Annotated in this window: 57 protein-coding genes, 1 pseudogene and 1 riboswitch (2 of these 59 only partly in view); of the genes and pseudogenes, 32 read left to right on the forward strand and 26 right to left on the reverse strand. The window is 44.7% G+C overall.

Annotation, left to right across the window (positions count from 1 at the left end; genetic code table 11):
* The 4 genes in view from N6H06_RS07720 to N6H06_RS07735 are tightly spaced (at most 16 nt apart) and all read right to left on the reverse strand, a layout consistent with a single transcriptional unit that may run on beyond the window.
* On the reverse strand, positions 1-99 hold the start of the coding sequence (locus N6H06_RS07720; protein ID WP_062747438.1) for an ABC transporter ATP-binding protein. Its footprint begins 705 nt before the window's first position; only the first 99 of its 804 coding nucleotides appear in the window; it begins with the start codon at positions 97-99; its stop codon lies off the left edge, out of view.
* Entirely contained in the window at positions 89-985 is an 897-nt protein-coding gene (locus tag N6H06_RS07725; protein ID WP_062747436.1) for an ABC transporter permease, read from the reverse strand. The genes N6H06_RS07720 and N6H06_RS07725 overlap by 11 nt, the downstream gene beginning before the upstream one ends.
* A 16-nt stretch (positions 986-1,001) precedes the next feature.
* Positions 1,002-1,916 (reverse strand): ABC transporter permease, encoded by a 915-nt coding sequence (locus N6H06_RS07730; protein ID WP_062747434.1) that lies wholly within the window; start codon positions 1,914-1,916, stop codon positions 1,002-1,004.
* 16 nt (positions 1,917-1,932) lie between these two features.
* Positions 1,933-2,544, reverse strand: coding sequence for a TetR/AcrR family transcriptional regulator (locus N6H06_RS07735; protein ID WP_062747432.1), 612 nt, complete (start codon positions 2,542-2,544; stop codon positions 1,933-1,935).
* Positions 2,545-3,030: 486 nt separating this feature from the next.
* On the opposite strand from N6H06_RS07735, the gene N6H06_RS07740 reads away from it, so the two are divergent.
* Both N6H06_RS07740 and rplK read left to right on the forward strand, forming a co-directional pair.
* Positions 3,031-5,901 carry an alpha-amylase family glycosyl hydrolase gene (locus tag N6H06_RS07740; protein WP_064505289.1) on the forward strand — a complete coding sequence of 957 codons (2,871 nt, stop codon included), beginning with the start codon at positions 3,031-3,033 and terminating at the stop codon, positions 5,899-5,901.
* A 222-nt stretch (positions 5,902-6,123) separates the two neighbouring features.
* Positions 6,124-6,561, forward strand: coding sequence for a 50S ribosomal protein L11 (rplK, locus tag N6H06_RS07745; protein WP_062747430.1), 438 nt, complete (start codon positions 6,124-6,126; stop codon positions 6,559-6,561).
* A 70-nt stretch (positions 6,562-6,631) separates the two neighbouring features.
* Here the strand turns inward: rplK and N6H06_RS07750 are convergent, their stop codons facing one another.
* The 3 genes from N6H06_RS07750 to N6H06_RS07760 all read right to left on the reverse strand — a co-directional run bounded on the left by N6H06_RS07750 (position 6,632) and on the right by N6H06_RS07760 (position 9,954).
* Positions 6,632-7,249 carry an NUDIX hydrolase gene (locus N6H06_RS07750; RefSeq protein WP_062747428.1) on the reverse strand — a complete coding sequence of 206 codons (618 nt, stop codon included), beginning with the start codon at positions 7,247-7,249 and terminating at the stop codon, positions 6,632-6,634.
* A gap of 180 nt (positions 7,250-7,429) precedes the next feature.
* Entirely contained in the window at positions 7,430-8,422 is a 993-nt protein-coding gene (locus tag N6H06_RS07755; RefSeq protein ID WP_212953279.1) for a lipoate--protein ligase, read from the reverse strand.
* 125 nt (positions 8,423-8,547) lie between these two features.
* Positions 8,548-9,954: a YfcC family protein gene (locus tag N6H06_RS07760; protein WP_062747425.1), complete on the reverse strand. Its 1,407-nt coding sequence runs from the start codon at positions 9,952-9,954 to the stop codon at positions 8,548-8,550.
* Positions 9,955-10,077: 123 nt separating this feature from the next.
* Here N6H06_RS07760 and N6H06_RS07765 point away from each other — a divergent pair, with 123 nt between their 5' ends.
* Positions 10,078-11,250, forward strand: a complete 1,173-nt coding sequence (locus N6H06_RS07765; RefSeq protein WP_263706002.1) for a M20 family metallopeptidase — start codon at positions 10,078-10,080, stop codon at positions 11,248-11,250.
* A 93-nt stretch (positions 11,251-11,343) separates the two neighbouring features.
* Positions 11,344-12,306 (forward strand): bile acid:sodium symporter family protein, encoded by a 963-nt coding sequence (locus tag N6H06_RS07770; protein WP_263706003.1) that lies wholly within the window; start codon positions 11,344-11,346, stop codon positions 12,304-12,306.
* A gap of 21 nt (positions 12,307-12,327) precedes the next feature.
* Here N6H06_RS07770 and sigK read toward each other — a convergent pair whose 3' ends face one another.
* The 4 genes from sigK to N6H06_RS07790 form a co-directional block, all read right to left on the reverse strand.
* Positions 12,328-13,035, reverse strand: a complete 708-nt coding sequence (gene sigK / locus N6H06_RS07775; protein ID WP_062747419.1) for an RNA polymerase sporulation sigma factor SigK — start codon at positions 13,033-13,035, stop codon at positions 12,328-12,330.
* 286 nt (positions 13,036-13,321) lie between these two features.
* The gene (locus tag N6H06_RS07780) at positions 13,322-14,575 is read right to left on the reverse strand and encodes a hemolysin family protein (protein WP_212953285.1); all 1,254 of its coding nucleotides are present in this window, start codon (positions 14,573-14,575) and stop codon (positions 13,322-13,324) included.
* 494 nt (positions 14,576-15,069) lie between these two features.
* Complete coding sequence (locus N6H06_RS07785) at positions 15,070-15,240, reverse strand: hypothetical protein (protein WP_263706004.1); 171 nt, start codon at positions 15,238-15,240, stop codon at positions 15,070-15,072.
* 150 nt (positions 15,241-15,390) lie between these two features.
* Entirely contained in the window at positions 15,391-15,555 is a 165-nt protein-coding gene (locus tag N6H06_RS07790) for a hypothetical protein (RefSeq protein WP_193754477.1), read from the reverse strand.
* Positions 15,556-15,948: 393 nt separating this feature from the next.
* Here N6H06_RS07790 and N6H06_RS07795 point away from each other — a divergent pair, with 393 nt between their 5' ends.
* The 7 genes from N6H06_RS07795 (at position 15,949) to N6H06_RS07825 (ending at position 26,406) form a co-directional block, all read left to right on the forward strand.
* Entirely contained in the window at positions 15,949-16,299 is a 351-nt protein-coding gene (locus N6H06_RS07795) for a hypothetical protein (RefSeq protein ID WP_062747415.1), read from the forward strand.
* A gap of 204 nt (positions 16,300-16,503) precedes the next feature.
* Positions 16,504-17,877, forward strand: a complete 1,374-nt coding sequence (gene cobA / locus N6H06_RS07800; protein ID WP_263706005.1) for a uroporphyrinogen-III C-methyltransferase — start codon at positions 16,504-16,506, stop codon at positions 17,875-17,877.
* Between the two features lie 39 nt (positions 17,878-17,916).
* Positions 17,917-20,358, forward strand: a complete 2,442-nt coding sequence (gene nirB, locus N6H06_RS07805; RefSeq protein ID WP_263706006.1) for a nitrite reductase large subunit NirB — start codon at positions 17,917-17,919, stop codon at positions 20,356-20,358.
* Entirely contained in the window at positions 20,358-20,681 is a 324-nt protein-coding gene (gene nirD / locus N6H06_RS07810) for a nitrite reductase small subunit NirD (protein ID WP_263706007.1), read from the forward strand. Before nirB (N6H06_RS07805) ends, nirD begins: the two co-directional genes overlap by 1 nt.
* 23 nt (positions 20,682-20,704) lie before the next feature.
* A complete protein-coding gene (nirB, locus tag N6H06_RS07815) occupies positions 20,705-23,008 on the forward strand; it encodes a nitrite reductase large subunit NirB (RefSeq protein ID WP_263706008.1) in 2,304 nt (767 codons plus the stop codon).
* A gap of 36 nt (positions 23,009-23,044) precedes the next feature.
* Positions 23,045-25,204, forward strand: a complete 2,160-nt coding sequence (gene nasC, locus N6H06_RS07820) for an assimilatory nitrate reductase catalytic subunit NasC (protein ID WP_263706009.1) — start codon at positions 23,045-23,047, stop codon at positions 25,202-25,204.
* Positions 25,201-26,406, forward strand: coding sequence for a nitrate/nitrite transporter (locus N6H06_RS07825; protein ID WP_263706010.1), 1,206 nt, complete (start codon positions 25,201-25,203; stop codon positions 26,404-26,406). The genes nasC and N6H06_RS07825 overlap by 4 nt, the downstream gene beginning before the upstream one ends.
* 109 nt (positions 26,407-26,515) lie before the next feature.
* Here the strand turns inward: N6H06_RS07825 and N6H06_RS07830 are convergent, their stop codons facing one another.
* Complete coding sequence (locus N6H06_RS07830) at positions 26,516-28,177, reverse strand: BCCT family transporter (protein WP_062747401.1); 1,662 nt, start codon at positions 28,175-28,177, stop codon at positions 26,516-26,518.
* 349 nt (positions 28,178-28,526) lie between these two features.
* Between N6H06_RS07830 and N6H06_RS07835 the strand changes: the two genes are divergently transcribed.
* Complete coding sequence (locus tag N6H06_RS07835; protein WP_062747400.1) at positions 28,527-28,757, forward strand: WYL domain-containing protein; 231 nt, start codon at positions 28,527-28,529, stop codon at positions 28,755-28,757.
* Here N6H06_RS07835 and thiD read toward each other — a convergent pair.
* From thiD to N6H06_RS07880, 9 genes are all read right to left on the reverse strand, one after another.
* On the reverse strand, positions 28,747-29,574 hold the full coding sequence (gene thiD, locus N6H06_RS07840; RefSeq protein ID WP_062747926.1) for a bifunctional hydroxymethylpyrimidine kinase/phosphomethylpyrimidine kinase: 828 nt from the start codon (positions 29,572-29,574) through the stop codon (positions 28,747-28,749). The two genes, N6H06_RS07835 and thiD, sit on opposite strands and share 11 nt — an antisense overlap.
* 82 nt (positions 29,575-29,656) lie before the next feature.
* Positions 29,657-29,755: riboswitch (TPP riboswitch) on the reverse strand.
* A 17-nt stretch (positions 29,756-29,772) separates the two neighbouring features.
* On the reverse strand, positions 29,773-30,048 hold the full coding sequence (locus N6H06_RS07845) for an HU family DNA-binding protein (RefSeq protein ID WP_011246472.1): 276 nt from the start codon (positions 30,046-30,048) through the stop codon (positions 29,773-29,775).
* A 291-nt stretch (positions 30,049-30,339) separates the two neighbouring features.
* On the reverse strand, positions 30,340-30,729 hold the full coding sequence (mnhG, locus tag N6H06_RS07850; protein ID WP_062747398.1) for a monovalent cation/H(+) antiporter subunit G: 390 nt from the start codon (positions 30,727-30,729) through the stop codon (positions 30,340-30,342).
* The gene (locus tag N6H06_RS07855; protein WP_062747396.1) at positions 30,716-30,991 is read right to left on the reverse strand and encodes a Na(+)/H(+) antiporter subunit F1; all 276 of its coding nucleotides are present in this window, start codon (positions 30,989-30,991) and stop codon (positions 30,716-30,718) included. Before N6H06_RS07855 ends, mnhG begins: the two co-directional genes overlap by 14 nt.
* Entirely contained in the window at positions 30,984-31,472 is a 489-nt protein-coding gene (locus N6H06_RS07860) for a Na+/H+ antiporter subunit E (RefSeq protein ID WP_062747394.1), read from the reverse strand. Before N6H06_RS07860 ends, N6H06_RS07855 begins: the two co-directional genes overlap by 8 nt.
* A 4-nt stretch (positions 31,473-31,476) precedes the next feature.
* Complete coding sequence (locus N6H06_RS07865) at positions 31,477-32,958, reverse strand: Na+/H+ antiporter subunit D (RefSeq protein ID WP_062747392.1); 1,482 nt, start codon at positions 32,956-32,958, stop codon at positions 31,477-31,479.
* Positions 32,951-33,289: a Na(+)/H(+) antiporter subunit C gene (locus tag N6H06_RS07870; RefSeq protein ID WP_062747390.1), complete on the reverse strand. Its 339-nt coding sequence runs from the start codon at positions 33,287-33,289 to the stop codon at positions 32,951-32,953. The genes N6H06_RS07865 and N6H06_RS07870 overlap by 8 nt, the downstream gene beginning before the upstream one ends.
* Positions 33,289-33,723 (reverse strand): MnhB domain-containing protein, encoded by a 435-nt coding sequence (locus N6H06_RS07875; protein ID WP_212953302.1) that lies wholly within the window; start codon positions 33,721-33,723, stop codon positions 33,289-33,291. Before N6H06_RS07875 ends, N6H06_RS07870 begins: the two co-directional genes overlap by 1 nt.
* Complete coding sequence (locus tag N6H06_RS07880; protein ID WP_263706011.1) at positions 33,720-36,131, reverse strand: Na+/H+ antiporter subunit A; 2,412 nt, start codon at positions 36,129-36,131, stop codon at positions 33,720-33,722. The genes N6H06_RS07875 and N6H06_RS07880 overlap by 4 nt, the downstream gene beginning before the upstream one ends.
* 291 nt (positions 36,132-36,422) lie before the next feature.
* On the opposite strand from N6H06_RS07880, the gene N6H06_RS07885 reads away from it, so the two are divergent.
* Positions 36,423-36,548 carry a hypothetical protein gene (locus N6H06_RS07885; protein ID WP_263706012.1) on the forward strand — a complete coding sequence of 42 codons (126 nt, stop codon included), beginning with the start codon at positions 36,423-36,425 and terminating at the stop codon, positions 36,546-36,548.
* Between the two features lie 50 nt (positions 36,549-36,598).
* Here N6H06_RS07885 and sda read toward each other — a convergent pair whose 3' ends face one another.
* The gene (gene sda / locus N6H06_RS07890) at positions 36,599-36,739 is read right to left on the reverse strand and encodes a sporulation histidine kinase inhibitor Sda (RefSeq protein WP_035203910.1); all 141 of its coding nucleotides are present in this window, start codon (positions 36,737-36,739) and stop codon (positions 36,599-36,601) included.
* Positions 36,740-37,130: 391 nt separating this feature from the next.
* Between sda and N6H06_RS07895 the strand changes: the two genes are divergently transcribed.
* The 9 genes from N6H06_RS07895 to N6H06_RS07935 are packed head-to-tail and all read left to right on the forward strand — an operon-like array spanning position 37,131 to position 43,030.
* Positions 37,131-37,652 carry a YqeG family HAD IIIA-type phosphatase gene (locus N6H06_RS07895; RefSeq protein ID WP_263706013.1) on the forward strand — a complete coding sequence of 174 codons (522 nt, stop codon included), beginning with the start codon at positions 37,131-37,133 and terminating at the stop codon, positions 37,650-37,652.
* A complete protein-coding gene (gene yqeH, locus N6H06_RS07900; protein WP_212953309.1) occupies positions 37,649-38,767 on the forward strand; it encodes a ribosome biogenesis GTPase YqeH in 1,119 nt (372 codons plus the stop codon). The genes N6H06_RS07895 and yqeH overlap by 4 nt, the downstream gene beginning before the upstream one ends.
* 24 nt (positions 38,768-38,791) lie before the next feature.
* Positions 38,792-39,619, forward strand: a complete 828-nt coding sequence (aroE, locus tag N6H06_RS07905) for a shikimate dehydrogenase (RefSeq protein WP_062747380.1) — start codon at positions 38,792-38,794, stop codon at positions 39,617-39,619.
* Between the two features lie 18 nt (positions 39,620-39,637).
* Positions 39,638-39,934, forward strand: coding sequence for a ribosome assembly RNA-binding protein YhbY (gene yhbY / locus N6H06_RS07910; RefSeq protein ID WP_062747378.1), 297 nt, complete (start codon positions 39,638-39,640; stop codon positions 39,932-39,934).
* Positions 39,935-39,952: 18 nt separating this feature from the next.
* Positions 39,953-40,531 carry a nicotinate-nucleotide adenylyltransferase gene (locus N6H06_RS07915; RefSeq protein ID WP_062747376.1) on the forward strand — a complete coding sequence of 193 codons (579 nt, stop codon included), beginning with the start codon at positions 39,953-39,955 and terminating at the stop codon, positions 40,529-40,531.
* Complete coding sequence (yqeK, locus tag N6H06_RS07920; protein ID WP_062747374.1) at positions 40,512-41,096, forward strand: bis(5'-nucleosyl)-tetraphosphatase (symmetrical) YqeK; 585 nt, start codon at positions 40,512-40,514, stop codon at positions 41,094-41,096. The genes N6H06_RS07915 and yqeK overlap by 20 nt, the downstream gene beginning before the upstream one ends.
* 10 nt (positions 41,097-41,106) lie before the next feature.
* Complete coding sequence (rsfS, locus tag N6H06_RS07925; RefSeq protein ID WP_213028901.1) at positions 41,107-41,442, forward strand: ribosome silencing factor; 336 nt, start codon at positions 41,107-41,109, stop codon at positions 41,440-41,442.
* Positions 41,436-42,293 carry a CvfB family protein gene (locus N6H06_RS07930; RefSeq protein ID WP_212953311.1) on the forward strand — a complete coding sequence of 286 codons (858 nt, stop codon included), beginning with the start codon at positions 41,436-41,438 and terminating at the stop codon, positions 42,291-42,293. The genes rsfS and N6H06_RS07930 overlap by 7 nt, the downstream gene beginning before the upstream one ends.
* Positions 42,290-43,030, forward strand: coding sequence for a class I SAM-dependent methyltransferase (locus N6H06_RS07935; protein ID WP_212953314.1), 741 nt, complete (start codon positions 42,290-42,292; stop codon positions 43,028-43,030). The genes N6H06_RS07930 and N6H06_RS07935 overlap by 4 nt, the downstream gene beginning before the upstream one ends.
* Positions 43,031-43,089: 59 nt before the next feature.
* Here N6H06_RS07935 and comER read toward each other — a convergent pair whose 3' ends face one another.
* Complete coding sequence (gene comER / locus N6H06_RS07940; protein WP_263706347.1) at positions 43,090-43,938, reverse strand: late competence protein ComER; 849 nt, start codon at positions 43,936-43,938, stop codon at positions 43,090-43,092.
* A gap of 61 nt (positions 43,939-43,999) precedes the next feature.
* Here comER and N6H06_RS07945 point away from each other — a divergent pair, with 61 nt between their 5' ends.
* Genes N6H06_RS07945 through N6H06_RS07955 form a run of 3 tightly spaced genes read left to right on the forward strand, consistent with a single transcriptional unit; the run spans position 44,000 to position 47,565 of the window.
* On the forward strand, positions 44,000-44,617 hold the full coding sequence (locus tag N6H06_RS07945) for a helix-hairpin-helix domain-containing protein (RefSeq protein WP_062747368.1): 618 nt from the start codon (positions 44,000-44,002) through the stop codon (positions 44,615-44,617).
* Between the two features lie 54 nt (positions 44,618-44,671).
* A complete protein-coding gene (locus N6H06_RS07950; RefSeq protein WP_062747366.1) occupies positions 44,672-45,262 on the forward strand; it encodes a ComE operon protein 2 in 591 nt (196 codons plus the stop codon).
* Complete coding sequence (locus N6H06_RS07955) at positions 45,259-47,565, forward strand: DNA internalization-related competence protein ComEC/Rec2 (protein WP_263706014.1); 2,307 nt, start codon at positions 45,259-45,261, stop codon at positions 47,563-47,565. The genes N6H06_RS07950 and N6H06_RS07955 overlap by 4 nt, the downstream gene beginning before the upstream one ends.
* A 109-nt stretch (positions 47,566-47,674) precedes the next feature.
* Here the strand turns inward: N6H06_RS07955 and N6H06_RS07960 are convergent, their stop codons facing one another.
* Complete coding sequence (locus N6H06_RS07960; protein WP_011246493.1) at positions 47,675-47,812, reverse strand: YqzM family protein; 138 nt, start codon at positions 47,810-47,812, stop codon at positions 47,675-47,677.
* A gap of 362 nt (positions 47,813-48,174) precedes the next feature.
* Positions 48,175-49,274 (reverse strand): annotated as a pseudogene (locus tag N6H06_RS07965) (RNA-guided endonuclease TnpB family protein).
* 187 nt (positions 49,275-49,461) lie between these two features.
* Here N6H06_RS07965 and holA point away from each other — a divergent pair.
* On the forward strand, positions 49,462-50,484 hold the full coding sequence (gene holA / locus N6H06_RS07970; RefSeq protein ID WP_212953326.1) for a DNA polymerase III subunit delta: 1,023 nt from the start codon (positions 49,462-49,464) through the stop codon (positions 50,482-50,484).
* Positions 50,485-50,571: 87 nt separating this feature from the next.
* On the opposite strand, the gene rpsT is transcribed toward holA, so the two are convergent.
* Positions 50,572-50,838 (reverse strand): 30S ribosomal protein S20, encoded by a 267-nt coding sequence (rpsT, locus tag N6H06_RS07975; protein ID WP_062747358.1) that lies wholly within the window; start codon positions 50,836-50,838, stop codon positions 50,572-50,574.
* Positions 50,839-51,033: 195 nt separating this feature from the next.
* Between rpsT and gpr the strand changes: the two genes are divergently transcribed.
* The 6 genes from gpr to hrcA all read left to right on the forward strand — a co-directional run.
* Positions 51,034-52,152 (forward strand): GPR endopeptidase, encoded by a 1,119-nt coding sequence (gene gpr / locus N6H06_RS07980; protein WP_062747356.1) that lies wholly within the window; start codon positions 51,034-51,036, stop codon positions 52,150-52,152.
* Between the two features lie 102 nt (positions 52,153-52,254).
* Entirely contained in the window at positions 52,255-53,433 is a 1,179-nt protein-coding gene (locus tag N6H06_RS07985; RefSeq protein WP_062747354.1) for a stage II sporulation protein P, read from the forward strand.
* On the forward strand, positions 53,430-53,777 hold the full coding sequence (locus N6H06_RS07990) for a hypothetical protein (RefSeq protein WP_212953332.1): 348 nt from the start codon (positions 53,430-53,432) through the stop codon (positions 53,775-53,777). Before N6H06_RS07985 ends, N6H06_RS07990 begins: the two co-directional genes overlap by 4 nt.
* A gap of 70 nt (positions 53,778-53,847) precedes the next feature.
* Entirely contained in the window at positions 53,848-55,671 is a 1,824-nt protein-coding gene (gene lepA / locus N6H06_RS07995) for a translation elongation factor 4 (RefSeq protein ID WP_062747351.1), read from the forward strand.
* 228 nt (positions 55,672-55,899) lie between these two features.
* On the forward strand, positions 55,900-57,066 hold the full coding sequence (hemW, locus tag N6H06_RS08000) for a radical SAM family heme chaperone HemW (RefSeq protein WP_082808283.1): 1,167 nt from the start codon (positions 55,900-55,902) through the stop codon (positions 57,064-57,066).
* Positions 57,067-57,157: 91 nt separating this feature from the next.
* On the forward strand, positions 57,158-57,671 hold the 5' portion of the coding sequence (gene hrcA / locus N6H06_RS08005; protein WP_062747348.1) for a heat-inducible transcriptional repressor HrcA. It continues 515 nt past the right edge of the window; the window shows 514 of its 1,029 coding nt (coding positions 1-514); the start codon lies at positions 57,158-57,160; its stop codon lies beyond the right edge, outside the window.

Genomic DNA, 57,671 nt, shown 5'->3' on the forward strand with positions numbered 1-57,671 from the left:
AACATGAAATGAAATGCCATTGACAACCGGTTTTGAGTCGCTGCCAGAAGCAAACGCTGTTACAAGCTCATTTACACTAAGCAAAGGTCTATTTGTCATCCTTTATGCCTCCTCGTGTGAAGCGTGGGTCCAATAAGTCCCGTAACCAATCCCCTAAAAAGGTAAAGGAAAGAACCGTGACTGTAATGGCTATACCAGGAAATGTCGCAACCCACCAGCTTGTGGCTAGATAGTTGCGCCCGTCGTTTAGCATTCCTCCCCAAGTGATGTCAGGGGGCTGAACGCCAAAGCCAAGAAAACTAAGAGAGGACTCTGTTAAAATCGCTGTGCCAATACCAATGGTGGCAATCACAATAAAGGAAGACAAAACGTTTGGCAGAATATGTTTCCGAACAATATAAGTACGGCTTGCTCCAAGCGTGTTGGCAGACTGGACAAATTCCCTTTCCTTTACACTAAGCACTTCACCGCGGACAACGCGAGTATACTGAACCCAACTTGTCAGTCCAATGATCAGAATCAGTGTGGCAATCGACGGTTCAAGCATCACCATTGCCACAAGGACAAGCAACAACGTTGGAATGGCAAGCATAGCATCAACAAAGCGCATGATGAGTGCATCGAGCCAACCGCCTAAATAGCCGGAAGCAAGGCCGAATGTCAGACCAATGAAACCAGCAATTACAACAGAGACGATGCCGACAAAAAGGGAAACACGCCCTCCGTAAATAAGACGGCTGAGCACATCTCGCCCTAGATGGTCGGTGCCGAGCCAGTGCAAGCTGGAGCCATTTTCCATCCACGCTGGCGGGATTAGGCGTTGAGTCGCATCAATTTGAAAAGGATCGTGGGGAACAATCCATGGCGCGAAAACAGCAAGCACGGCAATTAGGAAAACGATGACCAACCCTGCCAAGCCTAAAGGAGAGAGGTGGGCAAAAAAACGGGCTCGATTCGCTTTCTTTTGTTTAGAAGTAGCCTCCATGAACGATTCTCCTAGCCTAGTTGTATTTAATGCGTGGGTCAAGCACGCGATAAAGCAAATCGGTCAATAAATTCACAACAATCGTAATGAGCGCAATGACAAATACAATCGCTTGAATAACCGCCATATCGCTTGCTCCCATTGAGGAGAGCAACAAGCGGCCTACCCCCGGCCATGAAAAGACTGTTTCGACAACAATCGCACCGCCAATCAACTGTGGAAATTGTAGACCGATGATCGTTATAACCGGAATTAACGCATTTAAAAACACATGTTTAAAAATGACAATGCTTTCTTTTTGGCCTTTACTCCTCGCTGTTTGGACATATTCTTGGTCGATCACTTCCAAAATACTAGCCCGTGTGAGCCGCGTCATTTCCGCTGCTAGGGCGATGCCAAGCGTAAAGGCTGGCAAAACAAAATGAAGCGGTGTCGCTGCGCCTGAAACAGGAAATATGGGAATAGCGACTGCAAGAAAGAGAATAAGCATAATCCCAATCCAAAAGTTTGGCATGGCCTTGCCGACAATCGACAATCCTGAAATAAGCACATCGACAAACGTATTCCGCTTAATGGCAGCATAAATGCCAAGGGGGATGGAAATCGCAATCGCGATCATCATCGCTACAATGGATAGAGCTAACGTTGCCCATAAGCGGCTGAACACAAGATCAATTGCGGGCTGCTGGTATTGCAGGGACATCCCAAAATCGCCACGGAGGAGGTCACTTAAAAAATGCAGATATTGTATGAAAAAAGGTTCATTTAAACCTAATGCTTCACGCAACACTTCACGGTCCGCGGCAGTCGCATTTTCAGGAAGCATCACGGAAACAGGATCACCAGCAACATAAACAAGGAAAAAAATGATCAATGTTAAGATGAGCAAGCTCGGTATGACTTGTACGACAACTTTTTTCAAAAATCCCAAAAAAGGTCACCTCCACTCACTTTGTTTTGCCGAGTAGCCCAAAAAATTCAAAAGAAACGATTTCAACTGCCAACGATTCAGCTGCGATATTGTCTAAATGGGGTGATTCCGAAAATAGCCAACGCTCAAGGGTCCCAAGCACCAAGCTAACAAGCATAGCAGCAAGTCTTTTGCTCGAACCATCATTCGGCAACATCTCCAGTTCTTGGGCCCGTTTTATATTGCGTTCGAACGCTTCTTCGATGGCGATGAGCGTATGAGAGATATGCTGACAAATCTTTTCTTCTGCATCTTGCCCTGTTTTAAACAACAACCGCATATAATCTGGATTTGTTTGCGCAAAAGAGAAGAGGTCGGTCATTAATCGCCGCGAAGATTCGACCATATCATCGACATCTCCTTCTGTTTGGCGGTATCCAGAGCGGATGACATTCAAGAGTGCCTGTTCGCCTTCTTGCAAAATGCATAGGACAATTTCCTCTTTGTTTTTAAAGTGCCAGTAGAAAGTACCTTGGGCAACGCCGACTTGTTTGACAATGTCGGATACTTTCGTTTTGTGGTAGCCTTCTTTGGCGAAAAGCGCTAAGGCAGCCTCCATTAAATGGCGCCTGTTATCAAGTGTGCTCATAAACATCCCCTTTTTATTACTGATTGATGCGTCAGTCAATTATCTGATAAACCTAATATATTTACTCGGGTTTGAGAAGTCAAGCACTTTGTTTATGAGGAAAGTTAGAGTGGTTGAGAAGCGGATGACTGTTAGACGGCTTAAAATAAAAATGGACAGGTTAAAATGATCTTGTCTTCAAGAAAATCTACTTCGAGATCGAATGTATCCACACAAAAGAAAAAATAGAGACTATCTATTGATTTTTAAGAAAAATCACTTTACAATGAATAGAAAATGAAGGGAGGAGTTGAAAGGGAAAGCAATTTACGATTTAAATTAAAGCAATGTTGCCTTTCTTGCTGGCTCAATCTGCCCTTATTTAAAAAGTTTATTGAGGTGATGGTTATTATTTAGGGCTGAATGCGTTTTCGGGGGTGCGTTCTACTTGTTTTTTGCCTGTTTACGCAAACGTTTGCATTAAAATGATAAGGAGAGGATAGAATCGTGGTTGATATAAGCAAATTCAGCACTTTTTTAGCGTTTATATTTATGATAACGTTTTCATTTTTGTTGTCTCCTCCCTCTATGAATGACGCATATGCTTCGCAAAACATCGATCAGAAACCATTTTCATGGGATAACGCAACGGTTTATTTTGCGATAACTGACCGCTTTAACGACGGAAATCCATCCAACAACGATTCATATGGCCGGCCGCAAGAAGACGCATGGGGTCAAAACATCGGAACGTTTCATGGCGGGGATCTCCAAGGGTTAACCGATAAGCTCAATGAGGGTTATTTTACAGAGTTAGGGATCAACACGATTTGGATCTCGGCTCCTTACGAACAGATTCACGGCTGGGTCGGCGGTGGCCCAGATGGCGATTTTGCCCATTATGCGTACCATGGTTACTATGCGTTGGACTATACAACAGTCGACCAAAATATGGGGACAGTCGAGGAAATGCGCGAGTTCGTCAACACGGCTCACGAACAAGGAATTCGCGTTGTCTTAGATGTAGTGATGAACCATCCAGGCTACAACACCATTAAAGATATGAATCAATATGGATTCGGGAATCCAGGCGTATCGGAGGATTGGGTGCCAGGTGAAGGGCAAACTTGGCACGATGTCCACGACCATATTCATTATGAGGATGCATCGGCGTGGAGCACATGGTGGGGGCCTTGGATCCGCGCAGGAATTGGCGGGTATGAATCGTGTGGAAACAGTGAGATTACAATGTGCTTAGCCGGTTTGCCCGACTTTCGGACGGAGTTAACACATCGTGTCGGCTTGCCTCCCTTGTTAGAGACGAAGTGGAACCAAGAGCGACAAGAGGGCTATGAGGACTGGATCGTTCCAGCTGCGAGCGATTTACGCCGTGATCTAGACGTGGCTCCGGCTGATTATATTGTGCAATGGCTTGCGGCTTGGGTTGAAGAATTTGGAATTGATGGCTTCCGTATCGACACGGCCAAACACGTGGAGTTGTTCCGTTGGCAGCAGTTAAAGGATGCAGCGAATGAAGCCCTGTGGGCATGGCGTGTAGAAAATCCAGATGCACCAGGAGCGAGCTGGACGGATGACTTTTGGATGGTAGGCGAAGTTTGGGGCCATGGTGTCGGGCGGAGCGAATACTTTGATCATGGATTCGATTCGATCATTAATTTTACGTTCCAAGGGGAACATGGGAACGGCCCGGCTTACCGATTGGACACAATGGAAGACACTTTTTCCCGCTACGCGAATCAGATCAATACAGACGCGTCTTTCAATGTGTTAAGCTACCTTTCTCAGCATGACACGTACTTATATCCACGGGAGCGCCTGGTCGATGGCGGAACATATTTACTGTTACTCCCTGGCGGGGTCAAATTGTTTTATGGCGATGAGACAGCGCGGCCATTTGGGCCAACTGGATCTGATCCCCAGCAAGGCACTCGTTCAGCGATGAACTGGGATTCTATAAATAAGGACGTATTAAGCCATTGGCAAAAGTTGGGGCAATTTCGGAATAACCATTTAGCGATAGGGGCAGGAGCGCACAAGCAAATTGGCACAAATCCGTATACATTTAGCCGCACCTATGTGGAGGATGGCGTCGATGATCGTGTTGTCGTGGCGGTCGGTGCAACGGGAGAAACGACGATTGATGTTTCCTCTGTCTTTTCCGACGGGCAGACAGTCCGTGACTTCTACACGGGAGACAGCACAGTTGTTGAGAATGGGAAAGCGACATTTGCAGCCCATCAAAATGGCGTAATTTTAGTGGAAACAGAAGACGAGACGCTTCCTTCCGTATCTGCTTCTCCTCAAGGTGGGGAGTTTTCTAGTGAAGAACTTGAAATCACACTCAGTGTGCTGCAAGCGATGTCGGCTGCATATACGATTGACGGTTCTGATCCGAAAGAGAATGGAACAGCCTTTGCCGATGGGGATGTGTTGACAATTGGCAGCGACTTGGCTATTGATGAATCGCTGACATTACGGCTTTTTGCAGGAAATGAAGCAGGTGAAGCGGAAGCGGAATATACCTTTACGAAGGTACCGCCCTATCCGCAAGTTTTTGCTGATCCGCCTGGCGGTTCCTTTTCCGGTGATTCGTTAGAGGTGACGCTTCACGTGCAAAACGTAGGAGAAGGGACATACTCGATTAATGGCGCTGCCGAACAATCCTTTATTGATGGCGATGCCATTACAATTGGAGAAGGGGTGGAAGCCGGAGAAGAAGTAACGCTTCAGCTCAAGGCGGAGAATGAATTCGGATCTACTGAAGAAATGTACACGTTTGCTAAATCGCCAGGGCTAACCGTTTACTTCAAAAAGCCTGGCACATGGGGGACACCGCACATTTACTATTACGATGCAGATCCTAAAGTGGAAGAACCATCATGGGATTCGGCGCCAGAAATGGAGCTTTTCGAGAATGGCTGGTATATGTACACAATCGAAGGAGCAGAAAGGGCACGCGTGTTATTTAAAGATGATGGCGCTAATCAATGGCCAGGACCTGGAGAGGATGGGTTTTATCGAGAACAAGACGGTTGGTTTGATGGGGAGTGGCATCCCGAAAAACCTGTCCCAGCAAATGACATTACGATTTATTATAAGACTGGCTGGACCGATCCACACATTCATTATTCTCTCAACCAAGAAGCTTGGACCACTTTACCAGGGGTTCCCCTAAACTCGTCGGAGTATGAAGGGTATGGGAAAATAACAATTGAAGCAGAAGAGGAAAGCGAGCTCAGGGCGGCTTTTCATAATGGACATGGACAATGGGACAACAATCACGGAAGAGACTATGTCTTCCATTCAGGAGTAAATACATTAGCAGATGGAGTGGTAGTAAGGGGCACACCTAAGTAAGGGATCGTTTGGAGCCTTCTACGGCACAGGTATAGTGGTTAGCGAAAGAACGCTGGCAAAAGAAGTGGAGGCGACGCCAAAGGGTCGGTATCGGAAAGTAGCTCAATTTTTGTGTAGGTCAAGGCTGTTTGTTGAGTAACGGCGATGATAAAATCAGCCTTGACCTTAACGTAACGTCAAACATTATACTCACCCTTAGAAAAACGAAAAGGGTGAGCAACAATGGAAAAAGCAATAAAACGAATCATGACCATTCATTTGCAAGCAGGAAAAGCCAACCCAGCAAAAGTCGGGAAAGATCTTGCTCCAACGGGGGTAAACATTCTAAGCTTTTGCAATCAATACAATGAGATGACAAAAAGTCAACTGGGATTTGTTATTCCTGCAAAGGTTACGATCTATGATGATCGTAGCTTTTCTGTAGAGCTCAAGACACCACCTACTGCTTTTTTGCTGAAACAATATGCTGGTGTAGAAAAGGGGGCCGCAAATCCAGGAAAAGAAGTTGTCGGTTTGATCACACCAGATCAGCTACGGGCAATCGCTAAAATAAAGCTTCCAGATTTAAATACGACTAGGATTGATAGCGCCATGAAAATCATCGCAGCAACAGCGAAAAACATGGGGATCGAGATCGGTGAGCAATACAGTCAGGAATAACACACGCTGTGCATCGATTTCCGACATAGTGAGCTGCTTAAAGGATAAGCTCGCCGTCAATTGGCTATGCTTACTCATGTTCAAGCATGTCAAGAAACTGTTTTAATATCCGGCCTGTCAGTCCCCAAATAATATAGTCGTTGTATTCGTAAAAGTATTCTGGCATTTGGTAGATCTGTCCTTCGTAAGCATGTCGGTTCGCTATTTTTTCAATTGGAAAGCCTTTGCCTGGTTGGACGGTGATGCTCATATAGCCCAGCTGTGGGGGATGACACAGTAAGTAAGCGACTGGGATGGTAAACCAGCTATCAACCTCTGTATTGTTAATGGAAATATCTGCTACTGACGAAATTTCAGCTAAAAACGGATAGATGAATGTGCGCTGTGGCGTGTGTACAGGAGGAAGGGCAGCGATAACGGTAATGGCGGATTCGTCAATGCCTAACTCCTCCGTGCATTCGCGAATGGCCGCTGCTTTTGCATCACGATCCGCAGGTTCAATCTTTCCTCCAGGAAAGCAGATTTCTCCAGGCTGAGCTCTTAAAGCCAAAGACCGGACCTGAAAGAGGATATGGAGTTCCCGATTGATCGTAACGAGGGGAAGAAGGACGGCTGCTTCTCTTCCCGCCTGTTTGTTATAAGTGTCCGCTGCCTTTAATTTGGCTTTAATCTCCTCAATTGTTAACACCGGTATTCTCCTTATCAAAAGTAATGTGTCAGATCTTATGACAATCGTGCTGCAAAAACAAAAGAAGTGAAGTACATTAGAAACAAGGAAAGGATGCAACCCTTGCTTCCGAATTGTTCTTTCTTGTCTCTCTCCCCAATTGGGCGGCCATAAAGGCCGCCATTTTTTTGCTACAGAATTTTAATAGATTAATGATAAGAAATCATCTTTATTGATGTTTCCAAAATAAGCTTTAATCTCCGTGTCGTTTAATGCATCTCTAAGTTCGTCCGCATCGTAGCGTTTGCCGACAAGCTTGTCTTCCAGTTCAGATACGTCTGCTACGCCAAAAAAGTCACCATAAATTTTGCATTCTACAATGACGCCTTTTTTCACATTTAAACGCAAATCGATCGAGCCAATCGGAAAACGCTTAGACCGTTGAATATCAAAAGCAGGCGATTTGCCATAATTCCAATCCCAGTTTTGATAACGCTCTTTTGATAGAGCGTGGATTTCCTCCCATTCTGTCTCTGTTAATGTATGTTCAGGAACGGCATCGCTCTCCGTATTAAAAATATAACGCAACAGCATCGTTTTGAATTCTTCCATTGTCAGTGGCTCACTTAAAAATTCAGCAATGTTGGCTACTCGGCTGCGAATCGATTTGATTCCTTTTGATTTAATTTTGTCATCTTTCACTTTCAACGCGGAAACGACGTTTTCAATCTCTGAGTTAAGCATGAGCGTGCCGTGGGAAAACATACGGCCTTTTGTCGTAAATTGGGCATTGCCAGAAATTTTACGTTCGCCTACTTGAAGGTCGTTTCGTCCGCTTAATTGCGCGTTTACGCCGAGTTTTTGCAATGCTTGAACAACAGGTTCAGTAAATTTTTTGAAATTGTGAAAGGAATCTCCATCATCTTTTGTGATAAAGCTAAAGTTTAAGTTGCCCAAGTCATGGTAGACCGCGCCGCCGCCTGACAAACGCCGAACAACGTGAAGGTTGTTGTCATTTACATAATCTAAATTAATTTCTTCAAACGTATTTTGGTTTTTGCCAATAATGATCGATGGCTCATTTATATAGAAGAGGAGGTATGTTTCGTCTGGGTCTAAGTTTTTTAATGCCCACTCTTCAATGGCTAAATTTATTCGTGGATCTGTAATGCCTGCGTTGTCAATGAATTTCATTGGTTCATGTCTCCTTTCATGTGACGATCCCCTTTAGTATACTGATTTGTTGCCTGGAAATCGAGTTATTCGCATGGAAAAAGCCGCTAGCAAACGGCTAACGGCCCAAACAGGTAAACGAATTTTTAAGAGATGTTGAGCGCTACTGCCACTAGCAAAGCAATCGCTGAAATAACAAACCAAATAACGACAAGTTTCCAAATAAATTTCACCCAACGTAAATAAGGGATGCCAGCTATTGCTAAAAAGGCCATCAACGGCGCAGAAGTTGGATTGATGGTGTTCATGATGCCATCTCCATACTGAAAAGCCAATACAGCTGCTTGCCGTTGGATGTCCAACATGTCGGCAAGAGGGGTCATTAACGGCATCGTTACTGCTGCTTGCCCACTCCCTGATGGAATAAAAAAGTTAATGATCAACTGCAAAATAAACATGCCGATGACCGTCAGTTGGCTAGGGATCACGCTAATCCAATTAGAAAGCTGATAAACAAGCGTATCCATGATTTGGCCTTGTTCCATTACAACTAAAATCGCTCTGGCAAAACCAACGACGAGTGCGCCGAATGTGACCATTTTCATTCCATCTGTAAAGGCGGTAAACATGCCGTTAACGCCAAGCCCGCCAGTGAGGCCGACTAGAAAGCCAATAATAATAAAGATAGCTGCCATTTCTGTTAAATACCAGTCCCATTCGAATACGCCATACATATTAAGGGAAAAACCGACAGCAATAATTGCTAGGACACAAGCGTGCCGCCCAGAAAAACGCGGGACAGCTTGTGCGCTAGTCTGTTTCCCCGTTTCAAAGCCATGCATAAGGCTGGCAGACGGATCTTTTGTTACTTTCAGAGCATAGCGGACAACCACCCAAATCGCTGAGCCAAGAAACAACAAAAACATAGCGAACCGGAAAGCGATCCCGCTAAAAAGAGGCAATTCAGCAATTGATTGGGCAACGCCGACAGTAAACGGGTTCATCATGCCGCCGACAAAACCGGCCATCGCACCAAGGCTGACCATAGCCGTTCCAGTAATGGTGTCGTACCCAAGAGCTTTGGCAACGGCAATGCCAATTGGTACAAATATAATAATTTCCTCCGACATGCCAATCGTTGCTCCAGGAATGGAAAACACAATCATCATAACTGGAATTAAATAAATCCCTTTTGATTGGAGCCTGCCAATCAAACTATAAACAGTAGCGTCAATGGTTCCCGTTTTTAAAATAACGCCGAACGTGCCACCTACTAGAAAAATATAAAAGACAATTTGAGCAGAATCCATAAGGCCTGTTGGAATTGCTTGAAACATTTCAAAAGGGGTAACAGGGCTCGCTTCAAGGGGCGTGTAGCTGTTTTCGACAAGGAGTGTCTGACCGTCTTGTTCAACCCGCTCAAACGCGCCTGGAGAGACAACGTAAGTGGCTAACATTGCCAGGACAATCATTGCAAACAAAATCGCGTACGTATGGGGGACTTTCGAAATTGGTGCTGCTTTTTCTAAGTTGCGGGTGTCTTTCTGTTCCATTGTTGAAAGCTCCTATCGGTATAAATATACATTTGAATTTATATTTAACTTTATTTAAATATAAAGTATAATAGATAAATGTCAAGTAGCAGAATAAAGATACGATGAATCGAGGAGAAACGAATGAAAGAACAAATTAGTGAAAAAATTGAACAGCTCCGTTCAGCGTTTTGGGAAGTTAGCCAGCATATTGGCCACAATCCAGAGCTTGGACACGAAGAGTTTATTGCTTGTAAAACACTGACTGACTTATTAAAATCACACGGATTTACAGTAGAAGTGGGGACGTGCGGGTTAGAAACGGCTTTTACAGCGACATTTGACAGCGGCCAACCTGGGCCGAAAGTGGGCTTTATGGCCGAATATGACGCCCTCCCGCAAATCGGCCATGCCTGCGGCCATAATTTAATTGGCACGATGTCGGCAGCAGCGGCGATTGGACTCAGTGACGTTTTGCAAAAAACAGGGGGCACGATATACGTCTATGGCACACCAGCGGAAGAGACCCGTGGAGCGAAAGTGACCATGGCGGAAGCAGGATTGTTTGATGATCTTGACGTAGCCATGATGGTCCATCCGAATGCACACTATGAGGAAAGCGGAACTTCGTTGGCAATGGACGCCATTCAGTTCGACTTTTTTGGAAAGGCGGCCCATGCAGCAGCTAGCCCCCACGAGGGAATCAATGCATTGGATGCAGTCATAGCGACATTTAATCAAATTAATGCACTTAGACAACACGTTACGCCAGATGTGCGCATACATGGCATTATCCCAGAAGGGGGACAGGCCGCAAATGTGGTTCCTGATTTTGCCAGAGCACAATTTTACGTTCGCGCCGCTTCAAGAAAAACGCTTCAACCTTTGCTTGAAAGGGTGAAAAACTGTGCGAAGGCGGCAGCCCTTGCGACTGGCGCACAGTTGGACATTTCGTTCTACGAGTTTTCCTATGACGATATGAATACAAATGAAGCGCTATCTAAACAATTTACTGCTAATTTGGTCGCATTGGGCGTTGACGACGACGATATTCGCGAAAAGACACTTGGAGGCTCGTTGGATATGGGCAATGTCAGCCAGCGCGTTCCCGCCATCCATCCGTACGTGAAAATTACAGACGGCGGTTATGCGTGCCATACGCCTGAATTCCGTGATGCCGCATTAAGCAAACAAGGATTTGAAGGACTGATGCTAGGCGCAAAGACGATGGCGCATACTGCCTTTGATGTGTTGACAGATCAAGCGCTTCTAGAGACGATTAAACAAGAATATAGAACGTGGAAAGAAAAACAGTAAGAGAGCGTTCGAAAGGAGAAGCGCTATGCAAGAAACAACCAGCCTAATAAAACGGCGAATACGAGCAAGAGATTGGAAGACGAGAACAAAGCGATGAACCAGTTTCTACAAAAGTGGCTCCCAGCCATGACGCCACTTGCTGTAATCGCTGGCGTACTTGCAAATCAAATGCTCGAACCTGCAGCCTTTTTAGTGCCATGGATTTTTGCCTGTATGTCGTTTGCAAACAGCATTACGATCCATCCGCGGGAAATAAAGCAAGTCTTTCAATTTCCACGATCCTTTTTCCTTACTTTTGTCTCGCTGCAGCTCATTTTGCCGTTTTGTGCGTATATTGCTGGCATTTTGTTGTTTCCAGATGATGTATGGACACAAACAGGGCTTTTGCTCGCTTTTTCCATTCCTACAGGTATCGTTTCGCTCATGTGGATTTCGATTTATGGAGGAAACCGGACGTTGGCGCTCTGTTTAATATTGGCAAACACACTGCTTGCGCCCATCTGTATACCGTTAACGCTAGCCGTGTTTCTCGGAACCGAGCTGTCCCTTGACACATTCGGAATTTTTATGGGCGTCTTTTGGATGGTCGTGGCGCCATCCCTTGCCGCCTTGACTATTAACGCAGCAAAACCGGCGTGGGCCAGCGTCATTAACGTAGTTGGCGCACCCTTTACAAAGCTTGGTTTACTTGTAGTCATCATGTTAAATAGTTCAGTCGCAGCACCTTATTTTTTGGCGCTCGATATAAAATTGGCCACTATTATTGCAACGGTGCTCGCTTTGGCCATTATCGGCTACTTAACAGGCTTATGGCTTGGAAAGGCTACAGGCTCTCCTAAAGAGGACCAGATCAGCATGATGCTGCTCTCAGGCATGCGCAATATCGGTGTAGGGGCAGCGATTGCGATTGTCTATTTTCCACCGGCTGCCACATTGCCTGTCATTGCCGGGACACTGTTTCAACAAGTATTGGCGGCCTTGTTTGGGAAATGGCAGTCGCTGTCGCCTAAGCACTCTACCAATCCATACAACGCCGCGAAAAACAGAGATGCCTGACATTCAGGCATCTCTGTTTATTTAACTGCGGCCGCGGCTATGTTTGTAAAACTCATGAAACAGTTTCATTAACGCTCGTTTTTCAATCCGGGAAACATAGCTGCGGGAAATATTTAATTCTTTCGCAATTTCTCGCTGTGTCCGCTCTTCCTCCATATTCAAACCGAATCGGCCAACAATGACCTCTTTTTCACGTTCATCGAGCACATGAATGTACTCGTAAATTTGCTTTTTTTCCATTTCCGTCTGCAAGACATCAACAATGTCATCGCCGTCGTCCTTGAGAATATCGATCAATGTGATTTCATTGCCTTCTTTGTCTGTGCCAATTGGATCGTGCAAAGAAACGTCCTTTTTTACTTTTTTCAAAGCCCGCAAATGCATTAGAATTTCATTTTCAATACAACGGGCCGCGTACGTCGCTAATTTCGTTCCCTTGCCTTCGGAATAACTTTCAATCGCTTTAATCAAACCGATCGTACCAATGGAAATTAAATCCTCGACATCTTCCCTTGTGTTTTCAAATTTTTTGACGATATGGGCAACAAGGCGAAGATTATGTTCAATTAACATGTTCCGTGCAGAAGCATCGCCTTCTGCCATCCGGGCTAAGTATTTTTTTTCGTCTTCTTTGCTTAGTGGCTGCGGGAAAGCGTTGTTTTTGACATAGGAAACAAAAACGAACACTTCTTTCATAAAATATGTGAGTGCAGCGAGGATGCCGGACATATGCTCACCTCCACAAGAATGGTTATATCTATGCAACACTGGGCTTGGTTGTGTCTGTACGAAGGAATGTTTTGCTGATGGTCCGGTTGCGTTTCTATAGAGGAAGTGGGGTGAACACCTTTTTGTAAATGATAAATGGCCAGTACGGAATGTAGGTATGTTGGCAGCAGGGGAAAGAGGGGTTTACCCATCTTACTATTTCTTGCTTAAAATGGTAAATTAAGGGGATTGTATAAAAAGACATACCTATTCGTAATAAGGCATGCCTTTTAACTGAACACCGATTTCATGACTGGTTTTCCGTTGAAGAAGTCTGCTTGAGAATGTGGACTTTTACTATGCGCTTGCGCTCTAAATCTACTTCAAGCACAGAAAAGAGTAATCCTTTTGTTTCGAATTGCTCGCCTTCAGTGGGGAGACGACCAAAATGTTTTAGCACATAGCCAGCAAGGTTATTTTCTTCCTCAGGAATATCCGTAGCAAAAAAATTGTTCAGGTTTTGGAGAGGAAGCTTCCCGTGGCAGATGATTTCTCTATCATTGACTAAATCCATGAGGCTATTATTTTCTAAATCCGTTTCGTCTTCAATTTCTTGTCCAATCATTACTTCAATGATATCTTCATGTGTAATTAGCCCTTCGGTTCCTCCATATTCGTCATAAACAATTGCCATATGTTTTCGTTCTTGCATCATCTTTTTAAAAACCAATTCGATTGACTGAAATTCAAATACAACAAGTGGTTCCATGTCGCTAAAATCGGTTAGAGGTCTATCTGGCTCTAACGACCAGGACGCCAGTGATTTCGAATGGAATATTCCAATGATACTATCCATATCTTCCCGATAAATAGGATAACGTGTGTAACGATTCTGGATAATAAAGTCTCTTACTTCCTCAAAAGGTGTATTTTCTTGTATGCCGACTATTTCAATTCTTGGGGTTTTTATAGCATCGTTTACATTAAGATTTCGAAAATCAAGAATGCCTTTAATCCTGTGAGATTCTTCTTTTTCAAATGTGCCTTCCCCGCTTGCAATGTCGACAATGGTTCGCAACTCTTCTTTTGAAAACGATTTTTCCTTTGGTTGGCTTTTTGAAAGGAAGTGGATAAGGGCCCCTGTTCCCAAATTAAGCAAATAAGTAATCGGCTTAAGAAGAATGATCATTGCCCGTATAATAGGGGAAACGAAATATGCGATTTTATCAGGAAACGATGCAGCAATTGATTTTGGCAATACTTCAGCAAGGATAATGATGGTGACAGTTAATATAGCCGTAGCTAAAGCGACATTAATACCGTAATCAATCGCAATCATTGTAACAAGTGTCGGCAGTAGAATATTTGCAATATTATTGCCGATTAAAATAGTTGTAATAAATTGGTCCGGTTTTGAGATAAGATAAAGTAGTTTTTGTGAGTTTTTATCTCCTCTTGAAGCCTTTGATTGAATTTTCATCTTATTCGCCGCAGTTAGTGCAGTCTCACTTCCAGAGAAGAAAAGCGAAGCAAACAAGCAGGCAATAATAGCAAATATCACGGAACGCCCCTCCTAAAGTGATAAAAAAATGTCAATAACGTGGTCATACAGCCTCTTTACAGCGCGTTTTGATGAAAGTATGAGGAGAAAAAGGCATGCGGGCAAAGTTAGCAAAAACCTTAGCATTAATTATAACTAATTTTATAAAGGGACTCAAATATGATTAAAGCAGTCCCGCTTATGTTTATGTAAAACTAGGAAACATGCCTAAACAACGAAGGGCCGCATTTGAATTAGGGCGCTTTTTACAAAAAGCAAAATCAATGTGGCTACAGATCAGATGGACCCGTGCAAACGAACGAAACGAATCAGTGAATTTTTGTTTAAGAAGACTTGTTTTGTTACTGCACATAACGCAAGCTTGGCTTAAACTCGAAAAAATACAACGAAAGTGCAGGAATGTACGCTGCACTTTTTGTATGGCGTATTATTAAGGTATTAAAAGCAATTTTATTGCACAATGAATTTTGTATGATCACGCCTACATCCGTACTTTAATCATGCGGATTCGGGCGCTTTTCGACAAAAAGCAAAATTAATGTGGCCACCGGGCCTAGCAACAGTGACAGCAAGAACCAATTGAGTCCTGTTCGGTTCTTTCCTTGTGCGAGGCCAGCATTAATTAAGGCAAGGGTGCCCCAGCCGACTACGTATTCGTTGTCCATTTTTTCTTCCTCCTCATTTTCTCTATGTTTTTACGAAAATACGAGAAAGTTGGTTTCAATAAGGAAGTCAATTCATCCTATATGCTTAATAGTTAACCGAATTATGTCGTAAAAAAACGAGCGATTAGCATGAGCTAATGCTCGTTTTTTTTAAATTTCTACAACGGTCCAGATAAAGTCAGGAGTGGTATTTGAGTTTAATTTCTCAGCCATGCGCTTCGCTTCTTTGTAACACCAGAAAGTTTTAATGACTGTACTGTTAGATTCACATAAATCTTTTAGTTTGCCGTTATTGTTGCAAATGATTTTATACATATAAACACTCCCCTATATATGGAATTTTAGCATGATGTAAAAGGGCGGGGTAGTGGTGAATCTAAATTAGAACTTAAGTAATGGTGAGAAAAGCCTTCATCTCTCCTAGATGGATAATTAGCCAAAATAATTATAATTGTTTTATTTTGGAACGGCAAAAAGAGGCTATCATTTGTTTTTAGCACTATCCTTCTGGGTGCACTAGGAAATTGTTGTTAATGATAAAAGCTTTTCGGGATGGGAAAACAATTTGTGGATTGTTAAGCCTATTTGACTGGCTCTTTATAAATAAAAACATGGAAAATTTTAAATAAACAATGGAAAAAATAAGAAAATGCATGTAAAATGGATCGTGAACTATTACTATATTTATCTAACTTTAGGAGGTTTTCAATGAAAACGTGGATTGCAGTTCTTTCTATTCTCGGAGGAATTTGCGGAATCATTAGTGGCTTTCTTGTGACGGCTGGTGGGGTTGTTATTGGAGAAGAAGCAATGGCAAACGACGGTTCTTCTGTATTTTGGCTATCCTTTTTAGCGATTGCTTTAGGATTTTTATCATGGGCACCTAAGTTAAGAATCATTAGTGGTATTGCATTAATTATTATTTCTGTTACAGGCTTCTTTTTAAATGGGTTGTTTTTTACGTTAGCATTTATTTTCTTGCTAATTGCTGGAATTTTAGCTTTAGTCAATAAGAAAAATGGTTCTCAAGTCCAGAAAAATCCAGAGATTCAAGGTTAACGTAAGCAAATAAGTCAAAAAAACCGAGGCTAAGCCATCGCTTAGCCTCGGTTTTTTGCATTCAGAAGAGGGTGCATTGCAGATCGGATACGCGACTTTTGTCGAACGTTAGTATGTCACAAAATATCACAATCGGTGCCAGTGGAAGAACGATCCACGTTAGACTAGGGGAAATCATTTTAGATATTAAAAAAGGAGTTATACATGTCCATACAAGGAAAAGTGTACCTCGTTGGTGCAGGACCTGGAGACGCCGAACTGTTGACTGTTAAAGCACGAAAGATATTACAGCAAGCAGACGTTGTGATTTTTGACAGGCTTGTCAATCCGGCGCTCATCATGGAAGTTAGCGATCATGCCAAGTTGGTGTATGCAGGCAAGCAGCCGTGTAAACATGTGTGGCGCCAAGGAGATATCCAAACAGAAATGCTTGTCCACGCGAAAAAAGGGAAAACGGTTGTTCGCTTAAAAGGGGGCGATCCTGCCGTGTTCGGCAGAGTAGGAGAGGAAGCTGCCTATTTAAAAGCCCATCACATTCCATTTGAAATTGTCCCTGGTGTGACAGCGGGTACAGCCGCTTCTATTTATGCAGGTGTGCCGGCAACCCATAGAACGTTTTCCAGTTCGTTTGCAGTCGTGACTGCCCATGGAGACAGAGATGGAAAACAGGAAAACCTTAATTGGCAAGCGCTTGCTCAATCGGTTGACACGCTAATGATTTATATGGGCATGAAACAATTAGCTGTCATTGTTGACCAGTTAATGAAACATGGAAAGCCAGCCGTTACGCCTGTGCTTATTGTCGAGTGGGGCACATACAGTCGACAGCGGTCCGTCGAAGGAACACTTGCAACAATTGTGGCCAATGTCGCTAGCGCTAATTTGGCGAATCCTGCTGTTATTTTAATCGGCGATGTTGTCGCTGTCCGTGAGGCCGTATCATGGTTTGAGCACCAGCCCCTATCGGGCATGGGCATCTTATCGCTTAGAGGAAAGACTGAAGTAACGGAAGCGCTGCGGGCGCAAGGGGCGGATGTCTTTGCGGCTCCCCTCCAACAAAACAAGGGGAAAGTCGTTACTGATACGGACATCGCTGCCGCTCTTCAAGCTAGCAAAAATCAAGCAGTCCTGTTTTTTGCCAAGGAGGTGTTGTTGGCGTTTTTAGCAAAGCTTGGCGAGAAAGGCTATGATATTCGTTCTGTACAGGGGCAACTGATGGCGGGAACGCAGGAGGTAGAACAAATTGCTCGCTCACTCGGTTTGCAATTGGTGAGTTATTCAAAAAAATCAAACCTTTCGTCGGTCGTAATGGGTAAAGATGCAATTAACAGCCGATTTTTACCACAAAAAATAACAGTTGCGATTCGCCGCCTGCTAGAAGAAGGCCACTTAACACACGCCTTTTGTGAAACGGAGCAAGAAATTGACGATTTACGACTCGTATTGGCAGAATGTGCAAATGAAGCTGCATTGCCTATTTTAACGACGAGCGATCAAGTTCAAGCCTATGCTAAGTCCCTTTCTATGAACGCTTCTGTCGTTTTGCACCATCAACCACTCGATCAGACAATGTCTTAAACGAGGTAATAGGATTTTTTAAAAAAGGAGTTTTGAAATGTGAATAAAGAAAAGGTTGTTCTAATTGGCAATGGCATGGCGGGCATCCGCACACTCGAAGAAATGATTAAACGAGAGCCTAACCGTTTTCAATTCACTGTTTTCGGTGCAGAGCCACATCCTAACTACAATCGAGTGTTGTTGTCGTCTGTCCTTCAAGGGGATGCAAGCGTAACCGACATCATCTTAAACGATTACGGTTGGTATGAAAGAAACCAAATTGAATTGTTTACAGGAGACGCAGTCGTACGAGTTCATTGTCGCAAAAAAGAAGTGTGGAGCGCCAGTGGCATTAAACGTACCTATGATCGTTTAATCTTTGCCACAGGCTCCGACCCATTTATGCTCCCTTTGCCAGGAGCAGAGAAAGAAGGTGTCATTGCGTTTCGCAACATCGCCGATTGCGAATCAATGATCAAAGCGGCGAAATCGTATCAAAAAGCGGTTGTCATTGGTGGAGGGCTGTTAGGCCTTGAAGCAGCTAGAGGCCTGTTGAACTTAAAGATGGACGTTGATGTTATCCATATCGCCGATCATTTAATGGACCGGCAACTGGATTCAGATGCAGGAAAAATGTTGAAGGCCGAGCTTGAACAACAGGGGATGCAGTTTCATTTAAATAAGAAAACCGTCAAAATCAATGGCCATAAACGGGTCAAGAGCATTTCCTTCAGTGACCAAACAAGTATAAAAGCTGATTTAGTTGTTATGGCTGTTGGCATTCGCCCCAATGTTCAATTGGCTAAGCAATCAGGACTTGAAGTCAATCAAGCAATCGTCGTCAATGACCATATGGAAACAAGTGAAAAAGATGTATATGCAGTTGGTGAATGTGCAGAACATTGTGGCATCGTTTATGGGCTTGTCGCTCCTTTGTATGAACAAGGCAAAGCGCTTGCTGAACACATCTGCACAAATACGAGCAACGAGGTCAGCGGCTATAAAGGTTCAATCGTCTCCACTAAATTAAAAGTTTCAGGGGTAAATGTCTTTTCAGCAGGTGCGTTTCGCGATCAAGACGAGACGAAATCGATTCGTATCCATGACGAATTTGCTGGGGTATACAAAAAGCTAGTTGTTAAAAACAACCAAGTTGTAGGGGCTGTCTTATTTGGCGACACCAATGATGCGAATCGAGTTCTTTCCCTCATCCGGTCTGGTGAAGACATTTCGACCATGAATAAAGTGGCACTGTTTCCGTCTGAGTCGAATGACAGCAGTCCATCACTAGTAGCAGCAATGGCCGACGAAGAAACGATTTGCGGCTGTAACGGTGTAAGCAAAGGTGAGATTGTCTGTGCGATTAAAGAGCAGGGGCTTTCTACGGTAGCAGAAATTAGGCAATGTACGAATGCTTCAAGGTCTTGTGGTGGCTGCAAGCCGGAAGTAGCTGAATTGTTGGCACTTACGACCGGGACGGACACAATGGCGAAACCAGAACCTCTTTGCGGCTGTACAGAATTCACCCACGAAGCAGTTGTTGCCTCAATCCGCGAAATGGGATTGTCCTATGTCCGAGAAGTCATGAATGTGCTTGGCTGGAAGTCAGAAGAAGGTTGTTCAAAGTGCCGCCCTGCTCTCAATTACTATTTAGGTCTCATTAGCCCCCTTGATTATACAGATGATGCTCATTCACGGTTTGTCAATGAACGAGTCCATGCCAATATCCAAAAAGACGGCACGTTCTCTGTGGTTCCCCGGATGTACGGGGGTGTGACCAATCCAGGACAACTACGAAAAATCGCTGACGTTGCTGAAAAATACAATGTGCCTTTATTAAAAGTCACCGGCGGTCAACGCATTGACTTGCTCGGCGTGGAAAAAGAAAAATTGCCTAACGTATGGCGCGATTTAGGAATGCGCTCCGGCTATGCGTATGGCAAAACAATGCGAACAGTCAAAACGTGCGTCGGTCAAGATTTCTGCCGCTTTGGCACACAGGACTCGATTAGCCTCGGAATCGAAATTGAGAAAAAATACGAGGGTTTGAATACGCCCCACAAAGTAAAAATGGCCGTTTCCGCTTGTCCGCGTAATTGTGCGGAATCAGGAATAAAAGATGTCGGAATTGTGGGCGTAGAAGGAGCATGGGAAATCTATGTAGGTGGGAATGGAGGCGTTGATTTAAGAAGCGCTGAGCTGCTTTGCAAAGTGGAAACGAAAGCAGAAGTAATGGAAACGATCAGTGCATTCTTGCAATATTACCGGGAACAAGCCACCTATTTAGAACGGACTTCCCATTGGATTGAGCGAGTCGGGCTTGACTCGATTAAAAAGGTGATTTTCGACGATAGCATAGAGCGAGCAGCGCTAATCGAACGGATGGAAACGGCGTTATCTAGGCACAAAGATCCGTGGACAGAAATTGTTGAGAACGAAGAAAAGCAAAATCTATTGTTTGAAAAGAAAAAAATTGCTGTTAAACATGGAGGAGGCGTGTGATGGCATTCGTGGAAGCTGTTAGAAAAGTGTTTGTCGCCAATCGAAATGAGCTGACTGTCGGATTAGGCAAGAAAGTCGAAATCGAAGGGAGGGAACTTGCTTTATTTATGCAGAAGGATGGTTCCGTTCGTATTCTTGACAACAAATGTCCTCATAAAGGCGGGCCCCTGTCCGAAGGCATTGTTAGCGGCAAGTATGTTTATTGTCCGCTGCATGATTGGAAAATTTGCATGAAAACGGGCAGCGCGCAAGGTGGAGATCAAGGAAACGTAGCCTGTTTTACTGTGAAAGTTGAAGGAGACAATATTTATGTGTTTATTTAATGCTTATTAAAAGGAGTGATTGGATGGGCCGGGAGTCAAGACAGCGCCTTGTCTTTATTGGCAATGGCATGGCAGGCGTCCGCGTTGTTGAGGAAGTGTTAAAACTAGCTCCGTACCAGTTTGCGATTACGATTCTATCTGAGGAAGATCGCCCGAGCTACAACCGCATCTTGCTTTCCTCCGTTTTGCAAGGGAAACAGACGCTTCAAAGCATCGGCATCCATCCGTCCCAATGGTATGTTGACCATGGCATTGAGCTGCGATTAGGGGAGAAAGCGACCAGAATTGACACTGTGGCCCAGAAAGTGTATACGGACAAAGGGGAATGGGCTTACGATAAGCTAGTGATCGCTACTGGCTCGGAGCCTTTTGTCCTACCAGTGCCAGGGGTGGAGAAAGAAGGCGTATTTGTTTTTCGAACAGTCCGTGACTGTGAACAGTTAGCTGAATGGGCTACTCGTTGCCAAAAAGTGGCTGTCATTGGTGGTGGTTTGCTTGGTCTTGAAGCCGCCCAAGGATTGTCTCATTTAGGCATTGACGTTAGCGTTATTCATCTTTCTGGCCGAATTATGGAGCGGCAGCTCGACGAAACTGCCGCCAGGCTGTTGAAACAGAAACTCGAGAGCAAAGGGATTCGCTTTTTGTTAAAAAAACAAACTGCGGAAATGATCGGCGAAGAGCGAGTAACAGGTCTTGGTTTTCAAGATGGGACGTCTCTTTCTGCTGATTTTGTTGTCATGGCAGCTGGGGTCCGGCCGAACATTGCCATTGCCAAGGAAAGCAACATTCCAACAAAGCGGGGAATTGTCGTTGACGACCGCCTACGCACGGACGTTTCAGGTGTGTATGCCGTTGGGGAATGTGCTGAACATAACGGAATCAGCTATGGGTTAGTGGCGCCCTTATATGAACAAGCAAAAGTGCTGGCCCGTGAGCTTTGTGGGCAGCCTGGGCTGTATTATAACGGCACTGTGTTAGCTGCACAATTAAAAATATCAGGTGTGAACGTCTTTTCTGCAGGCGATGCGACAGGTTCTCGCTCTTATACTGTCTTGACAACTTTAAACGAAATTACTGGGCAGTATAAGAAACTCCTTTTTAAAGGGGAGTGCCTTGCCGGAGCAGTATTGATTGGCGATACCCGTCAAAGCGACCAGCTGTTGCAGTTGATCCGGGCAAACACGCCATTGTCAGATGACGAAAAGACGCACCTGTTAACAGAAGACGGAACAGCATTAGAACGAGAGCTAGCTTCTCAGCCAGCTTCTCATCTCATTTGCCATTGTAATGCTGTATCAAAGGGCGACATTATGAAGGCAATGGCAGCTGGACAGCACACAGTCGGAAAGATAAAAGCAGAAACAAAAGCGGCAAGTTCATGCGGTGGATGCGAGGCGAGAGTTGCCGCTATGCTAGAAAGCTTTATGGGTGGACAGTTGCAAACCACTGTCGATATAGCTGAAAGAACACCGTTATGCCCGTGCACGTCACTGACCGAACAACAAGTCGCCCAATCAATCGTCGAGAAGCAGCTCGTTGCGTTTTCTGAAATGAGCCAAAAGCTAGGCTGGAAAAACAAAAGTGGGTGCCGAATCTGCCGAGAGGCGTCTGCCTATTATGCAGGCATGTTCTTCCCTAAGGTAGCACCAAAGGTACTGAATGGAAAACAAGAAAACGATGGCAGTTATACAATTGCACCCCCTCACATTGCTGGCAGCTTGAGCTCTGACCAATTAAAACAATTTGCCCTAACGGCTAAGGAACTGCAATTGCCGAGAATCCATTTTTCAGCACGCAACCAAGTGCAGCTGAGAGGGTTGACAGAAAAGCAACTGCCAGACGTCTTTGAACAGCTAGGCATGCCGCCTGTTGTTTTGGCAGGCAAGCGTTTGCGGGTTGCTATTGACGAAAGCCACTATAGCTGGCCGGAAGGGAGGCACTTGGCTGAAAGGCTGCTCGATTTATTTGACTGTGTGCCTTTTCCTGCAGAAACAGAAGTATGCTTTACGTTAGCTGGTCGTCGTCACGAGCTGGCTGCTATTCGTCTCTCCCGGTCGCCATTAAACTGGGAAGTCGCTATTGGTTCTGAATTCATTTGTACGAACCATTCTGTTGAAGCAGCCTTTCAACTTACTTGTGCGTTGCTGCAATACTTTAGACAATCAGCGCAGTACAGTGAAAATATCGCTGCTTGGCTTATACGTAAAGGCGCCGTCCATGTTCGTGAAGTCGTGTTTGACACTGCTTGCCAGGCAAAATTGAATAGACAGCTAGCGGAAACAACGGCACTTAACCGTAAGCTGACAGAACGAATTCCAGTCGTTTAAAGAGATAAAAATTTGGAGTGGAGGGATCATACTCGAATGCAGTCTGCCCATTTGCAGGAAAAAAGACAAGCGCCTGATCGTGAAATCGTCTATAACAGCCAATGCCCTTTTTGTAGTGTACAATGCAAGATGCAATTGATTGAACGCAAGTACGAACATAAAACATCATACGACGTTGTTGGCATAGAGAACCCTACATCTAAAGGCCGTTTATGTGTAAAAGGGCTGAATGCTCACCAACACGCATTTCATGCCAATCGGCTTACACAACCGCTGGCCAAAGTAAATGGAACATGGCTGCCCATTAGTTGGGATGATGCACTGAAACAAATCGCCGAAAACGTTCAGGCGATTCAACAAAAAGATGGGCATGATGCAATGGCCGTATATGGAAGCGCCTCAATTACAAATGAAGAAGCATATTTGCTTGGGAAATTTGCCCGTGTAGCCTTGAAATCAAGGCATATTGACTATAACGGACGGCTTTGTATGTCGGCTGCTGCTTCAGCTGCTACATCTGCATTTGGAATAGATCGAGGTTTAACCAATTCGCTTGAAGACGTTCTGTTTGCGGAATGTGTGATGTTGGTAGGAACTAATTTAGCTGAATGCCAACCAACGCTGATGCCTTACATTGAAGAAGCGAAAAAGAACGGCGCTTTTCTGATTGTTGTTGATCCAAGGGAAACGGCAACTGCGCAGCTGGCCGATTTGCACATAAAGCTAAAACCAGGTACAGACGCGGCTTTAGCAAATGGGTTGTTGAAATGTATCTTGGAAGGTGGCTACGAAAATGCCGCTTTCATCCAAAAACGGGTTGAAGGGTTTGAGGAAGTCAAAGCCCATATTGACAAGCTTAAACTTGAAAACATAGCCGAGCAAACAGGCGTCTGTGGCGATGTGATCATCAAGGCGGCTGAAACATTTGCTAAGGCAAGAACAGGGATGATTTTTACGGCAAGAGGCGTTGAGCAGCAAACAAACGGATCAATGGCTGTCCGCAATTTCCTGAATGTTCTAATGGTTACAGGGAAGTTAGGCAAACATGCCTGTGGATTTGCGGCGGTTACTGGACAAAGTAACGGCCAAGGGGCAAGGGAACATGGTCAAAAAGCCGATCAGCTTCCAGGATACCGTTCAATCGAAAATGAAGCACATCGCGCTCATATTGCCGCTATTTGGGGGATTTTGCCTGAACAGTTGCCAAGGAAGGGTGTCTCTGCTTTTGAAATGATGGAAAAAGCAGACAAGGGGGAAATTACCGGAATGCTTTTAATGTGCTCCAATCCGGTAGTATCCCATCCACAAGCCGATTTTGTCAAAAACACTTTAAAAAAGCTGAAATTTCTTGTCGCTGTCGATTTGTTTGTCTCTGAAACAGCTCAGCTTGCTGACTTGATCTTGCCATCAACATCTTATTTAGAAGATGAAGGAACGATGACAAATGTAGAAGGCAGAGTGACGTTGCGCGAAGCTAGCATGGCCCCTTATGGAGAAGCCCGACATGATTGGCAAATTATCTGTAACATTGCTGCTGCTCTTGGCAAAGGAAATGATTTTTCCTATTCCTGTGCGGAAGACATCTTTACTGAATTAAGAATGGCCAGCAAAGGCGGAATCGCTGACTACTATGGAATCACGTATGAGCGGCTTAGGAAAGAAAAGGGGATTTTTTGGCCATGCCCTAGCCTGGAACATCCAGGGACGCCAATGTTATTTGCGGATTGTTTTTATCGTCCAAACAAAAAAGCGCTTATGACCGTTGTTCCGAATGAGGCGCCTGTGCCAAAAGAAGAACCAAGTCGAGATTATCCTCTTTATTTAACGACAGGCAGAGTCCTTGCTCACTATTTGACTGGCGTACAGACAAGAAATAGCGCCTCCCTTATGGCGCGAAGCTTTGAATCTTTTGCAGAAATACATCCAGGCACTGCTAAAAAGCATGGAATCGCTGATCAAGCACTTATCAAGCTGACTACTAAACAAGGCAGTATGATCGTCCGTTGTCATTTTACAGAAACGATTCGTGAGGACACTATTTTTGTCCCCTTTCACTGGAGTGGCAAGCAAAACGTCAATCGTATAATTACAGGCAATTTAGATCCTGATTGCCGCATGCCAGCTTTTAAAGTTAGTTCAGTAAGGGCCGAACCATTAGTTATTCACGAGCAAATGGAAGGAGTGTTAGGAACATGAAACTTTCTGAGTTGCGTAAAAGCGGGCATGCGCCTTCGTTGTTTTCCGCTTTTTTATACTTCGATGTAAGCTTTATGATTTGGGTATTGCTTGGTGCGCTTGGAGCATATATTACTGCTGATTTTGGCTTGACCGCTTCACAAATTGGGTTCATTGTTGGGATTCCAATTTTAGCAGGCTCTGTTTTTCGTATCCTTGTTGGCATTCTGACAGATCGCTATGGGCCAAAAAAGACGAGCATAGCAGGGATGGTTGTAACGATGGTGCCGCTGTTGTGGGGCTGGTTATTCGGCACGAGCGTGTCAGAATTGGTCGCGATCGGGCTGCTGCTTGGCGTTGCAGGGGCTAGTTTTTCAGCTTCACTACCAATGGCTAGCCGGTGGTACCCACCCCATTTACAAGGGGTGGCAATGGGAATAGCAGGAGCTGGAAATAGCGGCACCTTATTTGCGACATTGTTCGGGCCAAGGCTAGCGGAAGTGGTCGGTTGGAATGGCGTGATGGGACTAGCACTTATCCCTCTTTCCCTTGTGCTCATCTCTTACATCCTTATGGCGAAGGAGCCACCAAACCAGCCAGCGCCGAAGCCGTTAAAAGTGTATTTCCGTGTATTCCAAGAGCGGGATACATGGTACTTTTGCTTGCTTTACAGTGTTACATTTGGTGGATTTGTAGGGTTGTCAAGCTTTTTAAGCTATTTCTTTGTTAACCAGTACGCTGTTTCAGGGGTAAGGGCAGGGGAGTTTGTCACACTTGTCGTTGCGGCGGGCAGTTTATTACGTCCAGTTGGCGGTTTGATTGCTGACAAAATTGGCGGCGCTCGCTTGCTCACTGTACTTTTTGTTGGCGTAGCCCTTTGCATGTTGGCCGTTAGTTTTCTCCCGCCTATTGCTTTTGCTCTCACTGCGTTATTTGTAGGGATGGGCTGTCTCGGCATGGGCAACGGCGCTGTGTTTCAACTTGTCCCTCAGCGTTTCCGCAAAGAAATCGGCATGGTGACTGGCATTGTCGGGGCTGCCGGAGGTGTTGGCGGCTTTTTCTTGCCAAATATTCTTGGCTTGTTTAAGGATATAACAGGAACGTATGCTAGCGGATTTCTTTTATTCGCCCTTTCAGCCTGTTTCGCCCTTGGGCTGTTGCTGTTTGCTCAGCACTCGTGGAAGAAGGCGTGGACGGAGACAAAGCAGACGACGTCCATCTAAGAGCGGTCCTACGGAAAGAAGCAAGAGGCATACGCAAGATGAAAATGGGGCCAGCGAACGCTGGCCCTAGCATATGTGGTGAAAAAGGTTATCGCCTGTATCAAGCTTTTTAGTCGTTCTTTTTTGGTGGTTTTGTTTTTTGGTGATTGCTTTTTGAGGCGGCACGTTTGTGCTGTTTTTTTTGTTCCTGTTTTAAGCGTTTTTTCTCTTCGCGTTCATGCTTGTTTTTAAAGTTGCGAAGCTCGACCAATTCACGCCGTAGCCGCCGCTCTTTGACCTGTTCTTTTAGCCCTTCTTGGCGCAGTGCTTTTAAAAGAGAAATCACCATAAGCACGATGATAATGGAAAAAGGAAACGCCACGACGATCATCGTGTTTTGCAAAGCTTGCAGGCCACCGCTATAGAGGAGGACAGCGGCAGTCGCTGACATTAACAGTCCCCACGTTATTTTAATTTTGTTAGGTGGATTTAATGATCCTCTTGTAGACTGGCTTCCTAGCACAAATGTTGCTGAATCAGCTGATGTAATAAAAAATACAGCGATTAAAAAGATCGTTATATAGGAAGTAATGGTGCTAAAAGGCATTGTGCTTAACACGCCGAACAGCATCTCTTCATTAGCCAATGTTGAGATCGTGGCAGCGCCCGAAGACTCGACAGCAATCGATGTCCCCCCTAGGAAAGAAAACCAAACAAAGCCTAGTAGCGAAGGAACAAGCAGTACACCTATGACAAACTCTCGCAGTGTTCGGCCTCTTGATACGCGGGCGATAAATGTGCCAACGTAAGGAGACCATGCCATCCACCAGGCCCAATAAAACAAGGTCCACGCATTAATCCAAGCACGGTGTTCTGCGCTGTTTGGAGCGATGGTAAAACTCAGTTCAGGCATGGACTGTATGTACTGACCAAGTGTATTTGTGAATAGATTTAACGAGTACATAGTTGCGCCAAATATCGCGAAAAACAGCAGCATAAGCACAACAAGTGTCATATTGACAGTGCTTAAAATACGAATTCCTTTGTCAAGTCCAGTAGATGACGAAATGAGGAAAAGCACAGTAATAACCACAATAATCACTAGCTGGAGCATAAAGCTGTTTTCTAGGTTTGTCAGGAAGGAGATGCCGCCGTTCATTTGTGCTGCCCCAAATCCGAGCGTCGTTGCAATTCCCGACAATGTGGCAATAATAGCGATCACATCGATCGTTTTGCCGACGAAGCCATTTGGATTGATTAGTGGCGACAGCGTCGCGCTAATCAGGCCAGGTTGTTCTTTGCGGAAATTAAAGTAAGCCAAACAAATCGCCACAAGCGCATAAATGGCCCAACCATGAAAGCCCCAATGTAGAAATACGTACTTCATTGACTCTAGCGCTGCTGCTCCCGTTCTTTCTTCTACAGTCGGTGAGCTCACTGCATAATGAGCAATTGGTTCTGCTGCCCCGAAAAACAGAAGTCCGACGCCAAGCCCGGCGCTAAATAAAAAAGCAAACCACGTTAGGTAACTGTATTCAGGTCGGTCTTCCTCCTTGCCTAAGCGTATCTTTCCATAAGGGCTAAAGACGAAAAAGAGGCAAACGAGCAAAAAGAAGGTGACGACAATTAAGTAATACCAGCCAAACCGATCGGCAATAAAGGCTTGGGCAGCGGCCGTAATGGCTTCAAGACGCGCCGGAGCAAAGATGCCAAAAGCAATAAAGATTAGGAGGATGCCAAGCACCCAGTAAAATACGGGGTCAATCTTCGTTCGTGTGTCATTTGAATTCATTAGTGCGCTCCTTGTTTGAAATCAACTGTGATGACGGAATAAACTTTTACATACCCATTTATTCGCGTTTATAACCTGGGAGGTCATTTCCAAATACTTTTCCCATTATACTTAACTCCCATGTATGCGTCTATGAACTAGAACAAAAAGCCATGAAAATAAATACGTTGATGTTAGGAAGAAGGAATGGGAAACAAGGAGGATTTAAGCACAATAAAAGATTTTAAAACAGAAAGCCCGCATTCTTTTCATTAAAGATGCGGGAGAACTTTAGCGAACAAATATTCTTATTTCTATTGACGAACATTCGTTCGCTCATTATAATGAAACTAAAAGGAGTGTGACCGATATGATCCGGTTATTAAACAGGGCTGCTACTGAGCATGGACGGGTAGAACTCATCTATGAAGCAAAAAATAAAAAGTTAACGCAAAGGGAAGTTACGGTATACACTGTTACCGAGACGCATGCTTTTTGTTATTGCCATTTAAAAAATGCGTACAGAGCATTCGCACTCGACCATATCCTGTCATGCGCCTGGGCGACAAATAAACGTGGGAATCGTTCCCTTATTGGCTAGCGTTTTTACCTGGTAGCCCATTGAGTCGATGACCCCAATGGTTGGTCGGGCCATAACCATTCCCGATCTGCAAAGACCATGTGATGGCATCTGCTGTAAAAACTTTTGCTTTTTGGACTGCACTCAATAGCCCTATGCCTTTAGCCAATTGTGCACAAATAGCTGCTGAGAAGGTACAGCCTGTCCCATGTGTATGTTTTGTATCCGTACGGGGCGCATCAAGTTTAAACAATCCGGTCTCTTTACTGTAAAACACATCAACCGCATCGCCTGTTAAACTTCCCCCTTTCACAACAACGCTTTGTGCCCCTAATTCTTTGACAATCCGTATGGCTGCTTTTTCCATATCGTCAACATCATCAATTTTCATGTCAATTAAATCTTCAGCTTCTGCAATATTAGGCGTCACAATCGTTGCTAAAGGCACAAGTGACTCTCGAAGCTTAGCGCGTACATGCTTTTCTAGCAATGGGTCGCCGTTTTTGGCCATCATCACTGGGTCGCAAACATAAGGGACGTTTTTGTGGGAATTTAGCTGTTGTTGTAGAAGTTCCATCATTTCTGGGAGCGCGATCATGCCGGTTTTAATAGCGCTTGGATAAATATCATCGACAACCGCTTGGAATTGTTGGTCGATAAATTCAAGAGGCACGTGGTGGATGGCCCGTACACCTGTCGTATTTTGCGCCACTAAAGAGGTAATCACACTCATTCCATACACTTCTAATTCTTGAAAAGTCTTGAGATCGGCTTGGATGCCAGCTCCTCCTGTAGGATCGGTTCCGGCGATCGTTAAGGCGCGATAAATCGTTGACAACACCATCATCCTTTCTGTCTAAAATAAAAAACAGCCGCCTGTTCTTGTGGAGGCGACTGTTGTAATGTAAAAAACAAATGTATTTTTTACGTTTCCACTTCCCTACGCTAGTATGAACTAGATCAGGTTGAAGAGTTAAAGGCGAACCTTTTCTCAGCACGAAGCACCCCTAGTGGAATCTATTTGTTTACTATTGTTTTACTCGTTAACAGCGTCTTTTAGCTGTTTACCTGGTTTGAATGCAGGATTTTTTGTAGCTGGGATTTCAATTTCTTCGCCAGTTTGCGGGTTGCGGCCTTTGCGGGCAGAACGCTCGCGAACTTCAAAGCTGCCAAAACCAACTAGTTGTACTTTTGCTCCTTTTACGAGTGATTCCGTAATGCCATTAAAAACAGCGTCAACCGCTTTAGAAGCGTCTTTTTTAGAGATTTCTGCTTGTTCTGATACTGCATTGATTAAATCTGTTTTGTTCATCTTAAAAAACTCCTTTTCTTATCGTAAAGTTGTTTCATTCTTTTCTTCTTACAGACCAACATATTGCTATATTCGCTGTGTGCGGCTTATAGCGACAATGCCTGCCCTTAATTTACTCATGAATCCTTGTTGTGTCAAGACTTAAAGGCCAAAATAAGGCTGAACACCTGATTTTTAATGACTTTGTAACGTTTTTCCCTAAAATCGGCACTGTACTTGTAATCAAACATGTCCTTTTTTTAGGGGGTATTTTTCCGTAGTTAACATTTTTGTAGCGTTTTTTCATGACACCTATTGTGGATTCGTTGTTTTTTTACTGTTGTTCTTATAGGTTTTCTTTTCTTTGTCATAAAAAGGCTTCATTTCGTCGCAGACACTGGAAGCATCCATCGGAACGCCGGTACGGTAAGCGGATCGAGAAATCATTAATGCTGCAATCGGCACCGTAATAAATACAAATAGAATGGTTAACAACAACTTACCAATAAACTCGCCTTTTAATACAAAAAAGTAGAGAAACACTGCGGCCATGATCATCATAACGCCAAATGTCGAATTTTTTCCGGTTGCATGGAGCCGGGAGTACACATCAGGCAATCGGACAATGCCTACAGCGGAAAGGAAGCCAAAAATGGACCCTAGTAAAGCCAAAACCGCGATTAGCCATTCAATCGTCGTCAAACAAATTCCCCCTCTCAAGGAATTTCGCCATGGCGGCAGAGCCAACAAAAGCGAGGATGCCTACGACGAGAAGAACCTCGGTATAGGCGCGCGTGTCTTGAAGGATCATTAAAATGCCGACAAAGCCAATTAATAAGATGCCAACGGTATCAAGCGCCACGATCCGGTCATGATTCGTCGGTCCAAGAAGGGCACGGACAAAACAAAGGAGCGCCGCAAGGCTTAATATCACTAAAGCAATAGAGAGCAACAGATTAAACATGATAGCGACGAGTCACCTCCAAAATGCCTGCCTCAAATGTATTTTTGGCTTGTTTAACCATACTGTCTTTGTCTTCGGCATGTAAGGCATGGACAAAAATGTAGCGGCCGTCTTCTGAAAACTCGATCGACATCGTCCCTGGTGTCAATGTCATCATGACGGCAAACAAGGTTTTTTCCGCTCTTGTCTCTAGTTCAGTTGGCACGGCAATGATCCCCGGGGCAATTTTCATTTTAGGGCTGATGACAATTTTAGCAACATCGAGGTTTGCAATCGTCAATTCTTTGGCAAACACAACCATCAGCTTTAAAAAGGACCAAACCCGAAGCATATAAAAATAGCGGCCTTTAAAACGGATCAAGCAAAGAACGACAAGCATTCCTATGATATAACCAAAGACGAAAGACTGGGCGCTAAAGCTGTTTTGAAAGAGCATCCACAAAAACGCAATTAACGTATTTATGATTATCTGAAATGCCATTTTCTCACTCTCCCAAAACAGATTGAATATAAATTTCCGGATTGAGTAGCTGGTCAGCTACAGCAAGCGAATAGGTGAATACAGGTTCAGCAGCGATGCCTAAGGCAATCGTTAACATCACAAGGGGAACGATCGGCAGCAAGAATTTTGTTACGGAAAAAGACGCCTGTTCGTCCGTATGTGCTTGCTTTCCCCAGAATGCATATACAAAAATCTTGATCATTGAAAACAACGTCAGTAAGCCGACGAGCAACGCGACGAATGCGATGCCATAACTTTCGACTACTAAGCTTTCCAAGATGAGCGGAAATTTACTGAAAAAGCCGCTTAGCGGAGGAATCCCAGCAAGTGATAATGCGCTGATTAAAAATAGCCACGCAAGCCAAGGGTGGGTTTTCAGCAAACCGCCCATTTTTTTAAGATCGGTTGTGCCTGTCACTTTTTCCGTTGCACCAGCAAACAGAAAAAGAGCTGTTTTTACAATAATGTGGTGGGCAATGTAAAAGACTGCCCCAGCAATAGCCGCCCGTGTATATAGCCCAAGGCCCATTACCATATAACCAACCTGGCTAATGATATGGTAGGATAGAATCCGTTTGAAATCAAATTGCGATACGGCTCCAAGAACGCCAAAAAACATCGTGAATCCCGCAATCCATAGAATAAACGTATGGGTAAATCCTGGGTCATTTGTAAAAATGAGCGTAAATGTACGGATGATCGCGTAAATGCCAACCTTCGTCAACAACCCACCAAACAGGGCGGCAACCGCCGCTGGTGGTCCATAGTAAGAGCGGGGGAGCCAGAAGTAAAGGGGAAATAACGCCCCTTTCATCGCAAACACGAGAAAGAAAATCATCGCTACCACTTGCAAAGCCCCTGTTTGCTCCATTTCCCCGATCCGAATCGCTAAGTGGGCCATATTTAACGTGCCCGTAATCCCGTAGAGATAGGCAACGCCTACTAAAAAGAGAATCGAAGCAAATACGTTAATCGTTGCATACTTGAATGATTCTCGCAATTGGTAGCCTGTTCCTCCAATAACGATTAATGCATACGATGACAACAGCATCACTTCAAAGAAAACAAACAAGTTAAATAAATCCCCTGTAAGAAAAGCGCCGTTTACTCCAGTCAATAGAAAGAAGTAAAAGGGATAGAAATAAAATTTTTCCCGTTCAGGATGGATGGTCCAAAAGGCAAAAAGCAAACAGACGAGCCCAATAATAGCTGAGAGTAGTACCATAAATGTGGAAAACAAATCAGCTACGAAGACAATGCCGAATGGGGCATTCCAATTTCCGAACTCGAGTGTCGTAATGCCGTTAGCATAAGCGTCGTATGCGAGAAACAGTGCGCTTGCCAATATCGCAATGGAGGCGAACAAGCTAATGAAGCGTTGCGTTCTGCGATATTTGGCGAACAAAATCAATGTTGCTCCTACAGCAAATGGTAAGATTACAGGAATGATAAGCATATTATTCATCGGCAGAACCCCTTAATTTCTCTAAGTCGTCGGTGTTATGCACTTTGTACGTCCGGTAGCCAAGCACAACCAAAAAGGCAGTGATTCCAAAGCTAATAACAATTGCTGTCAAAATAAGCGCTTGGGGCAGTGGGTCTGTGTAGCCACCGTCTGCCATATGCTCAAGCGGTGGAGCTTCAGCATTGAGACCAGCCATCGTCAAAAGCAGCAAATGGGCGCCGTGGGAAAGAATCATTAACGATACGATGACACGAAGCAAGCTGCGTGCTAATAAAAGGTAAGTGCCGATCGAAAAAAGAACGCCGATGACGATAAACATTAAAATTTCCATTAGCCTTTATCCTCCGCAATTGTTAAGGTTACAACCATCGCCATGGCTACGACAACAAAAAAGATCCCTAAGTCGAAAGGCAACGCTGTTGTTAATTCGACTTTACCAAAAAAAGGGAAATGGAAGTAATCAAAAAATTGTTCCAAATAAGCCCGTCCAAAAAGGATGCCAATAAAACCTACGGCAATTGTCAGCAACAAGCCAATCGCAATAAATGGCACAAATGAAATCTTGATTGCTTCCTGGGCTTTTTTACGGTCAAAAACGACATAAATAAGGATAAAGGCACAGGCGGCCATTAATCCGCCAATGAATCCTCCACCTGGATCGTTATGTCCGGCAAAAAACAAGTAAAAGGAAAAGGCGAGAATAAAATAGGCGGCTACAGTAATTAGCGTTTGCTGAAGCACGTCATGGGATTTGGAATACTTCACACATCTTCCCCTCCTTTAAAGCGGTGTTTGATTAACATGATGACGGCAAGTGAGACAATGCCAAGCACAAGGACTTCAAGCATTGTATCAAGTCCCCGGAAATCGACGAGGATGACGTTTACCATATTGGTTCCGCCTCCAAGTTTATAAACGTTTTCGATGTAATAGTCGGAGATCGACGAAAAATTTGCATCGGTGCCAAGCGAATAAGCGCTAATACCGACAACGGTAATGGTGATTCCTACAGCAGCTGAGATCACAATATTGCTCAGTTTTTTTGAAGGAGCGGCCTTTTCAGGCGCCATTTCTGGCAAGTGCCTGAATGCTAGCATTAATAGCACAACCGTTACCGTTTCAATTAAAAGCTGTGTAAGCGCCAAGTCCGGTGCGCGAAACATTGCAAAATAGAGTGCCATAATATAGCCGATGATTCCTGCAAAGATAATCAACGTCATCCGTTTTTGAATAAACGGCAGGCACAAAGTGGTCACTATAAACACTGCTGTTACGATATAGACAAAAAACGGAGTCGTCGCTACGGCACTTATGTTAAAAGACCATGCATCGGCATACCAAAATGTCCAACCGAGGAGCAAAAGGATAAACGCACACATATAAACAAAATAATCCCTTAGCAACCCTGTCATTTGTGCTCTTGTGACTGTTTGCGAAAAGTGAATAAGACCATCTAAGCCTTGATCGTAAAACCAATTGAGTGGGTCTCTTTCACGTTTATAGATATTAAACTGCGACCATTTTTTCATCGTGATTAAGAGGACGCTTCCGCATAAAATGATAGCCAATGTCATTAGCAATTCCGTATTGATCCCGTGCCATAGCGAAAACTTGATGTCAAGCTCGTCCGCAGAAAAACGAGGGAGTATGCTGGTGACAGCGGGGGCAACAAGCGATTGTGCGACGACGTTTGGAAATATACCGAGCGTAACAACTAAAGCTACTAGAATCACTGGGCTAATCAGCATTCCGAAAGGAGCTTCATGAACGGGCTTTTTGTAATGGCTTTGCTCGAATTTTCCGAAGAACGTCTTGAAGAATGTGATCGCACAGTACAGAAACGTAAACACACTAGCAACCCAAGCAATGACCGGAAGCAAAAAGCCTACCGTTTCTAATGAAAAGAAATCACCTTCTGCTGCTCGCAGCAAGCTCGTAAAAAACATTTCTTTTGAAAGAAAGCCGTTAAATGGCGGCAATCCAGCCATGGAAGCCAGTCCTATGGCCGAAATAGCAAAAGTGATTGGCATGATCGTCATTAATCCGCCTAATTTGCGGATATCCCTAGTGCCGGTTTCATGGTCAATAATGCCGACTGCCATAAACAAACTGCCTTTGAAAGTCGCGTGGTTTAACAAATGGAAGACGGCAGTTGTAATAGCAAGTGAATAAAAGAGGGCCCCTTCGCCTGATTCTACATAAAGAGCAGCAGAACCGACTCCGAGTAAGCTCATGATCAGCCCTAGTTGGCTGATGGTTGAGTAAGCCAAGATTCCTTTTAAATCTTTTTGGCGTACAGCTGTAATCGATCCATACGTAAGCGTAACAAGGCCGGCAATAACCAGCGTCCAGAACCATACAGCTTCGCCGCCGAACACGGGTGTTAAGCGGGCTACTAAATAAATGCCTGCTTTAACCATTGTTGCTGAATGCAAATAGGCTGAAACTGGAGTAGGCGCTTCCATTGCATCAGGCAACCAAATATGGAACGGGAATTGAGCTGATTTTGTAAAAGCCCCTAGGAGCACTAAAATCATTGCCGCTAAAAATAGTGTGCTACCGGCCAAGCCTTCTGTCTGCGCGATAATATCGCGGACACTGAAAGTCCCTGTCATCCCGTAGAGGATACAGAAGCCAGCTAGCATCGCAAAGCCACCGAACACCGTGATCAGCATTGATTTTTGTGCACCATATACAGAAGCTTTCCGATGGAACCAATAGCTGATAAGCAGTGCTGAAGCAAGGCTGGTTAGCTCCCAAAAGATATACAAAACAATCAAATTATCGGATAGTACGACGCCAACCATGGCTCCCATAAACATTAGCAAGTAAACGTAAAAATGGTGTAGGCGTTCTGACATTTTGTCCAAGTAGTAAATAGAGTACAACACGACCAATGCGCCAATTCCTGTAATTAACAAGGCAAATAGTAAGCTAAGACCGTCAACATACAAATCAACGTTAATGCCGAGTGAGGGAACCCAGGAAAGGGATACATATTCGTAACCCCCCTCCATCGTCGTCGGTAAAAACGTTAAAAAGTACAGGAAAAGCGCAGTTGGAACACATAAAACAAACCAACCAGTGTGGATTTTTTTTGTATACGGGTAAATTAGTGGTATAAGAATAGCCATCATAAATGGAATGAGGATGGCGATATGCAAACTGGACATGCCTTGCCTCCTTTGAAGTAAAAATGGATCTCAGCCATTATAACGCAAAAAAAAAAGCCGTGCATCCTTAGAGCGTCAAGGATTTACGATGTTGGACATATCTATTAAATAGGATAAAAGGCGTGGGGAGCGCCTAAAATTTTTTTTGAATGTATAAACTGCCCCTTGATCAGACGACGCTATATGTAAAAAAGAAGGCGGGGATGTTCCATTCGAACTCAAACGAAAGGGATCTTATGTGGGATCGTATTTACGATCATTTTTTTAGGCAGTTGGTGGTTGGATTATGATATGGATAAAACGTGGAAAGAAAAGAGGGAAGGATTCACTATACAAGAGTATGATTCCGTTGAATTTGCGCCGCGTGAATATATAAAGCTTTTGCCAAAAGAGACAGAAGAAAAAGACGACTTTTAAAAGTCGTCTTTTTCTTCAAGGCTCACAAGGCGGGCTATTTCTATCAATCTTCATGAAGAGAGTTTAATCCTGTCCGTTAATGAACGCCTAAGGAGTTCATCGTGAATCAAATCAATGAAGTCTTGGTTAAGTTCAAGCTCAATGGCTTTATGGTACGTTTCAATTAGCAACTCGTCCGATAAATTTTCCATTGTCCCCCCGCTAAAGCGTCAGCAGGTTCACCTCCTCGTCGATAGAAATGACCGCGACCTTGCAATCACTTATATGATTAATCAAATCCTATCATGTATTAGGGACTAGAACAACCGTTCGTTTATCCACATGGACTCGTTGATAACCTGTTAGCATTTTGTGGGTTTTTGTCTCAAACTCCCAATGTACAAGTGTTTATAAAGTGAACAAAGTTATCCACAGAAAGGAACATAGGAGTATTTGTCGAAAAGTTTTTCGTTCATAATGGTTTTTGTCGAATCATGAATAAGGATCTTTATAAAAAAGGATTATGTTTGATAAAATGGGGGATGAACGGTATAGTTGATGATTGGTTAGTTAATGTGGAATGTTTAGAAATGAGGTGCTGATGTGTTCAGCGAGTTACTCCCTAATCAATATGTAAAAAGCATTTATGACATTGATTTGAATGCGCTCCGTGACCGTGGAATAAAGGCGGTCATTACCGATTTAGATAATACTTTAGTTGAATGGCATCGGCCAGGCGCGACGCCAGAAGTCAAACAATGGTTGAAAGAGCTAGAGAAAACGGGTTTACACGTAACGATTGTTTCAAACAACAATGAAAAGCGTGTAAAAACCTTTTGTGACCCTGAGAAAGTGGTCTTTATCCATAGCGCTAAAAAGCCTATGAGGAGAGCGTTTAAGCAGGCGTGCACACAAATGGGTGTTCGCGCTGATGAAGCGGTCGTTATTGGTGACCAAATATTCACAGATGTTCTCGGCGGTAACCGTGCTGGGCTGTATACGATTTTGGTCGTGCCTGTTGCAAGCACCGATGGCTGGATGACAAAAGTAAATCGACGGGTTGAACGGATTGTATTAAAATGGATGAGAAGAAAAGGGTACATACATTGGGAGGATGAGGCATGACGGAATCGAAGGAAGAATGGCACTGCTCAGGTTGCGGTGTCTCCATCCAAACGGAAGATCCGAAAAAGCTTGGTTACGCACCAGAGTCGGCTTTAAAGCGAGACGTAGTGGTTTGCAAACGGTGTTACAGGCTCAAACATTACAATGAAATTGAGTCAGTTTCAATTGGCGACGAGGATTTTCAAGCGATGTTTGAGTCCCTTCACCATAAAAAGGCACTAATTGTTAAAGTCGTTGATGTCGTCGATTTCTATGGCAGTTGGATTTCAGGGGTCCACCGTTTCGTCGGAAAAAACCCTGTATTGCTTGTGGCTAATAAAGTTGACCTTCTTCCTAAATCTACGAACCGCAACAAGCTGATAAACTGGCTTAAAAAGTCCGCTCGTGATTTAGGATTAAAGCCACTTGAAGTAAAATTAATGAGTACTGTTACTGGGGAAGGGATCGATGATGTCGCCTTAACCATTGACGAAATGCGAAGAGGCCGAGATGTTTATGTCGTTGGCTGTACAAATGTTGGCAAGTCATCGTTTATCAACAGAATCCTCGCTATGCATGGACAAGCGGATGAAGCGATGATCACCACTTCTCACTTTCCAGGGACGACGCTGGCGATGATTGACATTCCTCTAGGCGACGGCAAGTCGTTAGTCGATACACCTGGACTGGTTAACCGCCACCAGTATGCCCATTTGCTTAGTGTAAAAGGGTTAAAGGAAATTACGCCCAAAAAAGAAATTAAACCAATTGTGTATCAATTAAAAGAAGGACAAACCCTATTTCTAGGCGGCTTAGCCCGATTTGATTTTGTAAAGGGAGCGCCTTCCTCGTTTGTTGTTTATGCGGCAAATCGTTTGCATATTCATCGCACCAAATTAGAAAAAGCAGACGATTTGTACAGCAAGCATGGAGGCGAGCTGCTCGTCCCTCCTTATAAAGAAGCTGGCGAACAAGTCCGACCGCTCGTAAAACATTCGTTTAAAGTGGACAAAGAGCCGATGGATATTGTCTTCTCAGGTTTAGGTTGGATTCGGATCCAGACAGAAGGTGCCATCATTGAAGCACACGCCCCAAAAGAAGTCGGCGTTGCGATTCGCCGTTCTATCCATACGTAAAAAAGGGAGCAGGAGGTGGAGGAAATGACCCGCCAATTTGGTTTAATTGGTCATCCACTAGGCCATAGCAAAAGCCCAGTCATGCATGAGGCAGCCTATAAAGACATGGGGTTAGATGCTGTTTATCGTGCCTATGACATTTCTCCAAGGGAATTGGGAAATGCTATACGTACAATGAAAGCGCAAGGCATCGACGGGTTTAACGTAACCATCCCCCATAAAGTCGCAATCATCGAGTATTTAGACGAAATTGATGAGGATGCCGAAGCGATGGGGGCGGTCAATACAGTCGTTTGTCAGAACGGCCGTTGGGTCGGCAAAAACACAGATGCGGATGGTTACATGGAATCCCTTCTTCCGGTTGTAAGCGACCAATCGCTTAAAGGAAGCCGTGTGCTTGTCATTGGCGCAGGAGGCGCAGCGAGGGCTGTTATTCACGCCCTTGGCAAACAACGTGCCACTATTTCTGTTTCAAACCGGACGGCGGAAAAAGCCCAGGAGCTGGCGCGGCTGTTTAGCCATTTGGATATTGAGGCAATCTCGCTTGACGAGGCGGAATCAACTCTTGGTACATACGACGTATTAATTAATACGACTTCCGTTGGTATGTACCCTGATACGAGCAAACAGCCGATCGCCTTAGACCGTCTTAAACGAGCGACGATTGTTAGTGATTTAATTTATAACCCATACGAGACAGCGCTTTTGCAAGAAGCGAAACAAAGAGGAAACCGGATTTTAAATGGCATTGGCATGTTTGTCAATCAAGGAGCGTTGTCCATTGAGCACTGGACAGGGCACAAACCAAACCGCAAATGCATGGAACGCGTTGTGCGTATGCATTTAACTTAATGGGAGATGTAATAGCAAATGTTAACGAATAAACAGAAGCGGTTTTTACGGGCCAAGTCACACGCGGTCCAGCCGATTTTTCAAGTCGGCAAAGGGGGCGTCAACCAAAACATGATTGTGCAAATCAACGAAGCCCTTGAAGCACGAGAATTGATTAAAATTAGCGTATTGCAAAACTGCCTTGAGGATAAACATTACGTTGCGGAAGAAATTGTCAACAAGACACGCTCTTTCCTAGTGCAAGTCATTGGCAATATGATCATTCTTTATAAACCGTCAAGAGAAAACAAACAGATCGAGTTGCCTGGCCGGTAACAGAGGAGTGAGGTAAGAGTGAAGCGGATTGGATTATTTGGCGGCACGTTTGACCCCCCTCATCTCGGCCATTTGCTTATCGCGCAAGAGGCATTAACGACAATCAAACTGGATGAAGTCTGGTTTGTGCCAGTGTCGACGCCTCCCCATAAAGACCGAACTGGTTTAACGTCTGGCAAAGACCGCTACGACATGGTGAAAGCTGCTCTCCTTCAGGAGGGGCGTTTTCGAGTTTGTGACATCGAACTAATCCGCAAAGGAAAATCGTATACGATTGATACAGTTCGCGAGCTGAAGCGAACCTATCCTAATGATGAGTTCTTTTTTTTGATTGGCGGCGACATGGTGGATATGTTGCCAGAATGGCGTGGAATCGATGAACTGAAACAATTGGTGACGTTTGTTGCCTTTAACCGTCCTGGTGCAAGCGTGAAAAGCCGGCCGGACGTCCATTTCGTCCCGTTTGTCGAAGTAAACATCTCTTCTTCGCTAATTAGGGAACGGCTTGCAAAAGGCAAACCGATTCGCTATTTTGTTACGCCGGAAGTTGAACAATTAATTGAGGAGCGGAATCTTTATGGCGATAACAACGAATGAAGCACTCCAGGAAGTAAAGCAGCATTTGACCGATGTCCGTTATACCCACACTCTCGGCGTCCGAGATACGGCGCTCGCCCTTGCCAAGCATTATGGCGCTGATGAATCGAAGGCTGAACTTGCAGCGATTCTCCATGATATTTGTAAATACCACGATGTACAAACGATGCAAGAGATTGTTCGAAACAAGCTGCATGAGCCTCATTGGGGCGAATACGGAAATGAGCTGCTCCATGCCCCTTGTGGAGCCTACTTTGTAGAACATCAATTAGGCGTTAAAGACAAAGATATTTTGCTTGCCATCCGTTCTCATACGACGGGGCGTGCCGGCATGGGTTTGTTAGAAAAAGTCTTATTTGTTGCCGATTATATTGAACCGAATCGGCGTTTTCCAGGTGTGGAACAAGCAAGAAAACTAGCTGAGGAAAGCTTAGATGCGGCTTGTTGTTTTGCCCTAAGGCAAACGATGTTTTTTTTGTTGGATAGAGAACAGCTGATTCACCCGGAAACCGTATCCGCTTATAACGCTTTTTATAAACAGAAAGGAGCAATGGAATTTGAATGAACATCTAAAAATGGCGATTTCAGCACTAGACGACAAAAAAGCGATGCAAATTAACGCACTGGATATGCGAGGCATTTCACCGATTGCCGATTATTTTATCATTTGCCACGGAAATTCTGAAAAGCAAGTGCAAGCGATTGCCCATGAATTGAAAAAAGTGTCCCAAGAAGCAGGGCTTGATATTAAACGATTAGAAGGATACGACGTAGCCCGTTGGGTGCTGATTGACATAGGCGATGTTGTTATCCATATTTTTCATAAAGACGAACGTCTCTATTACAACCTTGAGAAGTTGTGGGGGGACGCTGCTCAAGTCGACTTACAAGAGGTGCTGAACGAATGCTAAAGCCGGGAATTACAGCGGACTTGGCTGTTGTACGGGAAGCCTCATTTGGTTATTTCTTAAGTGACGGGCATACCGATATCCTCCTCCATCAAAACGAGGCGACAAAGCCTCTCGAATTGGAAGAAAAAGTGCGTGTGTTTCTTTATCATGACCATCAAAATCGTCTCTCGGCAACGATGCACGAACCAATTATTAAAAACGATGAAATGGACTGGCTAAAGGTTGTCAGTGTACGCCCAGGGCATGGCGTTTTTGTCGATAATGGAATTTCAAGAGACTTATTTGTGTCGATGGATGAATTGCCTTCTGATCGGCGTGAGTGGCCGGCGGTAGGGGATCGGTTGTTTTGTTCATTGACTTGGGATAAAAAAGGGCGCTTAATGGGCAAGTTAGTCAAAGGGTCGCCTGTCACTTCACAGGCAATTGCTGCAGATCGATCATGGCTAAATAAAGAAGTAGAAGGCGTCATTTACCACTTTCTTGACGAAGGGGCAGCGTTGCTTATTGAAAATGGCCCTGTTGGTTTCCTTCACCAAGATGAAGCTGCCGAAGTTCCGCGCCTTGGACAGACGATTCGTGGCCGTGTCCAATTTGTACGAGACGATGGGCGTGTGAATGTAACGCAACGGCTGCTTCGCACAGAACAACAAAAAGAAGATGCTGATCGCATTCTCGCTTTTTTGGCAGAACGAAAAGGCGGAATGCCTTATACGGATAAATCGCCTCCTGAAGACATTAAAGCCCGTTTCGGCATGAGCAAGGCGTCATTTAAGCGGGCGCTTGGCAAACTGATCAAAGACGGCAAAGTCGAACAGCGTGACGGTTTTACGTATCGGGTGGAAAAGGAATGAGCTATAGCCATTTATCTTTCTGGTACGATGCATTCATGAGTCATGTGGATTACACAAAATGGGCCACTTATTTTGAACGCACATGCAACATGTACGGCGTTCAGGTTAACCGAGTGCTAGATCTAGGCTGCGGTACAGGTGAATGGCTGTTAGAGATGCATAAACGTGGTTTGACGGCAGTAGGGGTTGACCTTTCAGAACAAATGCTTGCGGTAGCGCAGGCGAAATTGCAGGAAGCAGGTTACCAACCTCTGTTATATCAAGGCGATATGAGCGACTTGCCGCCAGTTGGTTCATTTGATGTCGTGACGATTTTTTGCGATTCATTAAACTACTTACAAGACGAGGCAAGTGTGACACGCACTCTTGCCTCTTGTTTTAACCTGTTAAATAAGGGGGGACTGCTTCTCTTTGATGTCCATTCTCCTACACGCATGGAAGCCTTCCCTGGAGAAGTGCACGCTCATGCAGATGAAGAAGTTTCGTACATTTGGCATAGTTTTGCAGGGGAAGTTCCCTTAAGTGTTGTGCACGAACTGACTTTTTTTGTCCGGCAGCAAGATGGACGGTATGAACGGCTGGAAGAAGCGCATTTTGAGCGGACGTATACAGTAGAAACGTATAAAGAAATGCTGAAACAAGCAGGGTTTGCCGATCTAAATGTGACCGCCGACTTTACAAATGAACCACCGACAAGCAAGAGTGAACGGCTGTTTTTCTCTTGTCGAAAAGTCTAAGCAGGAAAAAGGCGAAATAGCACGAAAAAAGCAGGAGGGAAAGCCAAACCTCCTGCTTTTTACTTTGGTTCGTATAAAACTTCCGCTAATAGCTTTTCTTTTTCAGCTGCGTATTTTTCATGCGTGCGTTTGAAAAGAGAACAAAAGCCATCCCCTAATTCATCGTCTAAAACAGCAAGGCCTTCTCCAGTGATTCCGCCAGGGACGCAGACCCGTTTTTGCAATGCGGGAAGCGTGTAATGGCCACTCTCCAATAATTTTCCTAAGCCAATGATCATTGAAGTTGTCAACTCGGTCGCTTCTTCTTGTGAGATCGACGTTTCGCTTACTGCTCCATCGATAAATCGTTGCGCAAGGAAGGAAAAAAACGCAGGTCCGCAACTAACAATGTCGGACGCAACACGAGTAATCTCCTCTTCAATTTGCAAAGGTTCTGAAACCGCCGACACGAAACGCAATAAATTCGCTTGGTCTTCCTGCGTACATTTGTTCCCAAACGTCACTAATGTTGAACCAGACAAGGTACGGTTTAAAATGCTGGGGATAATACGGCATGTCTTGCAAGGCAAAGCTGCATCAAGGGACTCAACAGAAATCGGGCTGGTAATCGAAATGGCGATTTGATCAGCAACCATATGTGGCTGTAGAGTATGAAACAATGCGGGCATTTCTTTTGGCTTCACACAAAGGAACAGCCATTCGCATGTAGATGCAATCTCCTTAAGAGAAGGAGACACCGTAATCCCTGGATACGTTGCCTTAAGCACAGCGGCTTTTTCAGGGGAGCGGTTAATGATGGAAATATTCGACTGTTTCAGCGCTCCGGCATCAATAAAAGATTCAATTAATAAACTTCCCATACTTCCTGTGCCGATAAAACCGACCCTCATATTCTCACACTCCTCGATAGCTGCTCTTTCATGAACGTATGCCAACCTGCCTGTTCATCATTCCAAAAAGGAGGAATTTATGAAGACGTTCCCGATAAAAAAGTATGCGCTGTATGGCGGCGGAGTCGTTATTTGTGCCCTCATTGTGATCGTTTTGGTGTTTGTCGACTTTCGAGGGGATAGTGGCACTGTCAGTGAAATCCCGCCATGGTTGGAGGAAAGCGAGGAAGCAGAACTTGAGGAGGAAGCAGAGGATGGCGTTCTTGTCGTCGACGTAAAAGGAATGGTAGCTTCGCCAGGCGTTTACGAGTTGGAGGTGGGCAGCCGTTTATTTGAAGCGATTGAAAAAGCAGGTGGTTTTACAGACAGCGCCAATCGAGAGGCGGTCAATTTAGCTTTACGTCTTGAAGATGAAATGGTCGTGTATGTGCCAAAAGAAGGAGAGGAGGAAGAAGGGGCAGGGCCGGTTCTTGCTGTTGAAATGAATGAGACAGATCATGAAGTCACCATTAATATAAACGAAGCCACTGAATCAGATTTGCTAACATTACAAGGAATTGGCCCGTCAAAAGCGGCGGCGATTATTGGTTACAGGGAAGAAAACGGCGCGTTTGCCACAGTTGAAGAGCTGATGAATGTGAGCGGGATTGGCGAAAAAACGTTTGAAGCACTTGAACCATTTATTCGGGTGAAGTAAAGATTGACTTATGTTGGCGATGGCTTCTACAATTTAAGCGAAAGGAGAAAAGCAATGGAACGTATTTCATGGGATCAATATTTTTTAGCGCAAAGCAAATTGCTTTCGCTGCGAAGCACATGCCCACGCTTAAAGGTAGGCGCAACAATTGTGAGAGACAAGCGCATTATTGCTGGTGGCTACAACGGCTCTGTTTCCGGGTCGGACCATTGCCTCGACAAAGGTTGTTATGTAGTCGACAACCATTGTATCCGTACCGTTCATGCAGAAGTAAATGCGTTGCTGCAATGTGCCAAATTTGGTGTGCCAACCGCTGGCGCGGAAGTTTATATTACGCATTTTCCTTGCATCCATTGTACCAAATCGTTGATCCAAGCTGGTATTGCCCGCGTCTATTATGCAAAGGACTATAAAAACCATCCTTATGCAGAAGAGCTGTTCAGCGAAGCGGGCATTCCATGCATAGAAGTGGAACTAGATGAAGCGGCTATAGACCAACAGTTCCATGAAAAGCTCGCCTTAACAACAGCGCTTTTGCAGGAAATCGAACGGTTAGGGGCAAGTGAAGAAGAATTGGACGCCTATGTAAAGCGAACAAAGAGCTTGTATTTTTCAGCAAGCAATGATGAGCCAGAAGAGAAATGAATCGCCTGTGCATCAGTTTGCTCACAGCGAGCGCAGCAGTTGTGTTCGTTTTAAGCAGCCATGTTGGCGTTGCCAGTGCTTTGCTTATAAGTGCAATGGCCCTCGTGCCATCAGCTTGGCGGAGTGGCCGGCTAGCAGCAGTGGCGGCATTTGTACTGCCGTTGCTTCTGTTTGCTAGTGTGGCGACCTTGCACAATAAAAGCAACGTCAGCATACTTTCAGGTGAAGAAACAGCATTTATCGTAGAGCTGAAAGAAGCACCTCGCCTTGACGGAAATCACTTCCGGGCTGTCGTTGAGACAACCGCTGGCGAGCGATTACAAATAGCAAGCCGTTTGCAAGCAGAAAGCGAACAACGTTTAGGGCAATTATTGCCAGGAGATCATTGCCGTGTAAAAGGCAAGCTGAGCCAGCCAGAACCTTCACGCAACCGCTATGCATTTGACTATAGCCGCTTTTTATATGAGCAACGAATCCACTGGCTGTTGGAGGCAGAGCCTGCGTCCTTTGCATGCAAACGCCCGGACAGGCTTTCGTTATTGACGCATTTGCAGGCCTTTCGAGCGCAATTGCTTCACGAGGCGGTTGCTGCTTTTCCAGAAGAAGCAGGAGGTATTGTGATAGCGCTTACCCTTGGAGAGCGTTTCTATGTAGAAGAAGATGTGATTAAAGCTTACTCAACACTAGGCATTATCCACTTGCTGGCGATCTCTGGCTTGCATGTTGGCTTGGTAACTGGAGCGGCTTTCTTTATCTGTATCCGCATCGGCTTGACGCGTGAGCGTGCCGCGCTATTCATGCTAATTCTCCTGCCTATTTTTGTGATTCTCGCAGGGGCAGCGCCTCCAGTAGTACGTGCGTCCTCCATGGCATTTGTGTTTTTTCTGTTTGCCTTACGCAAATGGCGAGTCCACCCCTTATTCGGTTTTGCTACGATCTATTTCCTCTATCTGTTGTTCGACCCTTACAAATTGTTCCAGGTTGGTTTTCAACTTTCGTTTCTTGTATCGTTCGCCCTGATTTTCTCGGCTAAAACAATTCAAACCGCAAATGGTGGGTATTTGCGGCAGATGTTTATGGTTACCACAATCGCCCAGTTTGCCGGGCTGCCGCTTATCTTTTTCCATTTCTACGAATGGTCACCTCTAAGCCTTCTCCTAAACCTTGTTTATATTCCACTTGTTTCTTTTGTCGTTCTTCCCTTAAGTTTTCTCTCTTTGTTTTCTTTTGCATGGTTTCCTGAACAAGCGAATCTATTTCTTGTATGGCTCGAATCGCTTTTGACGTTTGTTCATCCTGCTCTCCTTGAGCTAAGCGAATCTACTTTTCAGCTTGTGCTTGGGAAACCTCCGATATGGCTTGTAGTTGCGATGTATGGCACCCTTGCTTTTGTTTTTGTCCATTGGCAGGAACAAAAATGGCCATTGCGGATCGCCTTTCTGCCTTTTGTTGCATGTTTGATCGTTGGAGCTGGCGCGCCTTACGTTCAGTCAAAAGCAGTTGTGACCATGATTGATGTCGGCCAAGGCGATAGTTTTTTGATTGAGCTCCCTTACAGAAAAGGGGTTTATATGATCGACACGGGGGGAGCGGTAACTTATGGAGAGGAAGAAGACTGGCAACAACGGAAAAACACGTTTGACCCAGGTAGGGATGTGATTGCTCCATTTTTAAAAGCGAAAGGCATCGGCAAAATTGATATGCTTGTTTTAACGCATGGCGATTACGACCATATTGGCGGAGCAACTGGATTGCTGAATGAAATCAATGTCGAACAGGTTATTTATCCGAAAGGGCCAGTTGAAAAGGAGACTGAAATCGAGCTCCTTGAAAACATTGAAGCATCGCCAACCAATCTCCACTTTACGACGGCAAATGAGGTGCTTGCTGAGAAGGTGTATGTGTTGCATCCCCCAGAGGGAGATCGTTTTAAAGGAAATGACGGTTCTGTCGTGTTATTTGTTGAAATTGAAGGGATAACGTTTCTATTCACTGGAGATTTGGAAGAGACAGGAGAACAGAGGCTTATTCGCTCGTATCCCGACATGCAGGCAGATGTGCTAAAAGTTGGCCATCATGGCAGTTTATCGTCTACGACAGAACCGTTTATTAGCCAAGTGGCACCGCGCTATGCATTCATCTCGGCAGGTGCACAAAACCGATTTGGCCACCCTCACCCTGAAGTGGTTGAGCGGCTAGAAAAAGCGAATATCATCGTGTGGCGAACGGACGTACATGGAATGGTTGAACTTACGCTTAGGAACGGAGAAGTGGAGGCGGTGGAGACGATGCTAAAACCGTAAACATAAAAAAAGGCAGAAAATAAATCTGCCCCAGACTGTAGACAAACGCTCGCACCCTTCATTGTTCGCCTCGGCTGACAAGCGTTTTCTATCAGTCTGAATCGATACATTAGTAATAGCTTGCCACGTCGACAATATTGGCGATAAGGAAGATGATCGTGAAAAAAGCAAATGAAGCAATAAAGCCGATACCAGAAGGGACGATGTCATTTGCTTTATCCTGAACGTCCTGTTCAAATTTGTTCATAAGGCACCTCCTTGTCTACGTCTAGTATACGCGATTCGCCTAAAAATGAAAAGGCTGTCTGAAAGCGTCTATAAAAAGCACCCTTTCCTTTTTACATGCATACAATGCCATAGACGATAGGGTTGCCCGCATGCTTCAGAATACCTAGGGTTCTTAGCGGCATGCGTTCATTATAGATCAAATAGCAAAGAGGGAGGCGGATTGCCTGCCTCTTGCTTCATGGGCAATCAAGGCCATGAACTGCCCGTCACTTATCACCTTTGCAGGTCGCTTGAAGTGGGGGCTTCTTGGGTAATCGCCCCTTTTGGTAGCTGGCGAAATGGACCAAGCGAACCCTCTTATTCCAAGAGTTTATTGATTCATTAGGCAGTGGCTAATAAGCGAATCCCTTCTTTTTTGATATTTAGTGCAGAATTGTCATCTCGATCAAGGCTTACGCCACAAACACATTGATACGTTCGTTCGGATAAGGCCATTTCTTTTATGGAACCACAGTGCGAACACGTCTTTGTGGATGGAAACCATTTATCGATTTTGGTCAGTTGTTTCCCTTGTTCGTTTCGTTTGTACTGTAAGAAAGAACTGAACATTCCCCACCCATTATCAGCGACACTTTTACCAAACTTCAGTGCTTGTGCCATTCCTTTCATATCTAAATCTTCAATCACAACCGCATCAAAGTTAGCTGCTAATTCCTTTGATTAATGGTGAAGAAAGTACTTCCGTTGATTAGCGACTTTTTCATGTATATTGGCTACTCGAATCCGTTGTTTGTGCCAATTCGAAGAACCTTTTTTCTTAGGGGATAGTTTGCGTTGTTCTTTTGCTAATCGATCCAGCATTTGTCTGTAAAACTTAGGGTAATGGGCTATCTTCCCTTCTATCGACAAATAACCCGTTCATCGCAAAATCTAATACAACCACTTTTTTCATTTCCTTACTCTTAATTTCCTTCTCATACTCTGTAACAATCGGTATATAATATTTTCCCGATGAAGGCAGCGAAATCGTGCACGATTTGAGTTTGTATTCTGAAGGGATTCCTCGATGTTGTCTGATTTTGACCCTTTTTACTTTAGGTCATTTGATATGAACATCTAACAATTGAATATTCCCATTGACGACATTCGTTGTGTAGCTTTGTTTATGTCGCTTGCTTTTGAATGTTGGGAACTTGGTCTTCCCTTTGAAGAATGCTTTGTAAGCTTTAAGTTGTGCGTTCGCTAACGCTAATGTACTTCTTTCAACCACTCATACTCTTTTTTGTATTTGGCAGGAGTAGGGCGCTTCCCCTTTTTTTAAAAGCTTCTTTATTATCTCTCAATAACTCATAAGTTTCTTTACGGGCAGCTAACATCTTGTTATAGACAAAGCGAACACATCCGAACGTTTTACGTATAAGCAGAGCCTGGTCACCAGTTGGATACAATCTGAACATATATGCTTTATTTCGTTTGGCCATATCAAATCCCCTCCTTTAACCGAATGTACATTCCTATCATATGAAAAGCTTTTCGGTTATCACCCCACCGATATTATCTCCCCTTACCGCCCTGCTACGCCCTTCACACGCTTGAAGAGGGAGACTTCTTTCGGAAATATGTTAAAATAAAAAAGAACAGATCAGGACTATAGGGGATAGGTTGGATATGAGCATCATTACGGAAATGAAGCAATTGTCGAGTGAGACAATGGCGCCGGTATACTTTTTGTATGGAACGGAACGCTACTTAATCGAGCAATTTTTACAAAAAGCAAGTGAAGCATTATTTGCAGGAGAAGAAGGCGAAATGAATGATATTCGCTTTCGCTTACAAGATACGCCGCTAGGGGAAGTCGTGGAGGAAGCGGAGACTGTTCCGTTTTTCTCAAGGCGAAAGCTTGTTGTGATCCAGGACTTTTATTTGGCAACTAGCCAGAAAGTAGTGACAAAACTGGAGCATGACATTCCCGCGTTGGAAGCCTATCTCGACTCGCCTGCACAAGAAACCGTACTTGTTGTTGTCGCACCGTATGAAAAATTGGATGAACGCAAGAAAATTACAAAAAAATTAAAGAAACAAACGAGCGCCATCGATGTGAATCCATTAGATGAAAAGGAGACATTTGCGTGGATGGAGGCGATAGCCAAGCAGGAAGGCGTTGCTATTAATCAAGACGCAAAGCAATTGCTGTTTAAGCGTACAGGCCCCAACTTGATGTTGTTGCACCGGGAATTGGAGAAGTGTATGCTGTATTGCGAAGATGGGGCTCCGGTAACAGCAAGCATCGTTGACCAACTCGTGGCTGAGACGGTTGAACAAAGTGTATTTACTGTCATAGACTACACGGCGAAAGGCCGTGCAGGTGACGCGGTGCGGCTTTACCACCAGCTGTTGCGGCAAAAAGAAGAGCCGCTAGCCATACTGGCATTGTTGACGCGGCAATTTCGGCAATTTTTCCAGGTGAAAACGAGGCTAGCTAAAGGGTACACGCAAAAAGAGATGGCGTCACAGCTTAAGTTGCATCCTTATGTAGTAAAGCTCGCCATGCAGCAAGTCAAAGCGTTTACGACCAAGCAATTAAGACAAGCCCTTATCGTTTGCGAAGAAACCGACTATGCCATTAAGACAGGGCAGGCAGACAAAGAGCTGGCCGTCGAGCTGTTGCTGCTTCGATTAGCGAACCCATAAAAAAAAGCCTTAGACGCTAGTCTCAGGCTTTTTTGTTTTTGGCATAAAAAAGATCACGGGGCAATGCCCGAGATCTAGCAAGTCTTATTAAGCAGACAATCCGTTCAATTTTTTCGCTAGGCGCGACTTTTGACGAGATGCAGCGTTTTTATGGATAAGACCTTTTGTAGCGGCTTTATCAAGCTTTTTCGTTGCTTCAACAAACGCAGCTTGCGCTTTTTCTACATCCCCATTTGCTGCAGCAGTTTCAAAATGTTTCACTGCTGTGCGGAGCGCTGATTTTTGCGCTGCATTTTGCGCGCGGCGTTTTTCGTTTGTTTTAACACGTTTAATCGCAGATTTAATATTTGGCATTTATTTCACCTCCAACTTAAATGGCTTATTCCACTTATAGCCATCATTAAGCGCTAGTACAACAATCTGCATTTTATCAAAACTAGAAGCCCATTGCAATACAAACGAGGGAAACAGCTTGCAAAAGGAGCGAATGTTTTTTCGTGCATGAGAGACAATACAAGTAGTCCACTGATAAAAAGGAGGCGGTTTTGGATGCCTGATTTAAATATGGAACCATTTCAAATTAGAACGGATTTAGCACTTGAAGCGCACGAAATGGCGGTTGAAGAACAACGTGAAAAAGCGGGTGAAGAAAGTTCAAGTGCCGTAACAGACGTAGTTGTAAAAGAGGAAACGGTGGAAGGCGTTAAAATCACGACTGTAGAAATAGGGGAAGAAGGAGCGAAACGGTTAAATAAACGTGCTGGTCATTACTTGACGTTTGAAGCGCAAGGAATAAGGAAAAAAGATACGGCCCTCCAAGATAACATCGAACGCATTTTTGCAAAAGAGTTTGCTGCTTTTTTACGCAATAAAGGAATTAAAGACTCAGACACTTGTTTAGTTGTCGGATTGGGCAATTGGAATGTGACACCTGATGCTCTAGGGCCGCTAGCGGTGGAAGAATTACTTGTTACTAGGCATTTGTTTCAATTGGCTCCCGAAGAAATAGAGGAGGGCTACCGACCAGTAAGTGCATTGACACCAGGCGTGATGGGGACAACTGGTATTGAAACAAGCGACATTGTTTTTGGTGTTATTGAGAAAACAAAACCGGACTTTGTCGTTGTTATTGACGCTCTTGCTTCTCGTTCCATTGAACGGGTAAATACGACCATTCAAGTTGCGGATACAGGCATCCATCCAGGGAGTGGCGTCGGCAACAATCGCAAAGCAATGAACGAAGAAACACTAGGCATACCCGTTATTGCCATCGGCATTCCTACGGTCGTTGATGCTGTAACAATTACGTCAGATGCGATTGATTATGTGATGAAACATTTGGGCAAAGAAATGCGTGAAGGCAACAAGCCGTCAAAAAGGTTAGCGCCAGCTGGGATGATGTTTGGCGAGAAGCGGCAATTATCGGATGAAGATTTGCCCGATGAAAAGGGCAGACAAGCGATTATGGGGATGGTCGGAGGGCTCGAAGGCACTGAAAAGCGGCAATTGATCCAAGAAGTGCTCGCTCCCCTTGGCCATAACTTAATGGTAACACCAAAAGAAATAGACGTCTTTATTGAAGACATGGCCCATGTTGTAGCTGGCGGGCTAAACGCAGCTTTGCATGGCCAAGTCGATCAAAAAAACGTCGGTGCTTATACCCATTAATGAAAGAAAGCAGGCGAGCACGCCTGCTTTCTTTTCTGTTCTATGGCATCTCCTCGATACATAAGATGGAAGGACAAGCACAACAAGGGGAGGTCGTCAAATATGAAACAAGGCCAACCACATTCGCGCTTTATGCGTATTGCAGCTAGCTTGGTCATTACGTTGATGGCGGTCTTTCTTTGCACGAGTGTATTGGTGTCATCAGGGCCAAGCAAAACATTCTCTTCCCGTGCGCTGGCAAATTGGACAACCACGTTAAGCGGGGCACATTTCCTAAAGTTGATGGGCACGGAAAACCGCGTTTTTACTGAAGCGTTGCCAGATGAAGATAGTGGTTCGTTTTCGTTGGGCTCGTTGTTTTTTGCCATTACGACAAGCATCAACCCAGATGATCCAAGAAGCCTACTTGGGCGTGAGCTTCCTGGTTTTTCATTGTTTGACACGACCATTCATATCGCCGGCGAAGGCACTGATTATACAAATTTGCCTGTTGAATCATCTCCACCTGACGATTTGCTCGCCAGCGAACAGAAAGCAAAACAAGAGGCGCTTGATCGCAAAAAAGCAGAAGAGGAAGCAGCGAAGAAAAAAGAAACGGAGCAAGCAAACAAAGCCGATGAAAACAAAGTTGTTGATGTGTACATTGGCACAACGCACACGTATGAATCATTCTTTCCTGAATTGGAGATTGATGATACAGAAAACGCCAATAAAGCGACGCACAAGGAGATCAATATGACAATGGTAGCGGATCACTTAAAGCAAGCGTTGGAACAACATGGCATTTACGCACAAGTAGAGGAGCGTGATGTCCAGGCGACGTTAGTTGAACGGGGATTAGGATATGAGGCTTCCTATGACGTCTCCCGTGAATTTATTAAGTCAGCCAAAGCTGAAAACGAAGACTTAATGTATTTCTTTGACCTGCACAGGGATTCAATCCGTAGAGATAAAACAACGGTGACCATAAATGGCGAAACATTTGCGCGTCCATTCTTTGTAGTTGGCCAAAACTACGCTGATTTTGAATCGAATTTGCAAATTGCCAATGAGCTTCATAAAAAGCTAGAAGAAGCATATCCGTCATTAAGCCGAGGCGTCTTTAAGAAAAGTGGAGCCAGTACAAATGGGCGGTTTAACCAAGATTTGTTCGCCAATTCGATTTTGCTCGAAGTCGGGGGAGTCGACAACTCACTTGAAGAAGCGTACCGTTCAATCGATGCGTTTGCTGAAGTGTTCGCTGATTACTACTATAACGAGAAAGAAGGGGAGAGCGAATGAAGCGCTTGGGGAAATTCGGGGTGTTGCTTACTGTGTGTATGCTGTTTGGCATGATGCTCGGAGTCCAGCTTATGAGCGAACACGCCGGCTTAAGCGAAACCAAACCACTTGAGCTGAACAAGGAAGAGCCTGTTAAGGAGATGCCTGCCCCTACTCCTACACCTGCAGTGGCAGACACAGAATTTACTGGCGCGACAAATTTTTTTTCTGAATTAGGATTAACGCTTGCAAGCGGAGCAGAGTCTGCGGCGAGAAGCGGTTTGGAGGGGCTGATGACAGCGGTGCGCAATGGGATCAATAAAGAAAGCGAACGCCATGACGAATCCGCTGAAAGCTCTTATTGAAGCGCCGCCATTGGCTTGCTATAATAAGGGGCAGTGTACATGTACGCATTTTAGGGGTGAGTCAAGAAAAATGAACAACGATCAACGACTTGAGCGGCAATCGAGAATCCGGAATTTCTCGATTATCGCCCATATTGACCACGGGAAATCAACATTGGCAGACCGCATCCTTGAAAGGACTGGGGCATTGACTGACCGTGAAATGAAAGAGCAAGCGCTTGATGCAATGGACTTGGAACGCGAGCGTGGCATAACGATTAAGCTGAACGCAGTCCAATTGAAATACAAAGCTAAAGACGGCAACGAGTATATTTTTCATTTAATTGATACGCCAGGACATGTCGATTTTACTTATGAAGTGTCCCGCAGCCTCGCTGCTTGTGAAGGGGCGCTTCTTATCGTTGATAGCGCCCAAGGAATTGAAGCGCAAACGCTCGCCAACGTTTACTTGGCATTAGACAATGACTTGGAAATTTTGCCTGTTATTAATAAAATTGACTTGCCAAGTGCAGAGCCAGAACGTGTAAAAAAAGAAGTGGAAGATGTCATTGGGCTTGACGCTTCAGATGCTGTACTGGCTTCTGCCAAAAATGGCATTGGCATTGAAGATATTTTGGAACAGGTCGTTGAGAAAGTGCCTGCCCCTGCTGGCGATCCAACGGCACCGCTTAAAGCGTTAATATTTGACTCGCTCTATGATCCATACCGTGGCGTCATTGCTTATATTCGCATCGTTGAGGGCACCGTACGCCCAGGCGAAAAAATTAGGATGATGCAAACCGGGAAAGAATTTGAAGTAAATGAAGTTGGCGTATTCACGCCAAAAGCAGTTAAATGCGAAGAATTAACCGTAGGTGATGTAGGCTTCTTGACGGCAGCGATCAAAAATGTCAGCGACTCTCGTGTCGGCGACACGATTACAAGCGCCGTTAATCCAGCATCAGAGGCGTTGCCTGGCTATCGTCGGATGAATCCAATGGTCTATTGTGGCCTTTATCCGATCGATACAAATGATTACAACGATTTACGCGAAGCGTTAGAACGCCTCGAGCTGAATGATGCCTCTCTCCAGTATGAACCAGAAACATCACAAGCACTTGGCTTTGGTTTCCGCTGCGGCTTTTTAGGGTTGCTTCACATGGAAATCATTCAGGAGCGAATTGAACGGGAATTCGGGATTTCCTTGATTACCACAGCGCCATCGGTTATTTACGATGTGACGCTTACGGACGGCAATACGATCCAGATTGACAACCCAACAAATATGCCTGACCCCCAAAAAATGGACCATGTCGAAGAACCGTATGTCAAATCGACTGTGATGGTGCCTAATGACTACGTTGGTGCGGTCATGGAGCTTTGCCAAAGCAAGCGCGGCATTTTTGGGGACATGCAGTATTTGGATGAAAACCGCGTGCAAATCATTTATGAGATCCCTCTGTCGGAAATTGTCTACGATTTCTTTGATCAGTTGAAATCAAATACGAAAGGGTATGCATCTTTTGATTATGAACTGATCGGCTATAGGCAATCAAAATTAGTAAAAATGGACATTTTATTGAACGGCGAGAAAGTTGACGCTCTGTCGGTCATTGTCCATCGCGATTCCGCTTATGAACGGGGAAAAGTGATTGTCGAAAAACTAAAAGAGTTGATTCCGCGCCAGCAATTTGAAGTGCCTGTCCAAGCAAGTATTGGCACAAAAATTATTGCTCGTTCGACGATCAAAGCAATCCGCAAAAATGTGTTAGCTAAATGTTATGGCGGCGACATTTCCCGTAAACGTAAGCTTCTTGAGAAACAAAAAGAAGGCAAGAAGCGAATGAAAGCTGTTGGAAACGTCGAAATTCCACAGGAAGCCTTTATGGCTGTACTGCGCATGGATGACAAGTAAGGTAATACTTGTACATGATGCCCTTTAGGATTGCCCGCTTCCTGCCATAAAAGAGCCGACCTCTAAATGAAAATACGTAGAGGCCACCTTCTGCATTAAGGAGGTCGGCTTTTTTCTGTCAAATCAATTCCTTTTGCTGAACAAGCCACAAATTTGTTGGGGCTGCTACGCCTCCTCCAAGGGTAGGCTTGAGGAAAGGACACTTAAATGAGCAAGGAGGAGAGACGCGTGGGCCATTCGCTCTATGTGCATATTCCATTTTGTGAACATATCTGTCATTATTGTGATTTTAATAAAGTATTTATCGAAAACCAGCCTGTGGATACCTACATCGACGCTTTAATTGAAGAAATGAGACGAGCCCGTGCCCGTCTGGGAGATGGCCTAGTTAAAACCATTTATGTCGGCGGCGGAACGCCGACAGCGTTAACGGCCACACAACTAGAACGGCTGTTTTCGGCGATAGAGCGCCTCTACGATTTAAGCGAACTCGAAGAATGGACGGTTGAAGTGAACCCGGACAGCGCCGACGAGGACAAGCTCGAAGTCATGAAACGTTACGGTGTCAACCGCTTAAGCATAGGCGCACAAACATTTAATCAAAAGCTGTTAGCCGATATTGGGCGAACCCATTCGCCCGAAGGGGTCGAGGAGGCGGTTCGCCAGGCGCGCTCACTAGGGTTTACCAATCTTTCTATTGATTTAATGCTTGGCTTGCCAAACCAATCAGTTGCCGACTTTGCACGCTCAGTCGATCGCGCCTTGTCCCTAGACGTAGAGCATATTTCCGCTTATGCATTAAAAATTGAAAAACAAACTGTCTTTTATAACCGTTACAAAAAAGGGCAGCTCCACTTACCTCCTGAAGACGATGATGTAGCGATGTATGCGCTGCTTAAGGAAAAAACGGCGGCTGCTGGGCTGAACCAGTATGAAATTAGCAATTTCGGCAAACCTGGCTATGAGAGCAAACATAATCTTGTCTATTGGCGCAATGAACCATACGCTGGTTTTGGCGCCGGTGCTTCTGGCTATGAAAATCAAGTGCGCTACCAAAATATCAATCCAGTTGCGAAATACATTGATGCTGTGTGGGATACAGGGGAGCCGCGGTTGCGAACCCATGTCGTCACTCGGGCTGAGTGTTTAGAAGAGGCTGTTTTTTTAGGGCTCCGCATTCGCAGCGGTGTAAACAAAGCTGATTTTTTAGCCCGTTATGGGATAGAAGTGGAGTCGCTGTTTGCCAAAGAAATCGCAGAGGGAAAACGAAAAGGGCTTGTAGAAGAAACCGACCACGTCATTCGTCTGACAGAGAATGGGTTGTTGCTTGGGAATGAAGCATTTGCATTGTTTGTGGCAGTTTTAGAAGACAGCGAGCTGCAAGACGGTCATTGAGCGTTTTTTCATTGACAAATGGAGACCTGTTTGATAGTGTATCAATAGTATTAGCACTCGTTGCATTTGAGTGCTAACAGGAGGTGCTGGGATGTTAACGGAAAGACAACTGTTGGTGTTACATGCGATCGTTGACGACTATGTTCGCTCTGCTGAGCCAGTTGGTTCGCGCAGCATCTCGAAACGAGAGGATATCCCTTACAGTCCAGCAACGATTCGGAACGAAATGGCTGATCTTGAAGAACTGGGATTTTTGGAAAAACCCCACAGTTCAGCTGGCCGTGTCCCCTCTCAACAAGGGTACCGGTACTATGTCGACCATTTATTGTCGCCGCACCGTTTGACTGTAGCTGAGCGAGCTGGCCTTTCCAGGCTGACAACAGCCAGGCTCCAGGCAATGGAAGAGGTGTTCCAAGAATCGGCGCGGATTTTGTCAGAAATGACTAGCTATGTGTCGATTGTACTTGGCCCAGAATCGATAAATGAACGTTTGCGCCATATACAAATCATCCCGATGAGCAACCAAAAGGCCGTCGTTATCCTTGTAAGCGAAAACGGGCATGTCGAAAACCGGCTTGTCCAAGTGGATGAAAATGTCACGCCTT

The organism is Shouchella tritolerans (assembly GCF_025770735.1).
GTDB classification, from domain to species: Bacteria; Bacillota; Bacilli; order Bacillales; family Bacillaceae_D; genus Shouchella; species Shouchella tritolerans.

Coding starts and splice junctions, on each gene's coding strand:
- N6H06_RS07990 (WP_212953332.1), top strand. CDS start 53,430: ATGAAGCGCTTGGGGAAATTCGGGGTGTTGCTTACTGTGTGTATGCTG.
- yhbY (WP_062747378.1), top strand. CDS start 39,638: ATGTTAACGAATAAACAGAAGCGGTTTTTACGGGCCAAGTCACACGCG.
- yqeK (WP_062747374.1), top strand. CDS start 40,512: ATGGCGATAACAACGAATGAAGCACTCCAGGAAGTAAAGCAGCATTTG.
- N6H06_RS07870 (WP_062747390.1), bottom strand. CDS start 33,289: ATGGAAATTTTAATGTTTATCGTCATCGGCGTTCTTTTTTCGATCGGC.
- N6H06_RS07930 (WP_212953311.1), top strand. CDS start 41,436: ATGCTAAAGCCGGGAATTACAGCGGACTTGGCTGTTGTACGGGAAGCC.
- N6H06_RS07860 (WP_062747394.1), bottom strand. CDS start 31,472: ATGGCATTTCAGATAATCATAAATACGTTAATTGCGTTTTTGTGGATG.
- N6H06_RS07855 (WP_062747396.1), bottom strand. CDS start 30,991: ATGTTTAATCTGTTGCTCTCTATTGCTTTAGTGATATTAAGCCTTGCG.
- N6H06_RS07880 (WP_263706011.1), bottom strand. CDS start 36,131: ATGTCCAGTTTGCATATCGCCATCCTCATTCCATTTATGATGGCTATT.
- gpr (WP_062747356.1), top strand. CDS start 51,034: ATGCCTGATTTAAATATGGAACCATTTCAAATTAGAACGGATTTAGCA.
- N6H06_RS07790 (WP_193754477.1), bottom strand. CDS start 15,555: ATGTATAAAATCATTTGCAACAATAACGGCAAACTAAAAGATTTATGT.
- rplK (WP_062747430.1), top strand. CDS start 6,124: ATGGAAAAAGCAATAAAACGAATCATGACCATTCATTTGCAAGCAGGA.
- N6H06_RS07985 (WP_062747354.1), top strand. CDS start 52,255: ATGAAACAAGGCCAACCACATTCGCGCTTTATGCGTATTGCAGCTAGC.
- N6H06_RS07865 (WP_062747392.1), bottom strand. CDS start 32,958: ATGAATAATATGCTTATCATTCCTGTAATCTTACCATTTGCTGTAGGA.
- N6H06_RS07845 (WP_011246472.1), bottom strand. CDS start 30,048: ATGAACAAAACAGATTTAATCAATGCAGTATCAGAACAAGCAGAAATC.
- holA (WP_212953326.1), top strand. CDS start 49,462: ATGAGCATCATTACGGAAATGAAGCAATTGTCGAGTGAGACAATGGCG.
- N6H06_RS07835 (WP_062747400.1), top strand. CDS start 28,527: ATGATCCGGTTATTAAACAGGGCTGCTACTGAGCATGGACGGGTAGAA.
- N6H06_RS07825 (WP_263706010.1), top strand. CDS start 25,201: ATGAAACTTTCTGAGTTGCGTAAAAGCGGGCATGCGCCTTCGTTGTTT.
- N6H06_RS07785 (WP_263706004.1), bottom strand. CDS start 15,240: ATGGACAACGAATACGTAGTCGGCTGGGGCACCCTTGCCTTAATTAAT.
- nasC (WP_263706009.1), top strand. CDS start 23,045: ATGCAGTCTGCCCATTTGCAGGAAAAAAGACAAGCGCCTGATCGTGAA.
- N6H06_RS07725 (WP_062747436.1), bottom strand. CDS start 985: ATGGAGGCTACTTCTAAACAAAAGAAAGCGAATCGAGCCCGTTTTTTT.
- N6H06_RS07885 (WP_263706012.1), top strand. CDS start 36,423: ATGGATAAAACGTGGAAAGAAAAGAGGGAAGGATTCACTATACAAGAG.
- rpsT (WP_062747358.1), bottom strand. CDS start 50,838: ATGCCAAATATTAAATCTGCGATTAAACGTGTTAAAACAAACGAAAAA.
- N6H06_RS07755 (WP_212953279.1), bottom strand. CDS start 8,422: ATGAAATTCATTGACAACGCAGGCATTACAGATCCACGAATAAATTTA.
- N6H06_RS07945 (WP_062747368.1), top strand. CDS start 44,000: ATGAAGACGTTCCCGATAAAAAAGTATGCGCTGTATGGCGGCGGAGTC.
- lepA (WP_062747351.1), top strand. CDS start 53,848: ATGAACAACGATCAACGACTTGAGCGGCAATCGAGAATCCGGAATTTC.
- N6H06_RS07760 (WP_062747425.1), bottom strand. CDS start 9,954: ATGGAACAGAAAGACACCCGCAACTTAGAAAAAGCAGCACCAATTTCG.
- N6H06_RS07950 (WP_062747366.1), top strand. CDS start 44,672: ATGGAACGTATTTCATGGGATCAATATTTTTTAGCGCAAAGCAAATTG.
- N6H06_RS07795 (WP_062747415.1), top strand. CDS start 15,949: ATGAAAACGTGGATTGCAGTTCTTTCTATTCTCGGAGGAATTTGCGGA.
- N6H06_RS07830 (WP_062747401.1), bottom strand. CDS start 28,177: ATGAATTCAAATGACACACGAACGAAGATTGACCCCGTATTTTACTGG.
- yqeH (WP_212953309.1), top strand. CDS start 37,649: ATGACGGAATCGAAGGAAGAATGGCACTGCTCAGGTTGCGGTGTCTCC.
- nirB (WP_263706008.1), top strand. CDS start 20,705: ATGGGCCGGGAGTCAAGACAGCGCCTTGTCTTTATTGGCAATGGCATG.
- cobA (WP_263706005.1), top strand. CDS start 16,504: ATGTCCATACAAGGAAAAGTGTACCTCGTTGGTGCAGGACCTGGAGAC.
- N6H06_RS07935 (WP_212953314.1), top strand. CDS start 42,290: ATGAGCTATAGCCATTTATCTTTCTGGTACGATGCATTCATGAGTCAT.
- aroE (WP_062747380.1), top strand. CDS start 38,792: ATGACCCGCCAATTTGGTTTAATTGGTCATCCACTAGGCCATAGCAAA.
- N6H06_RS07735 (WP_062747432.1), bottom strand. CDS start 2,544: ATGAGCACACTTGATAACAGGCGCCATTTAATGGAGGCTGCCTTAGCG.
- N6H06_RS07765 (WP_263706002.1), top strand. CDS start 10,078: ATGAAAGAACAAATTAGTGAAAAAATTGAACAGCTCCGTTCAGCGTTT.
- rsfS (WP_213028901.1), top strand. CDS start 41,107: ATGGCGATTTCAGCACTAGACGACAAAAAAGCGATGCAAATTAACGCA.
- N6H06_RS07955 (WP_263706014.1), top strand. CDS start 45,259: ATGAATCGCCTGTGCATCAGTTTGCTCACAGCGAGCGCAGCAGTTGTG.
- sigK (WP_062747419.1), bottom strand. CDS start 13,035: ATGTCCGGCATCCTCGCTGCACTCACATATTTTATGAAAGAAGTGTTC.
- sda (WP_035203910.1), bottom strand. CDS start 36,739: ATGGAAAATTTATCGGACGAGTTGCTAATTGAAACGTACCATAAAGCC.
- nirD (WP_263706007.1), top strand. CDS start 20,358: ATGGCATTCGTGGAAGCTGTTAGAAAAGTGTTTGTCGCCAATCGAAAT.
- N6H06_RS07960 (WP_011246493.1), bottom strand. CDS start 47,812: ATGAACAAATTTGAACAGGACGTTCAGGATAAAGCAAATGACATCGTC.
- N6H06_RS07770 (WP_263706003.1), top strand. CDS start 11,344: ATGAACCAGTTTCTACAAAAGTGGCTCCCAGCCATGACGCCACTTGCT.